This window comes from Streptomyces sp. NPDC087263, assembly GCF_044744645.1.
GTDB lineage: Bacteria > Actinomycetota > Actinomycetes > Streptomycetales > Streptomycetaceae > Streptomyces.
In genome coordinates, this window is record NZ_JBIUYT010000021.1 from 1 (window position 1) to 54,745 (window position 54,745).

At 70.3% G+C, this 54,745-nt stretch carries 61 protein-coding genes (1 of these 61 cut by a window edge); 13 read left to right on the top strand and 48 right to left on the bottom strand.

The features are described from left to right. Positions 1-106: 106 nt before the first annotated feature. The 8 genes from ACIPC1_RS39475 to ACIPC1_RS39510 all read right to left on the bottom strand — a co-directional run bounded on the left by ACIPC1_RS39475 (position 107) and on the right by ACIPC1_RS39510 (position 10,850). Positions 107-1,192, bottom strand: a complete 1,086-nt coding sequence (locus ACIPC1_RS39475) for a hypothetical protein (RefSeq protein ID WP_402526448.1) — start codon at positions 1,190-1,192, stop codon at positions 107-109. Beyond that, complete coding sequence (locus tag ACIPC1_RS39480; RefSeq protein WP_402526450.1) at positions 1,189-1,833, bottom strand: plasmid partition protein; 645 nt, start codon at positions 1,831-1,833, stop codon at positions 1,189-1,191. The genes ACIPC1_RS39475 and ACIPC1_RS39480 overlap by 4 nt, the downstream gene beginning before the upstream one ends. 127 nt (positions 1,834-1,960) lie before the next feature. Beyond that, on the bottom strand, positions 1,961-2,401 hold the full coding sequence (locus ACIPC1_RS39485) for a hypothetical protein (protein ID WP_402526453.1): 441 nt from the start codon (positions 2,399-2,401) through the stop codon (positions 1,961-1,963). 78 nt (positions 2,402-2,479) lie between these two features. Continuing rightward, complete coding sequence (gene mobF / locus ACIPC1_RS39490) at positions 2,480-7,510, bottom strand: MobF family relaxase (protein ID WP_402526456.1); 5,031 nt, start codon at positions 7,508-7,510, stop codon at positions 2,480-2,482. 928 nt (positions 7,511-8,438) lie between these two features. Next, positions 8,439-9,062, bottom strand: coding sequence for an HNH endonuclease (locus ACIPC1_RS39495; protein ID WP_402526459.1), 624 nt, complete (start codon positions 9,060-9,062; stop codon positions 8,439-8,441). Positions 9,063-9,064: 2 nt separating this feature from the next. After that, positions 9,065-9,646 carry a hypothetical protein gene (locus ACIPC1_RS39500; protein WP_402526461.1) on the bottom strand — a complete coding sequence of 194 codons (582 nt, stop codon included), beginning with the start codon at positions 9,644-9,646 and terminating at the stop codon, positions 9,065-9,067. Then, positions 9,643-10,299 carry a hypothetical protein gene (locus ACIPC1_RS39505; protein ID WP_402526464.1) on the bottom strand — a complete coding sequence of 219 codons (657 nt, stop codon included), beginning with the start codon at positions 10,297-10,299 and terminating at the stop codon, positions 9,643-9,645. The genes ACIPC1_RS39500 and ACIPC1_RS39505 overlap by 4 nt, the downstream gene beginning before the upstream one ends. Then, the gene (locus ACIPC1_RS39510; protein ID WP_402526466.1) at positions 10,296-10,850 is read right to left on the bottom strand and encodes a hypothetical protein; all 555 of its coding nucleotides are present in this window, start codon (positions 10,848-10,850) and stop codon (positions 10,296-10,298) included. The genes ACIPC1_RS39505 and ACIPC1_RS39510 overlap by 4 nt, the downstream gene beginning before the upstream one ends. 247 nt (positions 10,851-11,097) lie before the next feature. Between ACIPC1_RS39510 and ACIPC1_RS39515 the strand changes: the two genes are divergently transcribed. Further along, complete coding sequence (locus ACIPC1_RS39515) at positions 11,098-11,847, top strand: hypothetical protein (RefSeq protein WP_402526468.1); 750 nt, start codon at positions 11,098-11,100, stop codon at positions 11,845-11,847. Positions 11,848-11,910: 63 nt separating this feature from the next. Here the strand turns inward: ACIPC1_RS39515 and ACIPC1_RS39520 are convergent, their stop codons facing one another. The 10 genes from ACIPC1_RS39520 to ACIPC1_RS39565 all read right to left on the bottom strand — a co-directional run bounded on the left by ACIPC1_RS39520 (position 11,911) and on the right by ACIPC1_RS39565 (position 23,308). Continuing rightward, the gene (locus ACIPC1_RS39520) at positions 11,911-12,654 is read right to left on the bottom strand and encodes a nuclease-related domain-containing protein (RefSeq protein WP_402526470.1); all 744 of its coding nucleotides are present in this window, start codon (positions 12,652-12,654) and stop codon (positions 11,911-11,913) included. Then, a complete protein-coding gene (locus ACIPC1_RS39525) occupies positions 12,651-13,121 on the bottom strand; it encodes a hypothetical protein (RefSeq protein WP_402526472.1) in 471 nt (156 codons plus the stop codon). The genes ACIPC1_RS39520 and ACIPC1_RS39525 overlap by 4 nt, the downstream gene beginning before the upstream one ends. Then, positions 13,118-13,531, bottom strand: a complete 414-nt coding sequence (locus ACIPC1_RS39530; protein WP_402526474.1) for a hypothetical protein — start codon at positions 13,529-13,531, stop codon at positions 13,118-13,120. Before ACIPC1_RS39530 ends, ACIPC1_RS39525 begins: the two co-directional genes overlap by 4 nt. A gap of 2 nt (positions 13,532-13,533) precedes the next feature. Then, positions 13,534-14,751, bottom strand: coding sequence for a hypothetical protein (locus ACIPC1_RS39535; RefSeq protein ID WP_402526476.1), 1,218 nt, complete (start codon positions 14,749-14,751; stop codon positions 13,534-13,536). A gap of 1,053 nt (positions 14,752-15,804) precedes the next feature. After that, on the bottom strand, positions 15,805-16,560 hold the full coding sequence (locus tag ACIPC1_RS39540) for a hypothetical protein (protein ID WP_402526479.1): 756 nt from the start codon (positions 16,558-16,560) through the stop codon (positions 15,805-15,807). 161 nt (positions 16,561-16,721) lie between these two features. Next, positions 16,722-17,921, bottom strand: a complete 1,200-nt coding sequence (locus ACIPC1_RS39545; RefSeq protein ID WP_402526481.1) for a hypothetical protein — start codon at positions 17,919-17,921, stop codon at positions 16,722-16,724. A 167-nt stretch (positions 17,922-18,088) separates the two neighbouring features. After that, the gene (locus ACIPC1_RS39550) at positions 18,089-20,155 is read right to left on the bottom strand and encodes a hypothetical protein (protein ID WP_402526483.1); all 2,067 of its coding nucleotides are present in this window, start codon (positions 20,153-20,155) and stop codon (positions 18,089-18,091) included. 533 nt (positions 20,156-20,688) lie between these two features. Beyond that, positions 20,689-21,141 (bottom strand): hypothetical protein, encoded by a 453-nt coding sequence (locus ACIPC1_RS39555; RefSeq protein WP_402526485.1) that lies wholly within the window; start codon positions 21,139-21,141, stop codon positions 20,689-20,691. 377 nt (positions 21,142-21,518) lie between these two features. Then, positions 21,519-22,067: a GNAT family N-acetyltransferase gene (locus ACIPC1_RS39560; RefSeq protein ID WP_402526487.1), complete on the bottom strand. Its 549-nt coding sequence runs from the start codon at positions 22,065-22,067 to the stop codon at positions 21,519-21,521. Between the two features lie 11 nt (positions 22,068-22,078). Further along, on the bottom strand, positions 22,079-23,308 hold the full coding sequence (locus tag ACIPC1_RS39565) for a twin-arginine translocation signal domain-containing protein (RefSeq protein ID WP_402526490.1): 1,230 nt from the start codon (positions 23,306-23,308) through the stop codon (positions 22,079-22,081). 183 nt (positions 23,309-23,491) lie between these two features. Here ACIPC1_RS39565 and ACIPC1_RS39570 point away from each other — a divergent pair, with 183 nt between their 5' ends. Together ACIPC1_RS39570 and ACIPC1_RS39575 are read left to right on the top strand one after the other, a co-directional pair. Continuing rightward, complete coding sequence (locus tag ACIPC1_RS39570; RefSeq protein ID WP_402526492.1) at positions 23,492-23,974, top strand: hypothetical protein; 483 nt, start codon at positions 23,492-23,494, stop codon at positions 23,972-23,974. Beyond that, positions 23,971-24,384, top strand: coding sequence for a DUF6415 family natural product biosynthesis protein (locus ACIPC1_RS39575; protein WP_402526494.1), 414 nt, complete (start codon positions 23,971-23,973; stop codon positions 24,382-24,384). The genes ACIPC1_RS39570 and ACIPC1_RS39575 overlap by 4 nt, the downstream gene beginning before the upstream one ends. A gap of 492 nt (positions 24,385-24,876) precedes the next feature. Here the strand turns inward: ACIPC1_RS39575 and ACIPC1_RS39580 are convergent, their stop codons facing one another. The 3 genes from ACIPC1_RS39580 to ACIPC1_RS39590 all read right to left on the bottom strand — a co-directional run bounded on the left by ACIPC1_RS39580 (position 24,877) and on the right by ACIPC1_RS39590 (position 25,986). After that, positions 24,877-25,128: a hypothetical protein gene (locus tag ACIPC1_RS39580; RefSeq protein WP_402526497.1), complete on the bottom strand. Its 252-nt coding sequence runs from the start codon at positions 25,126-25,128 to the stop codon at positions 24,877-24,879. After that, complete coding sequence (locus tag ACIPC1_RS39585) at positions 25,125-25,430, bottom strand: hypothetical protein (protein ID WP_402526499.1); 306 nt, start codon at positions 25,428-25,430, stop codon at positions 25,125-25,127. The genes ACIPC1_RS39580 and ACIPC1_RS39585 overlap by 4 nt, the downstream gene beginning before the upstream one ends. A gap of 148 nt (positions 25,431-25,578) precedes the next feature. Next, a complete protein-coding gene (locus ACIPC1_RS39590) occupies positions 25,579-25,986 on the bottom strand; it encodes a DUF6233 domain-containing protein (RefSeq protein WP_402526502.1) in 408 nt (135 codons plus the stop codon). A 963-nt stretch (positions 25,987-26,949) separates the two neighbouring features. On the opposite strand from ACIPC1_RS39590, the gene ACIPC1_RS39595 reads away from it, so the two are divergent. Continuing rightward, positions 26,950-27,108: a hypothetical protein gene (locus ACIPC1_RS39595; protein WP_402526504.1), complete on the top strand. Its 159-nt coding sequence runs from the start codon at positions 26,950-26,952 to the stop codon at positions 27,106-27,108. A gap of 177 nt (positions 27,109-27,285) precedes the next feature. Here the strand turns inward: ACIPC1_RS39595 and ACIPC1_RS39600 are convergent, their stop codons facing one another. After that, the gene (locus tag ACIPC1_RS39600; protein ID WP_402526506.1) at positions 27,286-27,966 is read right to left on the bottom strand and encodes a hypothetical protein; all 681 of its coding nucleotides are present in this window, start codon (positions 27,964-27,966) and stop codon (positions 27,286-27,288) included. 130 nt (positions 27,967-28,096) lie between these two features. On the opposite strand from ACIPC1_RS39600, the gene ACIPC1_RS39605 reads away from it, so the two are divergent. Continuing rightward, positions 28,097-29,353 carry a hypothetical protein gene (locus tag ACIPC1_RS39605; protein WP_402526585.1) on the top strand — a complete coding sequence of 419 codons (1,257 nt, stop codon included), beginning with the start codon at positions 28,097-28,099 and terminating at the stop codon, positions 29,351-29,353. Positions 29,354-29,617: 264 nt separating this feature from the next. Here ACIPC1_RS39605 and ACIPC1_RS39610 read toward each other — a convergent pair whose 3' ends face one another. The 3 genes from ACIPC1_RS39610 to ACIPC1_RS39620 form a co-directional block, all read right to left on the bottom strand. Then, positions 29,618-30,181 carry a hypothetical protein gene (locus ACIPC1_RS39610; protein WP_402526508.1) on the bottom strand — a complete coding sequence of 188 codons (564 nt, stop codon included), beginning with the start codon at positions 30,179-30,181 and terminating at the stop codon, positions 29,618-29,620. Positions 30,182-30,223: 42 nt separating this feature from the next. Continuing rightward, positions 30,224-30,448 carry a hypothetical protein gene (locus ACIPC1_RS39615; RefSeq protein WP_402526510.1) on the bottom strand — a complete coding sequence of 75 codons (225 nt, stop codon included), beginning with the start codon at positions 30,446-30,448 and terminating at the stop codon, positions 30,224-30,226. Positions 30,449-30,516: 68 nt separating this feature from the next. After that, positions 30,517-33,186 (bottom strand): ATP/GTP-binding protein, encoded by a 2,670-nt coding sequence (locus ACIPC1_RS39620; RefSeq protein ID WP_402526512.1) that lies wholly within the window; start codon positions 33,184-33,186, stop codon positions 30,517-30,519. Positions 33,187-33,333: 147 nt separating this feature from the next. Between ACIPC1_RS39620 and ACIPC1_RS39625 the strand changes: the two genes are divergently transcribed. Then, positions 33,334-33,582, top strand: coding sequence for a hypothetical protein (locus tag ACIPC1_RS39625; RefSeq protein ID WP_402526514.1), 249 nt, complete (start codon positions 33,334-33,336; stop codon positions 33,580-33,582). On the opposite strand, the gene ACIPC1_RS39630 is transcribed toward ACIPC1_RS39625, so the two are convergent. From ACIPC1_RS39630 to ACIPC1_RS39650, 5 genes are all read right to left on the bottom strand, one after another. Further along, positions 33,546-35,381 (bottom strand): zeta toxin family protein, encoded by a 1,836-nt coding sequence (locus tag ACIPC1_RS39630; protein ID WP_402526516.1) that lies wholly within the window; start codon positions 35,379-35,381, stop codon positions 33,546-33,548. The genes ACIPC1_RS39625 and ACIPC1_RS39630 overlap by 37 nt on opposite strands. Positions 35,382-35,493: 112 nt before the next feature. Continuing rightward, a complete protein-coding gene (locus ACIPC1_RS39635) occupies positions 35,494-35,931 on the bottom strand; it encodes a hypothetical protein (RefSeq protein WP_402526518.1) in 438 nt (145 codons plus the stop codon). After that, positions 35,928-36,362, bottom strand: coding sequence for a hypothetical protein (locus ACIPC1_RS39640; protein WP_402526520.1), 435 nt, complete (start codon positions 36,360-36,362; stop codon positions 35,928-35,930). The genes ACIPC1_RS39635 and ACIPC1_RS39640 overlap by 4 nt, the downstream gene beginning before the upstream one ends. Next, complete coding sequence (locus tag ACIPC1_RS39645) at positions 36,359-37,255, bottom strand: hypothetical protein (RefSeq protein WP_402526522.1); 897 nt, start codon at positions 37,253-37,255, stop codon at positions 36,359-36,361. The genes ACIPC1_RS39640 and ACIPC1_RS39645 overlap by 4 nt, the downstream gene beginning before the upstream one ends. A 38-nt stretch (positions 37,256-37,293) precedes the next feature. Then, complete coding sequence (locus ACIPC1_RS39650; RefSeq protein WP_402526524.1) at positions 37,294-38,100, bottom strand: hypothetical protein; 807 nt, start codon at positions 38,098-38,100, stop codon at positions 37,294-37,296. 158 nt (positions 38,101-38,258) lie between these two features. Between ACIPC1_RS39650 and ACIPC1_RS39655 the strand changes: the two genes are divergently transcribed. The 5 genes from ACIPC1_RS39655 to ACIPC1_RS39675 all read left to right on the top strand — a co-directional run bounded on the left by ACIPC1_RS39655 (position 38,259) and on the right by ACIPC1_RS39675 (position 42,684). Then, complete coding sequence (locus ACIPC1_RS39655; protein WP_402526526.1) at positions 38,259-39,089, top strand: recombinase family protein; 831 nt, start codon at positions 38,259-38,261, stop codon at positions 39,087-39,089. A gap of 118 nt (positions 39,090-39,207) precedes the next feature. Then, complete coding sequence (locus ACIPC1_RS39660; protein ID WP_402526529.1) at positions 39,208-40,107, top strand: hypothetical protein; 900 nt, start codon at positions 39,208-39,210, stop codon at positions 40,105-40,107. 129 nt (positions 40,108-40,236) lie between these two features. Further along, on the top strand, positions 40,237-40,890 hold the full coding sequence (locus tag ACIPC1_RS39665; protein ID WP_402526531.1) for a hypothetical protein: 654 nt from the start codon (positions 40,237-40,239) through the stop codon (positions 40,888-40,890). A gap of 151 nt (positions 40,891-41,041) precedes the next feature. Beyond that, complete coding sequence (locus ACIPC1_RS39670; RefSeq protein ID WP_402526533.1) at positions 41,042-42,412, top strand: exonuclease domain-containing protein; 1,371 nt, start codon at positions 41,042-41,044, stop codon at positions 42,410-42,412. Positions 42,413-42,429: 17 nt separating this feature from the next. Continuing rightward, positions 42,430-42,684: a hypothetical protein gene (locus ACIPC1_RS39675; protein WP_402526535.1), complete on the top strand. Its 255-nt coding sequence runs from the start codon at positions 42,430-42,432 to the stop codon at positions 42,682-42,684. Positions 42,685-42,865: 181 nt separating this feature from the next. Here ACIPC1_RS39675 and ACIPC1_RS39680 read toward each other — a convergent pair whose 3' ends face one another. The 18 genes from ACIPC1_RS39680 to ACIPC1_RS39765 all read right to left on the bottom strand — a co-directional run bounded on the left by ACIPC1_RS39680 (position 42,866) and on the right by ACIPC1_RS39765 (position 54,102). Continuing rightward, entirely contained in the window at positions 42,866-43,435 is a 570-nt protein-coding gene (locus ACIPC1_RS39680; protein ID WP_402526537.1) for a hypothetical protein, read from the bottom strand. Between the two features lie 219 nt (positions 43,436-43,654). Further along, positions 43,655-43,948, bottom strand: a complete 294-nt coding sequence (locus ACIPC1_RS39685; RefSeq protein WP_402526539.1) for a hypothetical protein — start codon at positions 43,946-43,948, stop codon at positions 43,655-43,657. Between the two features lie 22 nt (positions 43,949-43,970). Next, positions 43,971-45,500 carry a hypothetical protein gene (locus ACIPC1_RS39690; protein ID WP_402526541.1) on the bottom strand — a complete coding sequence of 510 codons (1,530 nt, stop codon included), beginning with the start codon at positions 45,498-45,500 and terminating at the stop codon, positions 43,971-43,973. An 82-nt stretch (positions 45,501-45,582) separates the two neighbouring features. Next, on the bottom strand, positions 45,583-46,098 hold the full coding sequence (locus tag ACIPC1_RS39695; protein ID WP_402526543.1) for a hypothetical protein: 516 nt from the start codon (positions 46,096-46,098) through the stop codon (positions 45,583-45,585). Continuing rightward, positions 46,095-46,865, bottom strand: a complete 771-nt coding sequence (locus ACIPC1_RS39700) for a DUF5131 family protein (protein WP_402526545.1) — start codon at positions 46,863-46,865, stop codon at positions 46,095-46,097. Before ACIPC1_RS39700 ends, ACIPC1_RS39695 begins: the two co-directional genes overlap by 4 nt. Continuing rightward, entirely contained in the window at positions 46,862-47,236 is a 375-nt protein-coding gene (locus tag ACIPC1_RS39705) for a hypothetical protein (protein ID WP_402526547.1), read from the bottom strand. The genes ACIPC1_RS39700 and ACIPC1_RS39705 overlap by 4 nt, the downstream gene beginning before the upstream one ends. 23 nt (positions 47,237-47,259) lie before the next feature. After that, positions 47,260-47,541, bottom strand: a complete 282-nt coding sequence (locus tag ACIPC1_RS39710; RefSeq protein WP_402526550.1) for a hypothetical protein — start codon at positions 47,539-47,541, stop codon at positions 47,260-47,262. A gap of 119 nt (positions 47,542-47,660) precedes the next feature. Further along, complete coding sequence (locus ACIPC1_RS39715; protein ID WP_402526552.1) at positions 47,661-48,461, bottom strand: hypothetical protein; 801 nt, start codon at positions 48,459-48,461, stop codon at positions 47,661-47,663. Next, positions 48,461-49,294 carry a hypothetical protein gene (locus tag ACIPC1_RS39720; RefSeq protein WP_402526554.1) on the bottom strand — a complete coding sequence of 278 codons (834 nt, stop codon included), beginning with the start codon at positions 49,292-49,294 and terminating at the stop codon, positions 48,461-48,463. The genes ACIPC1_RS39715 and ACIPC1_RS39720 overlap by 1 nt, the downstream gene beginning before the upstream one ends. Beyond that, complete coding sequence (locus ACIPC1_RS39725; RefSeq protein ID WP_402526587.1) at positions 49,291-50,370, bottom strand: DnaB-like helicase N-terminal domain-containing protein; 1,080 nt, start codon at positions 50,368-50,370, stop codon at positions 49,291-49,293. Before ACIPC1_RS39725 ends, ACIPC1_RS39720 begins: the two co-directional genes overlap by 4 nt. Before the next feature lie 5 nt (positions 50,371-50,375). Then, on the bottom strand, positions 50,376-50,927 hold the full coding sequence (locus ACIPC1_RS39730; RefSeq protein WP_402526556.1) for a DUF1643 domain-containing protein: 552 nt from the start codon (positions 50,925-50,927) through the stop codon (positions 50,376-50,378). Then, the gene (locus ACIPC1_RS39735; protein ID WP_402526558.1) at positions 50,924-51,370 is read right to left on the bottom strand and encodes a DUF4326 domain-containing protein; all 447 of its coding nucleotides are present in this window, start codon (positions 51,368-51,370) and stop codon (positions 50,924-50,926) included. Before ACIPC1_RS39735 ends, ACIPC1_RS39730 begins: the two co-directional genes overlap by 4 nt. Continuing rightward, positions 51,367-52,569, bottom strand: coding sequence for a DNA cytosine methyltransferase (locus tag ACIPC1_RS39740; RefSeq protein ID WP_402526560.1), 1,203 nt, complete (start codon positions 52,567-52,569; stop codon positions 51,367-51,369). The genes ACIPC1_RS39735 and ACIPC1_RS39740 overlap by 4 nt, the downstream gene beginning before the upstream one ends. Continuing rightward, positions 52,566-53,009 (bottom strand): hypothetical protein, encoded by a 444-nt coding sequence (locus ACIPC1_RS39745; RefSeq protein ID WP_402526562.1) that lies wholly within the window; start codon positions 53,007-53,009, stop codon positions 52,566-52,568. Before ACIPC1_RS39745 ends, ACIPC1_RS39740 begins: the two co-directional genes overlap by 4 nt. Next, positions 53,009-53,284 (bottom strand): hypothetical protein, encoded by a 276-nt coding sequence (locus tag ACIPC1_RS39750; RefSeq protein ID WP_402526565.1) that lies wholly within the window; start codon positions 53,282-53,284, stop codon positions 53,009-53,011. Before ACIPC1_RS39750 ends, ACIPC1_RS39745 begins: the two co-directional genes overlap by 1 nt. After that, positions 53,281-53,490 carry a hypothetical protein gene (locus tag ACIPC1_RS39755; RefSeq protein WP_402526568.1) on the bottom strand — a complete coding sequence of 70 codons (210 nt, stop codon included), beginning with the start codon at positions 53,488-53,490 and terminating at the stop codon, positions 53,281-53,283. Before ACIPC1_RS39755 ends, ACIPC1_RS39750 begins: the two co-directional genes overlap by 4 nt. A 65-nt stretch (positions 53,491-53,555) precedes the next feature. Continuing rightward, complete coding sequence (locus ACIPC1_RS39760; protein WP_402526570.1) at positions 53,556-53,690, bottom strand: hypothetical protein; 135 nt, start codon at positions 53,688-53,690, stop codon at positions 53,556-53,558. A 100-nt stretch (positions 53,691-53,790) separates the two neighbouring features. Then, positions 53,791-54,102 carry a hypothetical protein gene (locus ACIPC1_RS39765; protein WP_402526572.1) on the bottom strand — a complete coding sequence of 104 codons (312 nt, stop codon included), beginning with the start codon at positions 54,100-54,102 and terminating at the stop codon, positions 53,791-53,793. 308 nt (positions 54,103-54,410) lie between these two features. On the opposite strand from ACIPC1_RS39765, the gene ACIPC1_RS39770 reads away from it, so the two are divergent. Together ACIPC1_RS39770 and ACIPC1_RS39775 are read left to right on the top strand one after the other, a co-directional pair. After that, positions 54,411-54,596 carry a hypothetical protein gene (locus ACIPC1_RS39770; RefSeq protein WP_402526574.1) on the top strand — a complete coding sequence of 62 codons (186 nt, stop codon included), beginning with the start codon at positions 54,411-54,413 and terminating at the stop codon, positions 54,594-54,596. Positions 54,597-54,657: 61 nt separating this feature from the next. Further along, positions 54,658-54,745, top strand: the 5' end (the start) of a protein-coding gene (locus ACIPC1_RS39775) for a hypothetical protein (protein WP_402526577.1). Its footprint extends 1,865 nt past the window's final position; the window shows 88 of its 1,953 coding nt (coding positions 1-88); it begins with the start codon at positions 54,658-54,660; its stop codon lies off the right edge, out of view.

Consider the following 54,745-nt stretch of genomic DNA (forward strand, 5'->3'; position numbering starts at 1 on the left):
CCGTATACCACCCCCTGAAACACGGCCCCGGAGCACGGACGCAACAGGCAGAGAGGGGGAGTCACCCAAATTTGGGTGACTCCCCCTCTCTGCATGTCCGGGCTCGCTACCGGCTCTTGAGGATCTCCTCGATGGTCTCCGCGATGGATCGGGCAGCGCTGCTGATCTCTTTGAGCGTCTCCGGCCGCACGCCCTTGAGGGCGCCGTCCTCGAACCCGATCTGGAACCCCTGCAGCAAGCTGAGGACGTTGGCGGCCCGCTCCTGCTGCGCGTCGTCGACGATTTCGGCGTCCACCACCGGCTCATCGCCGTCGGCCTCGGGGATCTTGTGTTCCTCCGGGTCACCCAAATTTGGGTGACTACCGGTCGAGGGCTCGCCCTGTTCCTGGGCGTCGGGCTCGGCGACCACGGGGGTGGTCTCGGCCTCGGCCGGGGCCTTCTCCTTCTTGGCGGACCGCGCGGGCTTCGGCTTGGGCTGTGCCTCGATCGCCCGCTGGAAGGTGGCCGATGTCGTCAGCGCTGGCGTCTCCGTACCAGACCTCGCCAACTCGACCAGTCCCACGATGACCTCGGCCGTGACCCGGTGCTTGCGCTCGGCGGCCCACTCCCGCAGCGCCACATACGCGCGGGCGGTCACGTCCTGGCCGTGCTGCTTGACCATGGGCAGCAGCTGCTGCACGTGGGAGTCTGGGATCGCGCGGTGCTGGTCCTGCTGCTCGGTGATGGCCTTGAGCAGGGGCCATTGCTGAATCCGCCTGTTGACCTCACTCTCCGACTCCCCGAACCGGTCCTGGCAGTAGTCCGGCCACGTTCGCCCGTCCTGGCGGTGCAGGTTCCGGGCGCGGACGGCGTGTGCGGCCTTCCACTTCATCCACTCGGCCCTGCTGCCGTTGCCGAACGCGGCTTCGCAGTGCTCCAGGTCGTCGACCTCCTGGGGCGTCAGATCGCCCTCGGCCTCGACCTCTACGGGCTCGGGGATCAGGTCCGGAGTGAACGGCTGCGGCCGGTAGGGCTCCGCCGTGGCGGCTGGCGGGTCCGGGGCGACCTCACCGCCCGGCGAGGGGATGGTCACCACAGCCGCGGCTCCGGACGCATCCGTGTTCTCCGCTTCGGCGGCCGCCTCGCGCGCCCGGCGCTCGCGTTCCTCTTTCTCCTGCTGCTTCAAGAGCTTCTGGTAGTTGGTGGCGCTCACGGCAGCAGTCCCTTCTCCTTCATCTCGACGACCAGGTCCCCGAAGGGGGTGTCCATCGCCCCGGTGATCGGGAAGTTCATGCTGTGCGCGTACTGCCCCAAGCCCGGAATCACGGTGGTGAACACGTTCCATCCCGCGTGTTCCATGCGTTCCGCGTAGAACCTCGTCATGCCCTTGTCGCGGGGGCTGCTGGGGCTACACCGGTTGAGCAGCACCCACGTGGTCGGCGGTTTGCCGTCCGCACGAAACACCGCGCTGCGCTTGACGATGTCCCTGAACGGGGTGTCCTCCACCGGCCTCTCGACGCGCAGCCAGTCGGCCTCGGTCGGGGCCAGGTGCAGAATCACCAGGTCGGCGACCTTGAACAGGCTGTCGGTGATCTGCGGGTGGTTCTCGCTGTGGCCGCAGTCCACCAGGCTGATCTTCCCCTCGGGAAGCTCGACCTCCTCGTGGAAGCGGGCGGTCGCCTTCTTGTGGACCTCGAACTTGAACTTCGCCGCCTGTGCCCAGGACCAGAACTGCATGCTGTGGTCCGCGTCGAACCCCTCGACCTCGAACCCGTCCTCCTGCAGGGCGTGACCGAACCAGGCGGTATCGGTCGTCTTCCCGGAGGTTCTGGGACTGGCATTCACGATGAGCATGGCGCGAGCCTATGGGCATCGCCGAGATCAACACATCACGGACGCCTGCTTCCACCCCCGGAATGCCCGCTTGACGCGCGAAGCCCGTCCTGCCGGAGGCCAGGACGGGCCGTCAGAGCACTGGTGTTCACTCGAAGATGGGGCGCTCCTCGTCGGCGGACGTCGCCCACTGGATGGTTCGCTTCACGCCGCCGGCGTACCACTCGGACGTGTCGGTCCATTTGTAGCCGAAGATCGCGTCCTCGGCGTGCGTACGGATCAGGGGCACGGGCAGGTCCGGGTACGCGTACATCTCGCGGGAGATCGGGGCCCACTCACGCTCGCCGAGCAGCCAGCGGGTCGTGTGGATGATGGCCTCCAGCGCGCTTGCCACGCCGTCGGGGGAGCACCAGATCATCCGCACGTCGCCCGGCTCAAGCGGCTGCGAGGCCAGCGCGTCGTCGCGGAGCTTCTCCAGCTCGCTGCGCGACCGTGTGACGCGCGGCGGCAGGGTCGGCGCTGCGGGTGCATGGGTCGGCTGGGCCGGCGGCTGCGGGCCGCCCCGGTTCCACGACGATGTCTCGGCCATATCGGTCAAGGTAGCGGTCTCCTCGGACACAGAGCCAGGAAATGGAGCGGGCCAGCGGGTTGACCGCTGGCCCGGGTCCTACAACTCGATGTCGATGTCGAAGTCCGGAGCCGGGGGAGTAGGGGGCTCCGGTGCGGGTGCCGGGGCCATCGCAGGCTCGGGCGCGGCCGTGCTGCTGCCCGCGGCCTCGATGTCGTGGTCGGCCTCGGCGATTTCTCGGCCCAGCCGCGCGTACTCATCCTGGAAGCCCATGCCGCTGTCGCGGCGTTCGCGCTCGACCTCCTCGGCCTTCGGCTGCGTCTCGCGCTCCCGCTGCGCCTCTCGCTCCCGTGCCTGGGCGCGCTGTTCGAGGATCAGCTGCGCCTGACGGGCCTGCTCCGTGGCTTCCATCAGCAGCTGCTCCTGGGAGGGCTGCGGCGACGGTGTCGCGGCGGCCGGGACCGACTCCGGCTCGGCCTGCGCGGTCTCCGGCGCGAGGGGGTTGCGGCGCTCCAGCTCGATCCGCGCGTAGTCAGCCTCCTCGCGTACCTGCTGCGTCTCGGCGAACCACTTCTCGCGGGTCTCGTGGACCTCCTGGTACTGCCGCGCGCGATCACCCATCGTCTCGGCGATGTCCCGGCTGGTCTCCGCCCGCTCCAGCGTGTTCTTGACCAGATCGCTCGGGTCGACCTCGGCCTGGAGCGTGGGCACCTGCTGCAGCGCCATCGCCTGGGCGAGGGCCTGCTGGTGCTCGTTGTAGCCGGTCGCCTTCGAGACTTCGTCCAGGGCCTTGTTGACGCGCTCCTCGTGCGCGGCGGCTTCCTTCTCCGCCTGCTCCTGGGCGCGCAGCTCCATCTGTACGGCCTGGTCCTCGTAGTCGTGCGACGCCTTGAACGACTGCTGCATGTCGTCGGCGACGTACGGCGGCGCCCACTCCTCCTCGCGCTCGGCCCGCTCGACGGACTGGCGCAGCTGCTCCTCGCTCGCGCGGGAGATGTCGGCCAGCTCATCCGGCACACCCAGGGCGCGGCGTGCCCGCTCCCAGTCGGCGAGCGCCTCGACGGCACCCGGCGGCGGGGCCTGCCCGATGGCGTCGGCTTCCTGAGTGAAGTTGTGGGCCTCACGGAACCGCTCGACCCTGCCGGCGCGCAGCTCCCAGTCGGCCCGCTCGATCGGGTCCTCGGGCACCGGGCCCAGCCGGTCGATCGCCCATTCCGGCTGCTCCTCGGCGACGCGCTGGCCCAGCCGCTCGACGCGCTGGTCCATCAGCTCGGCCCACTCGCCCATGAACCGGCCCAGGTCTCCGTCGAAGTCCGGGGTGCGGGCGGCGTAGGAGTCCATGGCCTCCAGCTGCGCCTCGCGCTCGGCGGCCTGGCGCTGCTGGACCTCGTTGTCCTGTCCGGCGTGCAGCACCCCGACCTGGTCCTGGTAAGCCAGCTGCTGGCGCATCAGCTCGACGTGGTGCGCCTCGACGGCGACCGGCTCCACTGCCGGGGCGTCGACCAGGGCGCGCATCTGCTCCTCGCCAACCGGCTCGGCGGTCGCGGCCTCGACCGCGGCCGTCTCCTGCTGCGCGCGGGTCTCCTCGTCGGCCTCGGCCGACAGGCCCTCGACGCCCGTCTGCGCGGCGAGGGCCTGCGCGAGCAACTCCTCCTGGTACGGGTGCAGCTGGGGGACCTGGTCCGCTGCCTCGGCCAGCTCCCGCAGGTGCTCCGGGTCCGCCGGGGCTTGCCCGGTGGCGATCGCGTCGTCGACCTTCTGCTTCTGCTCGGCGAGGGCGGCGCGCTGCTCGGCCTTCTCCTCGTTGACCTGGTCGCGCTGGACCAGGTTGTAGGCGTTCTTCAGTCGGTGGTGCATCGCCTTGCTGGCGTCGTCGGCGGTGTACAGCTCGCGCGAGCGGGCGGTGCGCACCAGCAGGTCCTCGGCGTCGAATCCGCGTTCCTCGACGGTGCGGGCCAGCCGCATCAGGGAGCCGTACGCCTCGCCGCTGCTCACCCGGGCGTAGTCCTCCGGGCCCAGCGCGTTGTACAGGGCCGTGCCGTACCGCTTCTCGGCGTCCTGGTCCTTGACCCCGGCCCACGCCGGCTGGATCGCGGCGAGGTGCTCGCGGCGCTCCAGCTCGGCGGCGATGGCCTGGGTGGCGGTCTGCTGCGTGTCGGAACGCTGCAGCGTCCGGTCGAGGACCGACAGGTAGTGCGGGATGTCCTCGTCCTTGATGCCGTCGCCGTCCCGGTGGGTGATGACGTAGCCGAAGTTCTCGTCCTGGCCTCGGGTGAGGCTGACGTACAGGGCCTCGCGCGAGGTCTGCTCGTCGACCAGAGAGTGGCAGGGGCCAACGGTGCGGCCCTGTGCTCCGTGCACGGTGGATGCGTACGCCAGCTCGACGTGCGTCTGAACGTAGGCCGCGGGCAGGTGCATCCGCGAGCCGTCCTCCAGCTGCACCATCAGGGAGCCGTGGTCGCTGATCCCGGTGACGGTGGCGGTCAGCCGGTTGGTGGCGAACTGCCCGCCCTCGCCCACGATGTGGCGGTTGTTGCGGCGCATCTGGATGACGTCGCCGCGACCCGCCTTGGTCTCGACGCCGTACAGCGACCCGGTGCGCAGCGGCACACCGTCCTCCTCGACCCGGTCGGCGCGGACCAGGTCGGCGCGGGCGCGGGCGGCCAGTTCGGCGGCGGTCTCGTTGTCGGGGGCGACCAGCAGCGGGTTACGCCCGGCCAGCTGGTCGGTGATCCATCCTTGGTAGGCGCGCTCCGTCATCTCCTCGGCGCTGCCGCCCCGGAAGCGGCTGTGCAGCTCGTACTGGGCCAGTGCCTCGGTGTTGCCCTCGCGCAGCTGCAGAGAGGCCTTGGCCTCCCACTCGCGGACCTTCGACTCGCCGGTGACGGGGTCGATGTCGCGGAAGCGCCGGACCTCTTCGAGCGTGTGGACCCCGGGCAGCTCCTCGGCGAGCTGGCCGAACATCCCGCCCGCACCGACCGCCGTCAGCTGGTGGTGGTCGCCGCTGCCGATCATCTTGGCGCCGCACGACTCGACCAGGGCCCGCACGCGGTCCATGTCGCGAGTGTTGGTCATGCCGGCCTCGTCGACGATGACCAGGCTGCCCGGAGCGATGCGGTACTTGTCCGCGTCGGGAACGTCCTTCCCCGCGGCGAGGTCGGCGTGCTTCTTGAGCAGCATGCTGATGTTGGCGACGTTGGTCAGACCCTCGTCGGCGAGGACCTGGGCGGCGCGCTCACCGCTGGCCAGACCGATGACCTGGCGGCCCTCGTGTGCCTCCCACACCTCGGTCAGCGCGGCCAGCGTGTAGCTCTTGCCCGCGCCGGCCGGGCCGATCAGCAGGTCGAGCTTGCGGCCGGACGTCGCCGCGCTGCGGACGAAATCGGCCTGCTTGCCCTTGAGTCCGCGCCGGGCGATGACCTCCTCGACCAGCTCGCTGGGCACCGTGGGACCGCCGCGCTCACCCGCGAAAGTCCTCATCCGCTCCTCGGTCGCGATGTGGCCCTCGGTCGCGAACCGGTTCACGTTGTTGTCGGCCGGCTCGTAGACGAAGGAACCGTCCGCGCGCTGCAGCTCGACGGGGATCTCGACCATGTGCGGCGCGGTCGCGCAGACCACGCCGTTGTCGGTGGCCGGGTCCAGCGCCTCGTCCGCGAGCCGGTTGAGCAGGTCGCGAACCTCGTGGGCTTCCATCCCGCCCAGCGTGTCCGGCAGCTGCCGGTTCAGCTCGACGATCAGGTCCGGCCTGCGCCACGTCGCCTTCTGCTCCTGCACCGCGGCGATGGCCCGCCGCTGGATGCGCTCGGGGTCGAACTCCTTGTACGGGCGGTGCAGGTCATGCAGCAGGGACTCGTGCTCGACCTGGTCGGGGACGTTGGCCAGCGAGTCGCGGAACCGCTCCTGGCTGAACCTCTCCCACCGGTCGAGCAGCTGGTCACGGGTGACGGCGTCGTGCTTCTTCGCCTGCCGCTGCTGCAGCGTGACGTCCTCGGACATCCGGGCCAGCACGTACGGGCTCGGCGCGGTGCCGTACCTCTCCTCGTACGCCTTTGCGACCTCGGCGACCTCGGCCTTGATGGCGACACGGCGGGAGGAGAACCCGTCGCGCAGGTCCTGGTCGATGCCGACGATCTCGCGCGCCTTGCCGTCGGGGCGGGTCATGACCCGGACGCCCTCGGTGCGCTCCAGTTCCTGCTCCGCGATCCGCTCGGCGATGTGGCCCACCGCCTGCTTGTGCACCCACAGCCCGTGTCCGTCGACCGATCCCCAGGTCACGCGCTCTTCGCCGGTCACCGGGTCGATCTCGACAGCCTTGATCTTGTTCAAGACCGTGGCGTGGACGTGGAGCTGGGGGTCGTCGTCACGACTGGTGTGCTGCGCCCATGCCGAGACGATGAAGCCCTCGCCCTTGACGTAGCGGCCGGTCGAGCGGCCTTCGACCTTGGCCCCGTGGTGGCCCAGCCGGGTGTACCCGGCCTCCTCCTGCATGTGCTCCAGACCGGCCTTGACGCCGACCTTCCAGGCGTCCCAGACGCGGTCCGCCTTCGCGGCGTACTGCTCGGCGCCTTCCAGGTCGCCGGCCTCGCGGCACTGCGAGGCCTTCACCTGCAGGCTCGCGTGGTAGACGCTCCAGGACTTCGGCGCGGAGAACGTCAGGTCGTAGTACAGCGTCGCTGACGGTGAGTGCTTACGGGTGTCCAGCTCGATGGCCTTGACCCGTTCCGGAGTCAGGTCGACGCCCGGCGTCTGCGCCTGGGCGTCCGCAACCGCCGCGGCGAACCGCTTCTGGAAGGACTTCTCGTAGTTCTTCGGGGCGTTGCCCAGCCGGGCGTCCTTGCGGATCGCCTTCTCGGCCTTGGCGTACTCCGGCGTGCCCTCCTCGTGGGGGATCGCCGCGAGACGCTCGTACATCTCGTCGCGCTTCCGGGGGTCGATCCAGTCCTTGTAGAGGTCCGTGAAGACCTCGTTGTCGACCGTCCCCTCCAGGCCCAACTCGGCCGCGCCGTCTCCGAGCCAGTAGCCGGGGGGCTCGCCCTGCAGTTCCACGCTCCGGGCGTAGTAGTGCTCAGCACCGGCCGCTACCTCACGGGTGAGGTAGGCGGGGTCTGAACCTGCGGAGATCGAAAGCATCGCGACTCAGAGTAGGCGACTTTCAAGATCATTAACACCCATTGGATCGTGATGCATAGGTGTGAGGGTTTATGGCATGTGCATCTAGTTCTACGGTCTGCATCCGGTCGAAATGATCTAGGGAAGAAATGGGCTCCGATGACCTTGGTCCGCAGAAGATCAAAAAGGGTCGTTCAACGGCGAGAGTGGGGCCGTCCAGGCTCCTGCTGAGGGCCTCCGGCCCGCTGTGGCGCGCTCGAACCGGCGCGCGGGTTGTACCGAAATGTGCCGCCCGGCGGCTGAGTGCTGCGCCCCCACCTGCGGCGCGCTCGGGAGCGGAGCCACCGGGCGGCCGACGCCCAAACGTGGCGGGCACGCTGGCCACCAACCGGACCGGTGCGCTACGGTCGGCCTCGACGTCGTCGACCCCCGCGCGGACCCCCGCCCGGGGGTCGACTGTTACCAAGGGCCGGACGTGAGGGCGGGTCACACACCGCACCCGACCCCAACCCGGCCGGCGCGCTCGCGCGGCGGCCGGGTACTCCCCACCACGACCGCTCCCGGTCGACGGAGCGTGACGAACGCGAGGGCGTCGGCGTCGCCCGGCGGGCGCGCACGTGGTGACGCTCACCAGCCGGTGACGGCGCGCGGTCACCAGTCCCCACGCTTCCTCACCACCAGGTGGTGAGCCCGGCCCGGCGGCCAGGTGGTGAGCGCCGGCGCGAGCAGGCGGTCGCGGCTCGGCCGCGCGCTGGTGAGCGTCACCAGTCGGCGGGGGAGTCGAGGCGGCGGACGGTGGGGACGGTCACCACATCGACAAAACGATCCATGGGACCTCGGCTGGTGAGTGGTGAGCCTGCTGCGCGACGCGCAGTTCCCTCACCGGTGAGCCGCTCCCCAACGCAACCCGGCCCCGGACGGATGTCCGGGGCCGGTGGTGAGCGGTCGGTCAGAAGAGCGGGTTCTGCAGCGCGCCGCTGGGGTTGCCCGCGGCGAGCGCGGCGGTGATGGCGGCCTCGATCTCCTCGGGTCCGTCGGCGGCGGCGATGGCGGCCTGGACCGCCCGCGCCCGCCCCACCGCGCCGCGCACGTCGGTCAGCGCGTGACCGGCAAGACGCCTCCGAGCTGCGGCGTCGCGGTTGTTGTCGCCCCGGGTGCCGAGCAGCCAGTGGCCCGGCTGCTGGCACGGCGGCTCGTCGCAGGTGTGGCGCACGACGTGGCCGGCAGGGATCGAGTCGGCTCCGTGGGCGAGCCGGAAGCCGAACAGATGGGCGGGGACGACCCTGCTCGTGCTGGTGGTGTGCGACCCGGCGCGGAAGGTTCCGTGGGCGGTATCGGTCAGTCCGCCGGTCCACCACCAGCAGTCGTCCGGACCGCGCCGCAGCACGAACGCGCGGTAGCGCGCGACGGTCTCACCATCCGCCAGCAGCCGCGCCCACCCCACCGGAAGTGGTGACGGCGGGACTCCCGCCTCACCAGTCTCGGGCGCCCCGGGGTGGGGAGGCTCACCGGGGAGCTGGTGAGCCTCGGGGTGGTGAGTCTGGTGGCTCCCCGAGCCTGGTGTGCTCACCACGCTCACCGCCTCACCAGTCCGGCCGGGCCGGAAGTGGTGACGGTGGGGACGGTGTCGGTCTCCGCACTCACCATTCGGGCCTGCGGCCACGGCCACTCGCGCCCGGTGGTGCCGTCGCTGAACGTGAGCACCACTGAGGAGTCACCACGGTCCGGGTCGTACTCGGCGTCGGTGAGGAAGCGCCACCCGCGCTCGTCGCCGTAGAGCCACACCCACACTTCGCCCGCCATCCGGGCGAGGTCCTGCACCCGGACGTCGCGCACCTCGGGCTCCTGGTGGCGGCCGGCGCCCGGGGTGCCGTCGTCGGGCTCGGCGTCGTTCAGGTCGTCCTCGTCGTCGGGGCCGTCCTGGGAGGCCAGCTCGGCGGTCGCCTCGAAATCCGGCTCGCCGTTGCCGTGGTAGATGACCACCGACCCGTCCTCGTCGGTCTCGGTGTACTGCGGGAGGGTCTGGTCGTCGTCCTCATCGACGGTTCCGTACGTTCGTCGGCCGCACGCGGGGCACCGGAACACGTCCTCGCCTTCCACCTGGATCGGCTCGGTGGTGGCCGCGCACCCCGGGCAGAGCGGCGTGAGGGAGATCACGGGCGACTCCCGTCGTCTGCCGGCGGCTCGTCGAGGGGCCATGCCTGGATGGCGAACATCGGGAACCTCCACGGGCCAGGCCGGTACCCGGGGAGGTCGCGGTCGCCGAAGCCGTCGAGGGAGTACGTGGTGCGCTGGAATGCCGCGATCTCGTGGTCGTCGCCGATCGCCTCGGCGGCGCGGGCGAGCAGCTGGACCGCGTCGTCGGCGAGGGTGCCGTCGAGCCGGGCCCGGGAGGTGCCCTTCGCGTGCCACTCGTCCGGGTCCCACAGCTCCCAACCGCCGTCGGTCGGGTCCTCGGCGTGCCCCGGGCCGGGGATCCAGACGAGCAGGTCGGTGATGTCGTCCATGCCGCCCGAGTTTCCGGTGCCTCCGCAGTGCCCGCAACGGCGGTCCCCGTCGCTCTGCGCCCGGCGCTGGGTTTCCTGCTCTCGCTGGACCAGCTGCACCAGGTCCAGGATCTGGCCGGGGGTCAGCGGGAGTTCGAGGGCGCCTTCGAACCGGCCGGGGTCGGAGAGGTCGGAGAAAGCGAGCACAGCGTCGACCGAGTCGTCGTCGCCGGTGACGTCGTACGTCGGGTAGTCGTCGAGCAGCCGCTGCAGGTGACAGAGCAGGTCGGTGGCGGTGGGCGTGCCGCGCAGGGTGAACATCATGGCTGGGTCTCCTTCGGGGTGCTGTTGGCGGCGAGGAACGCGCCGGCCGCGGCGGCGGCCTCCTCGCTGGTGTCGTACGTGAGGTCGTCGGGGGCTTCATCGCTCTGCCGGTTCGCGGCGGTGGCGATCCACCACCAGCCGCCGAACTCGGGGTGGAACACGACGCGGGCCTCCCCGCCGAATGCCTCGAAGTGGATCGGCTCCCGGTTCGCGGCCTCGCTGATCACGCTGACGGCGCCCGGCCACTTCTTGCGCGCGGCCTGCCGGGAGAACCCCCATGCCGCCCCCAGGTCCGCGTACGACACGCCCTTCGCGCCGGCGGACCGCGCCGCGGCTTCGGCCAGAGACTCCAGCTCCTCGGCCGCGTGCTTGAGCGTGATGAGCTGCGCGAGCGGATGCCCGGCCTCGAACCCCGTGGGGTCGCCCGGGTGCGCCCGGTCCCACTGCTCCATCTGTTCGCCGTACAGCGTCTGCGCGAGCACCGCGGTGGCCCGGTTCAGGGCCTGGCGCAGGGACGTCCGCTCGGCGTCGGTCAGCTCTCGTCTCTCCATGACGACAATTCTAGTTGTCGGGAACCTGGGTTGTCACGGGAACTGCGATTGTCGCTCTGGTGATTTCCGTGGCCCTGCTGGCAGTCACCCAAATTTGGGTGACCGGCGCCCCCAAGGGCTTGTTATCAGCTTCGGGGCGCGGAACCGGTCGCACGGCTGTCTGATCTGGGGTGTCTCGGCTGTACGGGCACCCGGGCGGGCAGATATGACATGGGGCGACATAGGCACGGCACGGGGGTGGTGGGGAGTGAGTGACGTGTGGTGGCCGCTGCGTCGGTCTCCGGAGGGGACACGGCGCAACTGGCGGCGGGACCAGGAACTGCAGCTCCGGCTGCGGGGGGAGTACGGCCCGGAGTGGTGGCAGATCCTGCCTGACTTCACGCTGCTCCTGCTGGGGATCGCCGTGCCGCTGTTCACCCTCGGCTGGCTGTGGGCCCGGCTCGGATGGTGGGCCGCGTTGCTGGGTGCGGTGGTCTTCGCGTACGCGGCACGCGCCGTGGTGCTCCGCCGGCGGCGGGCTGTCACACGGAAGAGGCGGCAGTCGGTGCGCTTCACCCTCGACCAGGTCGACGCGGCCGACGACCGCGGCTTCCGGACCATCGCCGGTCGGCTCCTGCTCCGGGACGGCTGGACGCGGGTACGTGGGGTGCGCATCAGCGGGTCGGTGGTGCACCTGGTCGGGAACGGGCGCGACGGGCGCCAGCTCGGCCTCGCCTTCGAGCGCGGCATCGAGCAGGCCGGGCCGGAAGGCGGCGGCCGGGCGGCGCTGCGCCCGGTGAGCGCTGCCCCGCTGCTGCCGGACGGCGTCGAGACTGGTCCCCGTCCGCTATTCGTCGTGGTCAGCTCCGGCTCGTTCGCCCGGGAGCGGGTGCTGTGGGCGGCCCGGACGGACGTCCGGCTCGTCGACCGGATGATGCTGCAGCGGTGGGCGGCCGGCGAGGACCTGGCGGTGCTCCTCGACCTCGGCCTGGACGACGTCCGGCCCGACGCGTCGTAGCCGGACGGGGCATGTCGAAGGGCCCGGGAGGTCTCCCGGGCCCTTGTCGTCGGCGGGCTTCGGTCAGCCGCTGTGCCGGGGCAGGCGCTGCTCGGCCAGCTGCTCGACGGCGGTGACCCGGGCGGCGTCCCATCCGGGCTGGGGGGACAGGCCGGCCAGCATCCCGCGCAGCTTCTTGGCCTCGACCACGGTGACGCCGTGCAGCTCGGTGCGCCCACGTGGTGCGGGGACCTTCGCGCCGTGCACCGCGAGGATCGGCCGGACCGGCACCCCCAGCACCTTCGCGGCCTGCTGCGCCTCCCAGACCACGGTCTGCAGGGCCTTGGTCTGGTCGTAGCGGCCGTAGCGGAGCAGCCCGCCGGTGATGACGATGCGGGACTTCGTCGACCGCCAGTTCTTGCTGTCGACCAGGGCCACGCCGAACACTCCGGCGACCAGGTGGTCGAGGTTGGCCTTCGACCCGGGGATGGCCCGGTCGTGCAGCACGGCGTAGCCGCGGCGGGCGAGCGGGGCGAGCAGCCGGGCCGTGGCCTCCTCCCCGTTCGCGCCGGACGTCCAGCTGTTGCGCTGTCGGCGGTAGGTCTGGTGGACCCCGTACGCGAGGACGGCGGCGGCGACCAGGGCGCCGACCTGCCACACGGTCACGGTGCCGGCGGCCCAGCCGATGACGGCGGCGGCTGCGGCGGTCAGGGGCAGGGCCCACTTCGCACGGCGGTGCTGGGCGGCGCGCTCGGCCGCGCGCTGTAACTCGCCCTGGCGGCGGGCGCTGGCTCCGGCGTTGCTGCGGCGCCCGGGTGTGGTCGTCATGTCGTCGCTTCCTGAGTGGTGGCGGGCGGGTGCTGGCAGGAGGGGCAGCCGATGGACTCGGCCGCATCGGCGGCGGACGCGCCGGCCGCTTCGGCGACCGCGCGCCAGCACAGAGGCAGGCCACTCTCATCGAGCGTGCGCCCACTGCGGAATTCCTCGTCCGGGCCGTAGAAGACGGCCACGAAGGGCTCTACGCCGGGCAGGACAATGCGAGTCGGCTCAACCTGGAGGCCGTACAACTCCGCGGGCGGGATGGACGCGAGGCTCTCCCAGACCAGGCAGTCCAGCACCTGCGCCACGGCCCGGTACTCGTGGTCGTGCCCCGCGCACAGGTCCCAGGTGCTGCCATCGGAACGCAGCACGTCCAAGCGGTCGGTAATGGTCAAGGTGAAGGTGTCGGAGGTGTCGTGAACGGGCTGGATGGCGGGCGTGGGCGTACGGCGGCGGAACACCTGACGGATGTTCATGATGCTTGGTCCTCCTCGTCGTCGAATGCGTCGGTGATCAGGTCGGGCCAGCGGGCGTGGCCCCGGAATTCCAGGCGGTGGCGCAGCATCGCGGCGGCGTGGTCCCGGGGAACCTCCAGCCCGAAGTCGTCCAGCGCGCGGGCGACGACGTCGCCGGTCGTGACGCGCATTGCGGGGATGTGGTGCAGGTCGGTGACGGGCTCGGCGAGGCGGGCGCGCACGGCGGTGGTGATGGCGTTGTCGGTGGCGGCGTGCAGTTGCTTGCGGAAGTGCTCGTCCCCCCGGCGCTGCCGGCGGTCCGCGTCCAGCCTCACCAGCCGTGGGGCCAGGATCGCGGCGAGCAGGGCCAGGGCGAGGGCAGTGCCCACTAACCAGGGCACGCCCGTACCGAGGAGGGCAGAGGAAGCCATGGTCACTTGCCGCCGGAGGTGGTGAGGCGCTCGACCTCGGCCTGGGCGAGGGTCAGCTTCGTCTGCACCTCGCGCATCTGGTCCTTCGTGTCGTTCACGGTCGTGTGGAGCGCGGCGACCTGGCCTTCCAGTACGCCCTGCCGCTCAATGGCCCGGCCCAGCTCGGCCGCGTGCGCGGTCTCCAGCGCGGTGCGGCGCTCCTGCTCGACGCTGACCCGCGTCTCGGCGTCCCGCTCGGCCTGCAGCACGCTGGCCTCTGCCGTACGGACCCGCTCCTCGGCGGCGGTCTCCTTGGCCTGCGCAGCCTTGACCGCCTCCTCGGCCTGGGTCTTGACGGCTTCGGCGGCGGCCTTCTCGTCCGCGACGGTCTTCTCCATCGCCTCGACCTTGCTCGTGGCCTCGGTCTGCGCGCGGCCGGCCGCAGTCTCCGCGACGTCGACCCGCTCGTCGGCCTGCTGCTTGAACTCGGCGACCTTCATGGCGGTCTCGGCGAGCAGCTGCTCGCGGGCCTGCGCGGCGTCCTGGGTGATCCGCTCCACCTTGCTGTTCGCGTCGTGCTTGGCGGTCTCGACCGCCATGGCGGCCTCGTTCTGGGCGGCCTCGATCTGGGCGGCGGCATCCTCACGGATACGTGCGGTCTCGGACTGGAACTGGGCCTGCGCCTCCTCCAGCTCGTTCATCAGCTGCTCGGCGGCCTCGTCGGCGGCGGCCTTCGCCTCCTCGGCGGCGCGGGCCACGTTCTCCGCGGTGACCCGGCGGCTGCGCTCGGCGTCCGCCCGCTGGTCAGCGGTCGCGATCCGGGTCTGGGCCTCGCTCTCGACGGCCAGCATCTGGGCCTCGGCGGCCTCCGGGTCGTTGACGGTCTGCAGCAGCGTGATGTAGCGCTCCAGCTCTGCACGGAGCTGGTCGACCTTGGCGATGACCGTCTCGCGGACGTTGACCGCGTCGGCGGCGGAGTCGGTGACCGGCTTGTCGCTCTCGACCGCCTCGATCTCCGGGGCGCCGGCGGACCCGGCGGCGCGCTTGGCGGCGCGCTTGGCCTGCTGGTCGAGCCGCCACTTGGTGCCCGCGTTGTGGTCCTCGCGGGCGCAGTACTCCGGCGCCGGCCCCGGCTTCGAGGGGTCCTTGGGCTCGGGCCGGTTCGAGCACCCGGTGAACTTGCAGGTCACCGGCACCTCGGTCTCCACGGCGGGCCCGTCGGCTGCGGTCGGTTCGCTCATCACGCGCTCCTCGGTCTGTCGCTCTCTCGGTGCCTCGATTCTATCACATCTCATTGCATCACATCGCATCTCAACTCAACTTTTTGAGACGTGATGAGATGAGATGGGATAGGTTTCGGGGAAGATCATGAGGCGTCGTACGGCTGCTCACCGCGACCGCCGGGGCGTCAAACCGGACATCGGGCGCCGTACGGGGCCGCGCTCGCTGCCGGAGTCACCCAAATTTGGGTGACCGGCGCCCCTGCGGTGCGCCCTGGGCGCCCTCCCCCCGGGCCCGCGCTGCCGTAGTTGACGACACGCTCCTCGGCCGCGACGAAACGCGCGCCGACGCGGAGCGACCACGGCGGCCGGCACCACGGCGCGGCAGCAGCTGCTCCCCCTCGGCCCCGGCCGGCGGTGCGGTCTCCTCACGCGCCCGTCATCCGCGCCGGCGGGAGTACGGCGGGCTGCCCCGCTCTGGCCGGACAGACGGCGACCCGTCCGACACCGACCCCCTCCCTCTGCCGCTGGCCGTCTTTTCCCAGCCCGAAGCACCCGCAGCCGCGCACGCTGCGGGCCACGGAGGATTACGGACCCTGGGCGCCCTCCCCCGGGCCCGCGCCATGCCTCGGGCCGGAGCGGGGTGCTCCCTCGTCGGTCGGGCGCGCGTAGCGCTGCCGCAGGGTTCCCGGGGAACGGAGGGGATCGCGCTCGCGCGACCGCTTGCGGCGCCGACGGCGTCCTTGGAGTGGACGGGGTTCCTGTGGCACCCTCCGGGGCCCGGTCGGGGAGGGAGCACCCCGTGACCCTCACCTTGACCTCAACTCCCCAGCGACCGGTGGCCGACGACGTTCTCTCCGCCCCCTTGGAGAGAGGGCCTGCCGGAGGCATTCGTCTGTGGCACTGACCTGCGCTGGTTCCATAAATCCGACCGCGAATGAGGCGCTCGACTCTCGCGACTCCCTGCGCGCACGGGCGCGTAGGACGGTCTCAAGTCCCAAAACCCTGGGACGGGCAGCACGGTGCGCCGGGACCGGGATGGCCTCGGCGCACTGGCGGGATCGGCGGAGCGGGCTACGCCGCGGTGTTCGGCGACGGGAAGCCGATGGCGATTCGGGCCCCGACCAGCCGACCGGCCTGGGCGGCGGCGCGCAGTGCCTCGACGACGTCCTTGTCGTCGCCGCGCAGGTCGGCGAGGCCGATGTCGCCGACGTAGAGCACGGCCCAGCCGTAGTGGGCGACGGCCGGGAGCCAGCTGTCCGGAAGCTCGATGGTCCCGGTGTAGAAGTTCCCGCCCTCGGGATCGAGGACCAGCAGCCCGTCCTCTCCGGCCGGGCCGTGACCGAGCAGCAGCACGCCGATCCACTCGGGGATCTGCGGCGGCGCCTCCTGTGTGATGCGGGAGATCAGGGTGAAGCCGTCGCCCAGCAGGGAGCTGGTGACCAGGCTGGTCAGCTCCGGCATGGGGCCGGGCCCGCTCGAGCCGTCGAACGCGTACGCCTTGGCGACGGTCTCGGCGACCAGGACGGGCAGGTTGATGCCGTCGTGGTCGAGGACGGCGGCGGTCATCGTCATGTCGTAGCCGTCGGTGGGCACGGGCGGCTGCTGGTCGTCGGGGAGCGGTACGACCTCGGAGGGTCCGCACGCGGCGTGGACGTAGACGACGTGCACGAAGGTGCCGTTGGTACGCACCACCATGTTCACGGTGCCCTGCAGCCGGGTCCGGCAGTACGCGCACGTCCCGTCGACCAGGGAGACCTCGGCGGCGCGCGCGAGACCCTCGGGTCCGAGCAACGCGCGGACCTCGGGGCTCATCTGCAGCTCAATCACGGGCGTGCTCCTGGTCGTGCTCGTCGTCCAGGTGCTGGACGGCGGCCGTCGCGCGCAGCAGGGCGAAGGGGTCGGTACTCATCGGGTCCTTCCGGGGAGAGGCGGGGCGGCGGCTGGAGCCAGCTCGAATGGCTCCGACCGCCGCGGTGTTGGGTCTGGGGTCACGCCTGCGCGGGGTCGGGCTCGTCGACCTCGGCCTTGTCACGCATCTTGTTCACGGCCTGCCGTGACATGCGGGCCCGTCCGGCGATGTCGGAGTCGGCGTGGCCCCATTCGATCGCGCGGGCGACCAGCTCGCGGCGCTCGGGGAGGTACTTCTCCAGCCGGGCGACCTCGGCACCGACCACGGCGAGGCGGTCCCAGTCCTGCTCGCGCAGCCGGGCCCGGTGGCTGTAGGCGGCCTCCTTCGTGCCGAACAGGCGCACACCCTGCTGTCCTGCGCGCATCTCCTCGCGCTCGATCCAGGTGTTCAGGGCGGCGTCTGTGGTCTCGGAGGTGATGCTGCTGGCGTCCAGAGCCTTGTGCTCGACGTCCCAATCGGCGAAGTCCCGCGCCGGCCGGGGGTCTCCGTTCATCAGGACCGTGCGGTACCAGGAGCGCACGCCCAGCACGTCCAGGCTCACGCCGGAGCCGTCGCGGTACGGGGCGCCGAACACCTTCTTGACCTCCTGGTGCCAGTGCTCGTTCGCGCCGATGAACCGGGTCTGGTACTCGCACTCTTCGGCCAGCTTGTCGAGGGACAGGCCCAGAATCTCGGGGCGGTAGACCTGGGGGAAGCGCTGGACGATCTCGACGAAATCGACCAGGTGGGCGTCGACCTCGCGGGGTGCGGCCTCACGGTGACGGGAGGTCAAGCGGCAAATGTTGCGGGCCGCGTGGGCGGCGGCGGCCGACCAGTCCAGTTCACCGCCCATCTCGAAGAACCCGTCAAGCAGCTCCTGGGCGTACGGCTTCACCAGTTCCAGCAGGACGTTGGCGGCCTCGACGTCGAGGTACGGGTGCCCGGTGAAGCCGCTGTCGACTGTCCAGCTGATCAGCTCCGGCACCGGCTCGAACCACATGTGCGGGCCCGCGGCCCCTGGCGGGAACATCTTGCCGGGGTGCCACCGGTTCCAGGTCTCGCGCGGAACGTCGTTGATGGCCGTCCACGCGGGGTTCCACGGCTCCCGGTGCTCGGTGCTCTCGTGCCAGCTCAGCTCGCCCGTGGCGGTGTTCAGCAGGACGTGCTGGTAGTGCCCCGGGGCGTGGCGGCCGTGGAGGGGCTCCGACGAGATCACCTCCACGGCCGGCGTGATGGCGACGCGCGGCGCTTGATAGGCGGCCACCTCGACCTGGGGGACGGGAACGGTTCCGTTGGTCATTCAGCTCTCCTCGCTGATTCGGGTCTGATGTAAATAGGTTGACGATGTCTCAGGTAGGCGTCAACCGATTGACAAGGAATGGCTGAAGTCAGATATTCGGCCGATAACAAGCCCTGTGGGCGCTGGGCACTGCAAGATCGTCAGAAGCGAAGCGGCTGCGACGAGAGTCAGGCGGTTGCGATACGGCGCTCGACACGGGACCTGGCGGTGGCGTGGTCGCCTCGGCCGTCGGCGGTACGGGGGTAGCGGCGGCGGGGCTGGCGGGGCAGCGTAGTGAGCACCAGGGCGGCCTGCTCCTCGTGGACCTGGACGCCCGTGCGCACTCCGGCCTTCGGGGTGCGCATCCACTCCTCCTCCTGGCGCCACCAGCGGTACAGCTCGGTCTCGACGGCATACCGGCGGGCGCGGGCGGCGAGGCGGCCGTGACTTCCCAGGGCTTTCGCCGCGACGATCAGAGAGCCACTCCGAGCCCGGTAATACGGGGTGCTGGAGCGCTTGGTGGCGAGGGTCTGGCGGGCGGTGTGCTGGTCGGCTCCACGGCGGCGTAGAACGGCTCCTGTCCCCGTACGGCAGCGCTCCCCCGGCGCGGCCTGGCAGGTCGGGCACTCGTGATGGACAGTCATCACCGCGCGGGTGGCGACCAGCAGGTCACGCATCCGTGCGAGGTGCTTGGCGGCGGTTCTGGGCCGATAGCCGGTGCGCTGGCAGACTTCGGCGAGGCTGAGAGAGCGGTCAGCGTGTTCGGCCAGCTGCTGGTAGACGCGTCCAGCGTGGTGACCCAACCCGCCAGCGTGCGTTCCGGTGGCACGGCCATAGGAGAAAACGTCAGCCTGACCTGCGGCGAGACGCGTTTGAAGGCGAGAGATCAGGGTGGTGCGGGTATCCCCTTTGGGGGGCGGGTTTCCTTGTGTCCCACCCCGTGCAACGAAGTCGAAAGCAGGGTGCGAAGCGGTGACGGGGAGCAGCTCGTAGGTGCCCGCGGGCCCGTTGTCGGTGGCGCTGCCCAGCCAGCTGTCGAGCATGAGGCGGCCGTTCGCACGGTGCATGGTCGAGCGGCCGTGCCCCGTGGCGAGAGCGGCCCGGCGGACGTCCAGGCTCAGCACGGTGCTGCCGGAGCGCAAGGCGAGCAGACAGACCAGGTCCAGGACGGCGCGGTCGGCGGGGCCGGACTCGGTAGCCCACCGCTCCGGGCAGGCGTCGGCGGCCCGCTGCAGCTGCTCGACCAGGTCGACGACGTCGCCGATCGTCTCGGTCCACTCGACGCTGTCCTCGTAGACCGGCAGCGTGGCCGCGTACTCCACGCAACGGGCCCACTGGCGCTCCAGCTTCTCCTCGACGTCCACCGGGTCCAGCAGCACGCGCAGCGGGCCGACGCCGGGCGCGGTACACAGGTGCAGCAGCCCGCCCTCGCGGTACTTCCGCTCCCCCAGCAGCCGCTCGGCCATGCGCAGCGTCCAGCGGCGCATGGCCAGCTTCGTCAGGACAGAGGCGCAGACCTCGCTGACCCGGTCCGCGGGCGGCCGGCGGGTCAGCTGGGCCATGGTGTCGCGGTCCAGCACCGTATTGGGCGTCCCGGCCAGCCGGGGGCCCCGGTCGTCGTCGAGGATCTCGCCGACCTGGTCCTGACCGACGGCCTTGGGGCGGAAGTCCTCGCGCGCCGGGACGGCGTCGATGATGAGCAGCAGCCGGGTGAACGCGTCGGACGCGTTGCCACAGGTGGCGGGAGCGAGCAGGTCGGCGGCCCGGCGGGGGTTCGGCGGGCTCATCAGCTCGCTGCGGCCTCCGTTGCGGTGCGGGGCACCGATCGGGCGGACCGCACCCGTGGTCGACTTGAGCAGGCCGTAGTCGAGTGTCGGCAGGCGCTTCGCGGCGGCCACGGCGATCGCCTCGACCAGCGTCGACTTCAGCAGCGTCTCGGCGGCCACCCACACGTGCCGTCCGCCGACGGATCCGGAGGCGGCGACCACGTAGGTCAGCCCGGCCTCCTCCAACCAGCGCAACAGAGTGGCGAGATCGGGTCCGACGTCGCCACGCTTGTCGTCCAGGTCGAAGCAGAGCCAGCGGTAGAGGCCGAACGCGCTCGACAGGTAGACGGCGTAGGGGCGACGCGGCGGCGTCGTCGGAAGGGAGCGCTGCTCGATGTATTTGTGCCGCCATTTGCCCTCGCTGGAACGGGTGTCGACGCGCACCGACAGCCGCGGGGACAGCCGCAGGAAAACCTCCTGCAGGTCCACGCGCGCGGCCCTGGGAGCGGGCAGAACACCGGTATGGGGGTTGTGAGTTGGGGCTGATGACGGGCTGTGCTCTCCCGCCCCGCGGGACACACCGTGGGGCAGAGTGGGCTGTCCGGCACCGTAGCGAGGCGCTACGATGGCAGGGCTCCTAACTACATACGAACGCCGAAGCCCCCTCTCGCCATGACGGCGGAGGGCTCCGAACGCGGCCAACCAGGTCGCAGGAAAGAGCAGGGCTCCGGATGTATGTGGTAGGGGACCACCGCCCGACGGACGCCGTGGAAAGCGTCTGTGGGGCTCGTTTCACCTCCTTGCTTGCTGTGTGTGAGGGGCCCGGTTGGGAAGCCGAGTCGCTCTGGCTGGCAGGTAGGTCGACTGGGGAGTCGGCCGTGGGTGTTGCAGGTGGTGCATTTGATCTAGGGATTCAGAGGGCTGGCACCCGTATTTCTGAGTCCCACGTACGTCGTCAGGGCGGCCCCCGGTTGGGAAAACCGGGGCCTTTTTCTTGCCCGGCGACGGTTCCGCTTCTGGCGCTACCCCGTGAGGGGGAGCGCCCTTTGTTCGTCGAGTTCGTCCGCCCACAGAGGGCGGCCGTGCTCGTCGACGGGCATGCGCCGGATCAGTTCGTTGACCAAACCGGCGAACGACTGTCCCGTGAAGCCAGCGGCCTTGATGGCCTTCGCTGCCATGTCGGGGACGATCACCACGCCCGTGCGCCAGTTCTGACCGGACGTCGGGTCATAGCTCACCGGGCGACCCGTCTGCGCGCGACCGCGCAACGGACCACCAAGGTCTTGCCCTTCGTTTTCGATCTTCCTAGCCATGCTGTCGATCTTGCCATACTCTCGGCCCGTTTCACTACGACAGGCACGCGGGTTCTGGGATTTCTTTTGAGGCGAGCGTTTATTTCTGGGACTCGACTTCTCGCTGAACAACGCCGTATGACGGATCATCAAGACAGTTCGGTGGCTTTCGAGTTCAGCCACGGCGCAGCCGACCCGCCATATCGGACTGGTGCGCGTTCTGCTGTTGCCTGACGGCTTCCCTCGATCCGGTCATCCCGGAATCCCCCTCCCGCGCTGCCTGGTTGACGGTCTCTCAAATCGGTAGACGGGTCAGCCCCCGGAATCGTTACAGATTTGGGGACACCAGTTTTCGCAGCTCACTGCCTGTTCCGTGGGGCGGCACGCTGTCCAGCGGTGGTGTCCCCAACGGCATCCCGCCCGGCGGGAGTGCCTCCCGTGGAAGACGGCTGCCTCGGGCCCGGTCAGGCTCGGTGGAAGCATCGCTTGCATCGTCACGGTGGGGGAACGTCAAGATGCCGGATTCTGTGACACCCCAGTCCCAGGCTGTCCCAGCCTGGTTAGCCCTGCGGCAGGTCGAGCAGCATGGCGTGGAACAGCGGAGCGTCAGGGATGCGCGGGCGCAGGTCTCCGAGCACCTTCCAGCCCCATGCCTCGTACAGTGCGCGGACCTTGGGGTGTGACTGGCGGACCAGGAGCGTGGCGCGCTCCTCGCTCTGCTCGGCGAACAGCGCGTCGTGCAGCTGGTGGGCGGTGCCCGTCTTGCGCCACGGGACGCGCACCATCAGTTCCGAGAGCGCGTACGTGCGGGTGCCGGTCTCGCTCACGACGTCATCGGGGACTTCGTCGAGCAGTCCGCCCCACCACCTCGCGTTCGCGGGGAGCGGGGCGCCATACGCGTACCCGACGACCTGGTCTCCGTCGTACCCAACGACGCACGTCCAGCCCGGCCGGCTGCTCCAGCCATTGAGTCCCGATGAGAACCTCTCTACACCGTTGAACGGGTCGCTGGCGATGTCGTCCGCGTAGACCTCGGCGTACACCTCCAGCAGGGTGGGCCGGATCTCGTCGGCCTGGGTGCTGGTGAAGTGGCGAATGTCGGCGGTCACGGGCGCGGCTCCTATGCGGCGAGGGCTCGGTGGACGGTGGCGAGGCGGTCGGCGATCCGCCGGCTGCTGAGGGCTGAGGTGTTGAGTCGCGCGACGGTGAGTGCGGCTCGGTCCGTGTCGCCCTGGGCGACCTGGAGTTCGGCGAGCTGGACGCCGTAGTACGCGCGGTTGCGGTGCATGTTCGGGGCGAGCATCTGCAGGGCCTGCGCGGTCGCGAGTTCAGCGTCGGGCAGATGCCCCATGGCCTGGTGGGCGATGGCGGACAGTCCGGCGATTTCGGCGGCGTCCAGGAAACGGAGCCACGGCGGCGGCGGGGCCGCGGTGTCGAACTTGTCGTGGGCGGCCTCGGCGGCGAGCAGGGAGCGCGCGGCGGCAGGAGGATCGCCGGCACGGGCGTGCCCGATCGCGAGGCGGGAGTGGAGCAGGGCCGCGATGCGCGGGTCCTGACGGGCCTGACGGCTGTCGAGGGCGGCCCTGTTCACACGGAGGGCCTCGCGGTGGCGGCCGTCCAGCCGGGCCTGCAGCGCGAGGTTGGACCAGGCGCGGGCCTGACCTCGCTTGTCCTCGGCGAGGATGGCGGACTGCAGGGCGTCGGCGTACAGGAGTCGGGCCTGGCCGCTCTGCCCAGCGTCGTGTGCGGCCCACCCGGCGGACGAGCACAGGTCGCTGATCGCGGCGTTCAGGGCCTGCTCGACCCGGGGCCCGTACGTGCAGCCGTCAGCGGCGGTCCGCAGCCGGTCGAGGTAGACCGTCGCGACCTCTAACAGGGCCCCGCCTCCGACGGAGTTGAAGTGTGCGGCAAGGCGGCCGATCTTCCCCGTGGCGCGGTCGATGTCGGTCAAGGTGAGCCGTCCCTGAACGGGAGTCTCGTCCAAGCCCAAGGCTAGAGCGACAGTCGCGGCCGTCGACGCCGTGAGGAATGCGCGGCGCTTCACGGGCTCCTCCTCCCCGGCGGTCGGAGTCCTCGGCGGCGGCACGGGCAGACGACTCGATCGTCCGCGCGGCACGAACCCCATGGCCTCTGGCTGCCGGTCGAAAATCTCTACGAGGGGCAGAAGGTAGCGCGAGGTCGGCCAGCGGACGGCCCCGGAGATCCAACGGCGTACGTCCCGGTCGGTGGCCGCACCGGGTCGTCCGAAGATGCGTCCGCTGATCGCGTTGACCGCCTGGGCCAGCTGCCGGTGGGTGTACCCGTGACTCGTCAGTAGCGCGGCCAGGATCTCGTTTCGCTGGGTGTCCATCGGGCCCCCCGGATGCCGCTGTTCCTCGTGGGTCGACGGTAGTCCCGGCGGGCAGCGCCCCGGGCTCCGTAGGTAAAACTGTCCGCCCTTCGTACAGAAAGTGCCCGCGAGTTGCCCTGATCCCACGCCTTCGTGTGCCTGTTGTCTGGGATGACGTGACGGACACTCAGCAGGGAGGCGGTCGTGGCGAAGTCCTCCGCCGGCGAACCGGTCAAGAAGAAGGCTCCGACGTGGCCGGAGCTGGCTGCCGAGAGCGAGATCAAGAAGGGGCAGTGGGTACGGGGACGCAACTACACGGAGTTCGTGCCGTGCGGCCTGGAGTGGGACGCGGTGTCTGTCCGGCCGCTGGAGCTCGGTGTGGACGTGCTCGTGGCGATGCGTATCGGGACCCGCCGCGGCTACGCGATCGTTGCCGACCATCTGCGCGGCGTGCTGTACGTGCTGGTACCGCCCGGATCCGGTGACCTGTTCGCCGACATCCCTTGCGTGCGCGTCCTGGGCCGGGGCCACCAACTGCTCGTGCCGCGCTCCGCACAGGACAGCAGCCCGGCGGCTGACTGGGTCGGCACCCCGGGCGACGTCGACAAGCTCGTCCTCGTCCCCGCTGACCGACTGGCCGCGCGCCTGCAGGAACTGGCTCCCGCGTATGAAGAGGCAGCGGCATGAGCGACACCCCGGTACAGACCGCGGGCACGGTGCGCCGTGACCCGCACGGCCTGCTCGCCAATGACCTCCCCCTCGACCGTGAACCGATCATGCTGCTGGCTACCGCAGTAATCGCACTGCCCGTGACCGGGGACACGCTCCCGCCGCAGGACTGCGAGCAGATTGCCCGGCTACTGGCTGGGCACGCGCGCCTCGTGGCCGACGAGGTACAGGAACTGTGCGCCCGGCTCCCGCGCCGCAGCTCGCTGCGCCCGCTCACCGAAACGGTGCTCGGCGAGGCCCGTCGGCGCCTGTCGGTGGACCCCCGCCCCACCGTCGCCTCCGCACAGAACCGCGCCAGGGTCGTGCGCATCCTGTACGAACGGCATGACCGACTGACGGCCGCGGATCCCGGCATGTCCCCGACCTGACCACCCCCGGAGGCTCGCCCTGCGCTCTCCCCCCGTGGGCCTGGGCGATGCCGGAGCCCCGGCGACTGCGATCCATCCGCAGCCGTCGGGGCTCCCTCGTGCGCACACGCGCCCGCGCGTGGACCTGCGCAAGTAGCGCAACAAGTCGCCGATACGCCCGAATGGGGTTCAGCCGAGATACGCGTCAAAGGGGCAATGAGTCGATCTTGATTCGGCTTAGCGCATGGTCAGCACGGTGACGCCGCAGTAAATGCGTACACCTCGCCCTGCCCACCGGAACGGTCCGCCGCAGGTCGCGACGATCGCGTCACGGGCTCCGTCGCAGTAAATCCGGTATTTACTGCGACGGTTCGGCCACCAAGATCGTTCCGTTGCCCGCTTGGCGCGTATCTCGGCTGAACCCCCGAATCGCCCCGTCCTCGGCCATGGTCCGCAGTCCCCGCGTCGGTGCCCCTCGAGTAACGGCGCCCGCGCCGTACGTCTGGTGACAGGTCATCCCGTCCAGGTGAGGGACAGCAGGGTGATGCGCTGCGTGATGGCGTTGACGATCAGTACGGCGAGCCCGTAGCCGCCGAACAGCGCTTGCCTGGTGATCTTGTCGTCGATGCCGTATGGCTCGGTCACCGTGTAGGGGTCCGTCTCCAGTGCATCGATGAGGTTGAGCAGGGCCATCTGCCCCTCGACCGGCAGTTGCACGATCATGTCGACCGTGTGCGGGGAGCGGGTGACGTGCCAGTTGTTCACGCTGCTCCGCGCTGCTGTCGGCTGGCCTGCATGCTTGCCCGCCACGACTCGAAAGCGTCCACGGACTCCGGGGTCTCCTCGTACTGCGACGGGAGATCACCGGTTGCCTGGAGCTGAGCGCGGGCCTCTTCGATCCGCGGGGCAGTGGTCTGGGTCCACTCGGCGGCGATGGCACGCCAGCGGTCCACCACGTCCTGGAGCTGGTCCACGGGGGCGAGATGAATCTCCCGGAGGGCCTGCTGGCGCAGCTCTGGGACGGGCAGGGCGTGCACGATGGTGTCGATACTCCAGTCAGCGCTCACCTTGGTCTCCTCTCGCCTTCAGCCACAGTAGCGGGCGGCTCAGATGGCTGTCAGTCGTCCCAGACATGGCTCGACCCACCGGGGTCGCCACGCTGGACAGGTGGCACTTCACAGTCGTCCGTACGCGGCGCGAGGAGGCGTTCACGCTTTACCCGGCGTGACTGTTGCCGCTCTGAGCTGGAGGTTCGGGTTTGCAGCCGTCGCACGTTATGGCCCATCCGTGCCTCAGGAAGAGCTTGGCTTCGCTGCTGGTGGCGGGGGTGAGTCGCCCTTTGGCTGCTGCCCAGCAGTCGGGCCGGTGGAGGATGAGTGAGCGTCGTTCCGGGGTGTCATTCGGGAGGGCCTGGAATACCCAGTCCTTGCCTTCGGCTCGTTCGGTGGGGACTCGGTCGTAGTCCTCGCCCTCGATGGGGCGGACGGCTGCCGCAGGTACTTCGATCGAGACCTCGTACCACCACTGTCCATCGGCGTCCCGCCGGCGGGTGTGGAGGCGCCCGGCGATGACGCGTCCGCCGGGGAGGGCGACGCTCACGCGCGGGGCCAGGTCTTCGGTCACATGTTCGATATTAGTCGGCGTACCGGGCCGGAGGTCACCGGGTAGCGAGAACACGTACGTCTCGTGGTGGTGCCCCTACTAGATGACCATCTTCGACTTCGATGGGCCCATCTGCCGTTTGTGTCGCGACTCGCCGTGCCCGTGGACACCTCCGCACCGCTCAACTCTGAAGGTCCGAGAGGCTCCTTTGGCGCCGCTCTTCAAGCTCTACCTCTTCGCATTCGAATCGAATTCGTGGCGCACATCGCGAAGTGCACAGCGAAATCGTTCTGATTAGTCGTCTAATTCGGCGCAGCAAGGGAGGCAAGGGCCTTGCGGACCACGAAACCGCAGGTAGGCGGCCTTCCGCGAGCGGAGCGACCGCCCAGAAAAGGTCTTCTCGTCCGAATCCTGCACTAACAATCCGCCGAGCAAGGTCGACGACGCCCCCAGGGACGCCAGCCGAGGTTCCTCCCTACCGAAGTAGGGGTCACGAGGGACTGTGGACAGCTTGCGCCCCTCGGCGAGTGAGACGGCAGAAACTGCAGGTGGGACATCACCAGCCCGCTCTCAAGTCTGCAGATTTGAGGTGTAACGGCGAGGACTGTCATCAACGTGTGCGTAGGGTTCTCTCTGACGGCAACGACCGCGCCCACAAGGACATCCGGACCGATATCTGTACCGGAGACGGCGGTCACCGCTCCAACGGATTGTCGTCACCGCGTAGTCCGACAGCTCTCGACCGAGGAGGCGCCCAAAAAGAAGCGGCCCCCTGCTCCAACAGGGGACCGCCGCGTAGTCCGACAGCTCTCACCCGAACTGAACCGTGAAGATCAAGAACTGGAGTAGAACCATCAGGTCTATACGCGAGACTAAGGGGGCGTACGTGCCGGCGTCGAGTCGCATCGCTTTCGGCGTCACCCCAGGGGCACCAGAACGTCGGCCCCGGCACCCCGGCACCGCGGCGCATGCGACGGCAGGGGGGTGACCAAGGTGGACAACCAGATCAGCGTCCGAATGGTCGTCCTTCTGCTGGTGGGCGGGCTCACTGTCTACGTGGCCTGCCGCAACCCCGAGCTGGGCATCGCCATCGGTGTCGGGGTCATCGTCGTCACGCTGCTTCACCTGCTTCTGGGTAAGTAGCGCGGACCTGCGGCGGACAGACCCTCACCGCATTCCAGGCCCCCGCCCGGCTCCGGCCGACGTGGGGGCCTGGTCGTTCCGCCACGGTGACGGAACGACCAGGCCAGTTCAGCGTTCTCGCCGCTGCTCGACACGCTGTCTACCTTGCGGCTGGTGTCTGAGCTGGGATTCCGGGGCTTACAGCTGCGGGGCCTGGCCGAACTCGGCGGCCGAGCTGGTCGGCTCCGGTCCGTCTTCCTGGGTCGACTCGGTCATTTTCCATCCGTCGTCGGTCCAGCGCAGGGTCATGGTCATGGTGAACCAGCTGGTGGTGACGGGGATCTGGGTGACGTTCCGCCCGGTGATGCCGAACAGTCCGCTGCACCACACGTCGACGGTGGCCTCCGCGGTGCTGTACCTCTTCAGGACCGTGCCGACGGGCATCGTCCGGTTCACGAAGGTGGCTCCGGCCGGCGCCTTGCCCTCCTCGTCCAGCCCGATGCGCTCGTTGAACGCCACGGTGTAGCTGCCATCGAACGCGGTCTGCAGCGCGTCCCGCTCGTCCGGGTCGGCAATGGCCTGCACGACGCCGTGCCGGTCCGCGGTGTTGAACATCGACTCACTGCCGAGGCGGCCGGCGAACTTCACGGCCGTGCTCTGCGCGCCCTGCCTGCTGTGCGGTATCTCCGGGGCGAGCGGGTCATCGGCGGCCGCGGCCGCCGAGCCTCCGCTGTTCCACCCCCGGTTGGCCAGGGCTATGGCGGCTATCAGCAGGACGGCAATGCCCACCGTGGTGATGAGGCCGCGCTGCGAGCCGCGGCCGGACGTTCCGGCGCCGGCCGTCTTCTCGCTGGCCTGCCGCTGACTGCTGGTCCTCATCCCGCACCCCGTCCGCCGTGATCGTGTTGCGGATGACGGTATCCGGGGCGGCTGGGTCGTGGGCGCCCAGGTGTCGTTACCTGCAACAGCGTGGGAAGCTCTAAGTCACCTGATCTGCCTGGGGGTTGATGTGTCCGCGCGCATTCGTACTGCGGCCCGTGCGTCGACGGCTGCCGCTGTCTCGGCCGTCACGCTGTCCGTCCTGACGCTGCCCGCGCGCGCGGACGAGGATCCGTGCGCCCTCCTCGCGGGTGCCGCCAAAGAGATCTGTCAGCAGGATCATGAAGGGGGCTCGGGCTCGGACAGTCCGTCGCTCACCGACCCGACCTCCGCGCTCGACCCGCTGGCCTCGCTGGCGAACGGCATCGCCAAAGCCGCGGCCTGGACAGTCGACCAGCTCAGCAACGCGGTCGCCGCGACCTCTGAAGTTGATTTCACGAACAGCAGCTTCCTGAAGACGTATTCGTTGGTCTTCGCTGCGTCGACGTTCCTGGTCCTGCTGATGTGGATATGGGCGGTGATCAAGCGGGCGATCCGTGGCGTGCCGCTGACCACGGCGCTCGGCGAGGCGATCGGCCTGCTGTGGGTGACCGTGCTGGCCTCCGCGTTCACGCCCCTGATCCTCTACACGGTGGTCGCCGCGGTGGACGGCATCACGCAGGGCATCGCCGGCGGCGCCGGGTCGGAGAAGTTCTTCAGCTCGTTCTCCGATGCGTTGCGCAGTGAGGACACGGCGCAGGACGGCGGCCCGTTCGCGCGCATCGCGCTGTCCTGTGTGGCGATCCTGGCGGCGGGCGTGGTCTGGCTGGAGATGGTGATCAGGACGGCACTGTTGTATGTCGGCGCTGCCCTCGGCACGGTCGTTTACTCGGGCCTGGTCGACAAGGAACTGTGGGGCAGGGTGCGCCGCTGGGTGGGCATCATGGCCGCGATCATCATGGTGAAGCCCATCATCGTCATCGTGCTGCGGCTGGCGAACGCGCTGACGTCGGGAGAGGGTCCGCAGGACACGACGGCGGCGGTCATCTCCGGACTCGCCATCATCATCATCGCCATCATGGCGTCCGCGATGCTGTTCCGGATGGTGCCCGGCATGGGTGACGACATCGTGGCGGCCCGGCGGGACAGCTATGACCCGCAGAGCCGCCAGGCTGCGGCGATCGTCACGCGTCCCGTCACGGGAATCACACAGGGCATCAACACCCATGCGAGCCGGGACACGTCGTCGCGGCCGGCCGCGGCGTCGGCTCAGGCTTCGTCGTCGGTGTCCCACGCGAACGGCGGGATCGCGGCCCACTCGTCCCGGCCCACCTCGTCCGGCGGTTCGCGCCCGTCACGGGCGGACGTACCGGGCCAGGACAACCGGGGAGGCGGCTCTGGGAACTAGGGGCCCGTCGGGGGGTTGTTCATCCCGATCACCACGCCGATCGCAATGAGCGCCAGCAACAGATAGAACCGGGTCTTCAGGCTCATGGGGCCCCCTCCTCCAGCACGAACGACTGCTCGGCATCACGGTACTGCCCTGGGCCCGACCGCAACTCACGGTCGGGCCCAGGGCGTTGCTGTTAAGGCTGGTCGAGTTGCAGGTGGAGCCGTCCGGGTCCTGAGGCGAGGACAGACTCCGTTCGCCGTGGGTACGGGAATGTCCGGTCTACAGCGCTGTGGGTTCGCCGCTGATGCGGGCGATGGTCTCGGCGAAAGCCCGGTGGTCGGCATGGTGGTGCCGCGCGCGCGACCAGAGCCACCCGAAGAACTGACGCTGGACCGGCACGGTCAGCGCGAGCAGCAGCTCCACCTTGGCGGCCTCCTCCCGCTCGGACAGCACCACCATGCGGGCGTTGCCGGCGTAGTCGACGGCGAACCGGATGAGGCGGCGCATGGGCCAGCTCCCGGCGTACGTCACGACGTTGTCGATCAGCCACCGGGTGGCGTCGTCAAGCTGCTCCAGCCAGCGGTTCCGCTCGCCCGCCAGCCGTTCGCGCATGACCGGCGTCCAGTCGGGCTCGTCGTCCGGCGGAAGCTCGATCTTCTGCAGCAGCGAGCAGGCAGAGATGATCCGCATCATGTTCGCGCCGAAAGTGTCACGGGCGGTGTGGACCTCGCCCAACCGCGTCCTGCGGGCTTCCATCCGCGGGGTGACGAACAGACCGACCGCAAGAGCGGCCACCACGGCGGTGACGGTCGCCAAGAGAAGGGTCCACAGGGTGTCAGACATGGGAGACATCGTCCCGTACCGCGTGGGCCGTTCCGGACCCTTTCAGTTGGTGGGTTCCTCGGTCTCGCCCTGCGCTGTCCAGGTCTTGAGCACGCGCCGGCGGCCGTCGCTCTCCTCGATGAGCCGGATCACGATGCCCGGACCGGTGCCGTACAGCCCGACCCACTCCGTGTACCGGTCCTGGGCCGTGGCCGGGACGGTCCACTCGCCCTCGACGACCGGGCCGTCCGCCTCGAACTGCAGCCGGGCCAGGTGCCTGATCCCCATGTGCTGCTCCTACCTCGGTGCCCGCTCTCCATCATCACCCCGCCCCACCACAGCCTTGGCCGTGATGGTCACCGCGCGGTGCGCAGCCGTTCGCGTCGGGCGGTGACGAGGCTTCGCCACCTGGCGCGGGTGGCCTGCTCGTTGTCCAGCCAGCGGGGCGGGGTGTGGTCGTCGGGGAGCTGACGATCGGCCATGAAGTGCGTGATGTCGGTGTAGTAGGCGTACGTGCCGTCGCTCGTCTGCTCACGCAGCCGGGCGATGGTGGCGCTCAAAACCCCGCGGTCGTCGAGGACGGCCTGGTGGAAGGCGACGGCGAGTTCGAGGGTGGGCGTCATGGAGGTGAGGCCCGCGACGTCGAGTTCGGTGCGCAGAGTGCGGACGCGGTCGTCGAGGTCGGAGCTGCCGGCGTCGCGGATGACGGAGGCGATGGCGGCGTTGATTGTCGTGGCCCGCAGGTCGAGGCCGGCGAGGAGCTGCTGGGCCAGGTCGAGTTCGTCGTCGGCCTGGCGGGGGTCGAAGAACGCGAGGGCGAGGGCGCGCAGAGCCTGATTGTGCGCGGCCTCGCCCGCTTTGGCATGCTGCTCGGCTTCGAGGCGCCCGGCCAGATACGCCTCGGCCGCGCGCTGCACCTCTCCCTGGATCCAGTACAGATCGCCGAGGACACGCTGCTGGCGGCCCTCCCACCCCAGCGTCTGGGCAGCGGCAAGAGCCGTGGGGAAGTCACCGTCGAGACGGGCGGCCTGCGCCAGCCCTCGGCGGGCGGCCTGAGCGAGGCGGCCCCCGGCATCGGCCACCTGCTGGTATCCATGGCGCGAGTCCTCGGTGCGTCCGATGTCGCGCAAGGCTTTGGCCCGGTAGTAGAGCGGCATTTCCTGCAGCTCGGCGGGCAGCAGACCGGAGTCGATGACTGCGGTGAGCCGCTCCACGGTACGGGCGCGGTGCTCGCGTTGACGGCGGGCCAGGGCACTGAGGGTTTCGACCAGCGCCTCGGCCGGCGTCGACAGCGCAGTGTGCGCGGGGCCGTGGGCGGGCGGGGCGAGCGGCTCCCATACGGAGTCGCCGACGTAGGCGAAAGCGGCCTCGGTGAGCCAGTCCAGCTGGTCGAGGTTGAAGTCGCGGGCCAGGCGCAACGCTTGCCGCAGTACGCCGATGAGCACGGTTCGCTCGCGGCGGGGCCCGTGGGCCCACTCCTGGCCGAGTGCGGACAGGGCGCGCAGGGCTGCCCGCTGCCAGTCCTGCTCGGACCACCGGTCGTCGGTGCGGTCCTCGGCGTTGCGGATCGCGGAGCGCACCACCTGGTGGAGGTGGAAGGGCCACAGGCCGGTGAGGTCCTCGCGGATGAAGGGGCGTTCGGTCAGCCTCAGGGCTGACGCGTCATGTGTGAGCCCGGCGATTTGGGTGGCCAGCGGCACAGAGAACGCGTCCAGCAGCGACACCGACCGCAGCACGTGCCGCTCGTCGCTGGTCAGGTCGCTGAGGGTGCGGGAGATCAGGGCTGGGAAGTCGCCGAAGTCGTCCGGTTGCGGCACGCGTCCGCTGCGCCGTATCTCCAAGAACCGCATGACGGCGAGATCGAGGTAGAGGGGCAGGCCGTGGGAGCGCTCGGCGATCGTGTGGCGTAGCTCCAGAGCAATCAGCGGCTGTCCGTTGTGGGCGAGACGGCGGGCGAGGTGGTCCTCGCAGTCCTCGGGAGAGAAGTCGCCCACCAGGATCTGCCGTACCTCGGGGCCTCCGTGGGCACGGGCGCCCGGGACGTGTCCGGCCAGGCCGGGCCAGGCAGTGGAGCCAGTCCAGTCGAGCTGTCCCTGCAGGCCGTCCTCGGCCCATTGCAGCCGGTTGCGCCCGGTGATGACGAAGAACGCGTTGGGCATCAGCCACACGATGCGCTGCAGCAGCCGCTCGAAGTCGCGGTGGGTGCGGTCTCCGACTTCCTCGAAGCTGTCGAGCAGCACCACGGGGGTGATCCGCTGGGCTGCGGGGAGTTGGGCCACGTCCCAGGCGAGCAGGTGAGTGGCGAAGCTCAGCGTCTCCAGGTCCGGTTCGGCCTCCAGGATGTCGGCCAGGCGGCTGCAGCCTGCCAGGGCGCGCACGGTCTGGCGCCGCTCGCGCAGGGCGCCGACCAGGGCGGTGGTGAGCTGGCCGACGGCGCCTCCGACGGTGCCGGGCAGGGCCAGGGCGCCGGCGACGTCCGCGAGCGCGGACTGCAGCTGGCTGGGCAGATTGACCGCGTTGCTGAACCGGCTGAACATCCCGCCGCGCCGCAGATACTCCTCCAGCGGCTCGCCCGGGTGGTTGCGGTCCCAGTGCCGGCGCAGGGCCAGGTCGAAGGCGGGCATCGGCCGCCCCAGGGCGGCGACGGCCAGGCGGATCGACAGCACCACCCGCTCGAAGTCGATGCCGCTGGAGCGGGCCAGATCGATGCGCACCGGCAGCAGTCGCTCGATCGGCCACGCGGGCGCGGCCCACTGCGTGGGGCGCCCGCCGGAGTCGGCGAGCGACGCCTCGATCTTGCGGGAGAACGTCGATTTCCCGATCCCGCCGACCCCGTGGGCAGCCAGAACGTTGTGCCGCGGGCTGGCCAGGTCCTCGACGTCGAACGACGGGTTGGAGATGCGGTGCAGATGCTCGCTGAGCGCAGCGACGACGGCCTGCCACTGGGCCTGACGGTTCGTGAAAGCCTCTTCGGCCGCCACCGACCGGTCATTCGCACCGAACAGCATCCGCAGATCTCGCGCCACGACACCCCCAAGAAAGATCACCAGCGGTAGCAACCTATGCGCCCGGTCTCCCTGTTCGGGTCGGCTTGCGATAACCCGGGCGTCCGGCCGCATCGTCTCAGCCAGCGACAATGACGGCCCATCGCCCAATCTGGAAGGGACAGCGTCGTGTCTGAACCCACCCCCACCCGCGTGGAAGTCGAGGAGCAGGTGCAGGAGGTCAGTGCCCGGTACTCCGAGCAGCTGCTCCTGGAGCGCCGTGTCGGCGCCCCGGATGCGGAGCGCATGAAGCTGCTGCGCGACGGTCTCGCCGAATGCGCCGCCGACCTGGCGTCCCTGCCGGACGCTGACGCGGCGCAGCTCAAGGAGATCGCGGCCCGCTACGCGGCGCGCCTCAAGGAGTTCAGGGGCCAGTAGTCCCTCTCGTGCCGGGGGAGCGGCAGGGCAGCGACCGGGAGGGTGACCGCGAGGGCCCGAGGCTGCAGGTGCTCAGGCATCAACGGCCAGGCCAGCGCGGCGATCTCGACCAGATCCTGCCGGTACTGCGGCAGCTCGCCCTGTACCTGCTGCAGCGTGGCCAGGAAGCGGGCCGCCTCCGCGGTGGTGTAGGGCCGGTATTGCTCTTCGTCCACCACGTCCCCGCCTCTCGGCGGCGCGTCCCAGGTGCCGTCCGGGCGGCGGGTGTTGCGGTACCGCGCGGTCAGGTCCCGGCCGACGACGGAGACGGAGTCGACCAGGTCCGGCAGTTGCTCGGCGGCGCGGACCACGTCCGCGAGCAGGGCGAAGGTGCGGTCGTGCGCGGCGCTCTGGGTGAAGCGGGGGGTGCCGCCGATCCGCGCCACCCCCGCGGCCCGGGTCGCAACGCCCAGGCGGCTGTCGGCGGCCCGCACCCCCAGAGCGATCAGCTCCACCCGGCGGCCCGCCGCGCGGTCGCGCCGGGCGCTGTCGAGGAAGTGATCGATGTCGTCCGGAGCGATCTCGATCAGCAGGTCGCCCCGGTGCTCGCGGACCCGCTGCTCGGCCTTGGCCTGCCACCTGCGGTAGTCGGGGCGGATGCGGGCCGACGCCGTGCGTGGGTCCTCCTCCAGCAGACGGCGGTAGTCGGGGTGCATCGACTTGAACAGGCCGCCCTCGATTCGGGTGGGCCGGCGGGCACGCAGCACGCGGTGCAGTGTGTGGGCGGTGTGGGATTTCCCGGAGCCCTGCGGGCCCATCAGGTACAGCGTCATCGGCTGTTCGTGCGCCGTGATGTTGCTCAGGTACAGCGGCACGATCAGCTCGTCGAAAACGAACCGGTGCTCGTCGGCGGACAGCCGGTGGTAGTCAACCCCGGGCGGCACCGTGAGCGGCTGGGCGATGCGCCGTACCGGCTCGGCCAGCGCCGCAGCCCGCTCCAGACCACCGGCCACCAAGAGCCGCCGCTCCGGCGTACTCGACGCCGGGTGCAACTGCTGTTGCAGGCCGTTCAACTGGCGGCGGAACCTCCAGCTCTCCGGCGCAGTCCACGGCCGCACCCGTGCCGCGTGCAGCGCTCGGTGCGCGCCCGCCAGGGAAGATCCCGTCAGCTCGTTGTCGTAGAGCACCTCAAAATCACGCCGTACCACCATCACGCGGTCGGCCAGCCGCTCCGTCTCGATGACCTCCAGCGACTGCGGCAGACGGCGCACGCACCGGTCGTGGTTCTCCCAGGACACGTACCGGCCGGCGCCGTCCTCGGCGACCTGGGCCAGATAGCGCTCCAGCACGCTCAGCTGCGTCACGGCCTCCGATTCGGCCAGCACCACCACCTCGACGCGGTACCCCGCATCCTGGTAGGCGCGGGCCTGCTCCGGGTCAACGACAGGGGTTTCGACCAGCGCATCGAACCTGCGCCCACGCACGTACTCCTCGACCTCCGCCTGCCACCGCAGCACGTCCGGCCGTACCCGCACACCCGCGGTGCGGTCATCGCTCTGCAGGAGACTCTGGTAGGCGGGGTGGTCTGACTTGTAGAGGTCGGGGCCGATCAGTACCGCACCACCCCGCCGGTCCAGTACCGCCTTCAACACCTGGCAGGCGGTGGACTTCCCGCTGCCGGCCGGTCCGCCGACCAGCACGGCTACGGGCTGGTCCTGTGGGACAGCGTCCTTGGTCCAGGCGGGAAGAATCTGCGAGGCCAGGATCTCCTCGTGGTGGTGCTCGGGCAGTTCGACCGGGGCGACGTCCGCGTCCTTCACCGTAATTCCTCCATCGTGGCGATCGGCCCCGGAATGCGAGTCCGTATGCTCGTGGGCGGGTGTCCGCAGCCAGCTCGAATGGCTGCGGACACCCTTCTCGTGTGCGTGGGGGTCAGCGGTCGACGACGTCCGTGTCGAGGTCCGGCTGCGGCGACTGAGAGATGACCCGGTCCCGCTTCGGGTCCCACGCGGTGCAGTGCGTGGTGTCGCGGCCGTCGTCCCAGCGACAGGTCATTTCCCACGGTCCCCAGTTGTCGGGGTTGTCGTCGATGTTCAGGACCTCGTACGCAAGGTCCCAGTACCCGCTGTAGTAGCGGCCTCCCACCTGCCTGGGCCCGACCTGGTTGGCGATCCAGTCGGCGTCCCCGTCCGCCGTCTCCTCGGCCGGGGCCGCCGGGGCGTCGGGGCCGCAGTGCCCGTCACAGCCCTGCCCGTCGTGGATCGTGCAGGTGTAACGGTGTACGCGGGTGCCGTCGTCGTGGAGTTTCCAGCCCTCGGCATCGTGGGGGCCGGCGTCGTACGTCATGCCGTTCTCGGACTCAGTGCTCACAGTCCCTCCTTGTCGGTGCTCTCGACGCCCGGGGGCAGGTCTTGGACCGCGAGATCGGCCAGGTCGGCAGCGAGTCGGTAGATGGCGCTGGCCTGCGGGTGTCCGATGTGGGTGATGTCGATGACGTCGCGCACCAGCCACCCGGCGGTCGTCGGGGAGAAGAACGGCTCGCTGCGGGTGCACACGCGGTGGGTGTTCCGGTCGACCTGGCCCAGCTCGCGCCGTACGCGCTCCAGCCGGGGCAGGTCGACGGTCGGGGGCTCCGCCCCACGCTGAGCGACGATCACGGTGTCCAGGATCGTGCGCATGGCCGGGTACGCCGTGCGCCAGTGCCGGGCCAGCCGCTCGGCTCCGGCCTGGTCGATACGCGGGTAGGTGCGCACCGCCTCCGGGGTGAGGGCGGACATCAACCGGTTCGCCGTCGCGGTCACTGCTGGCCCCCGTGCAGATGGGTGATCAGGGTGTCGAGCAGCTGGTAGAGGTCGGTGTGCTCGGTGATGACCGGGTCTGCGATGTCCAGGTGGCCCAGCTTCCGGGACCGGGCGGTGAGCCGGGCGGAGACGAAGCGGAAGCCGTAGGCGTGGCCCTCCCACTGCTCGGGCTCCGGGTCGTAGGCGAAGGTGGCGAGGATTTCGACGCTGCGACGGACGTGTTCGGCGCGGGCCTCGACGGTGAGGTTGATGGTGTCGCGGCTGTCGCCGTGGGTCTGGCCGGAGACCGAGGTGAAGCCCGGCAGGCTACTGGTCCCCTCGGTGAGCAGTCCGGCCTCGCCGGTGACGTGCATGCGCTTCTCGCCGTCCTGGTACTGGATGATCAGCTTGGTCTCGCCCGTCTTGCGCTCCTCGCCCATCAGGCCGGGGAAGACGAACTGGCTGTGGCTGTAGGCACGCCACTGCGGCCGGGTGGTCTCCAGAGCGCTGTGCTCGCGGGCGCAGCGGTTGCACAGCGGGTCACCGTCGGCCGCGATGACGGTGGCGAAGGTGTCGACGCAGGAGAAGCACAGGAACCCGTGGATGTCCCGGTCCCAGCGGGGAATGGGCCTGCCGGTGAGCACCAGGTTGTCCCACGCACCGATGGTCTCGGTGACGCTGCGCTGGCGGTGGCCGACGTACTCGGTGTAGACGGAGGCGGCCCGGTCGTAGCCGTGCACGGCGACCAGGGCGCGGGCCCAAGCCCGCTGTACCTCCTTGGCCTCATGGGTCATGTCTGGGCGGCCGTTGTACGGCACCAGGACGCCGAGACCGGCGTCGTCGGCGAACAGGCGCTCCAGCTCGGAGAGCAGGCGGGCGCGGGCGGTCTGCTGGGCCTGAAGGGTGGGTGACAAGGTGTGCTCCTTCTTTCGGTCGGGTTCGGCGGGGGTGGTCACTGGCTGGTGCCCTGGGCGTGGCGGAGGGTCTCGGCGGCCAGTTCCTTGCGGCGCTCGTGGGCCTGATCGAGGTTGGCGAGCAGCTGCTCAGCGGTCTGCGCCGGCGTCCGGTCGAGATCGGCCTGCGCCTGTTCCAGGGCGGGGTGACCGGCCTCCTGGATTTGGCGGTACGCCGCTTCCTCGCGGTCCGACATGCAGAAGAACGGCCGGTTGAGGGCGGCCTCGGCGCGCTCGCGCCACATGTCGATGGCGATGCGGGCCTCGTCGACTGCGACGGTGTAGGCGTGGTGGGCGGCGAGCCAGGCGACGGCGTTGTTCAGGGCCTCCCAGCGGAGTTCCACCTGGTGCAGCAGGCGGTCGAGGTTGATGCGGGCGACCTGCTCGTGAGCCAGCAGGTCGCGGACGTCGGCGTAGCGGAAGGTGGTGTCCATCAGCCCGACCAGCCTCATGCCCTCGGTCTTGCCTTCCGGGCCGTGCGGGTCGACGTCGGGGTGGCTGGCGGCCCACTGCTGCAGCGCCGCGTCGAGTTCCGCGTCGAGCCTGTCGGCAATGCCGGTGAAGCCCTCGATGTCGAGCGGGGAAAGGTTCGTGATCACACTGTTGCCCTTCGGTCGGTGGTCGGGGTCGATGCCCCGGGATCGCAGATCGGCGTACACGGTCGGCCGGCTGATGCGCGCGGCCTCGGCGAGCGCACGGACGTTGGTCTCGCCTGCCTGCCACGCGGCGGCGACCAGGTCGGCCCGGCGTCCGGGCTTCGACCAGTCCCGCAGTGTGGCCATCACGTCGTCTCGTCTCGTACTCACACAACGACGGTCCTGTAAAACGGCTTTACATGGCAAGCGGCTTTACGGCGTCCGGCCGGAAGGCGCCCCTGAATGACCGGATCGGTGCCCCGTATGGGGTAACTCGGCTCTGACCTTGAGTGTTACATCTATACCTATAGATGTGTACGCTTCGGGTCATGGTGAACCCCACTCCGCGCGAGCGTCTGCGTCTGATCATCGCCCTGCGCGTCTCCACGGCAGGGCAGGCAGTCGACGGCTACGGCCTGCCCGCGCAGGAACGCGACTGCCGGAAGTGGAACGGCATGGCCGGACACCGGATCGTGCACGTCGTCGCCGACGGAGACGAGAAGGGCGGCAAGACCGGCAAGTCCACGATCGACGAACGCACCGGGCTGATGGACGCCATGGAGTGGATCGCCGACGGCCGCGCCGACGGCATTCTCGCCCCGAACCTCGACCGCCTCGCGCGCGAACTCACCGTGCAGGAAGCCGTACTCGCATACACCTGGGCGCTCGGCGGCCGGGTCTTCACCGCCGACCACGGCGAGCATCTGGAGGACGACGAAGACGACCCGATGCGCACCGCCATGCGGCAGATGCGCGGCGTCTTCCACCAGCTCGACCGCGGTCTCATCCGCAAGCGGCTGCGCGACGGCCGCGACACCAAGGGCGAGCAGGGCGGCTACGCCTTCGGCGCTCCGCCGTTCGGCAAGCAGGCCATCGACAACGAACTCGTCGACCTCGATCCGGAGAAGGAGATCGAGGACCTGATCCTGCAGTGGCACGACGAAGAGGGCCTGGGCGCCCGCGCCATCTGCCGGCGCCTCAACGAGCAGGGGACGCTCTCCAAGCGGGGCGGGAAGTGGCACCCGACCACGGTGGCCCGGATCATCGACCCGGCGGCGCGCGAGGCGACCCGGCTGCGCTCCGCCTTCGACCGGGCGCAGAAGAAGGAAGAGACCCGCCGTACCAGGGCGTCGAAGATCCTGGGCAGCAGCGTGCGCTGACAGGCCCATCGGCTACCCCACCGCCGTATGCGCGCCCGCGCGTAGATAGGGGTCCAGAAAGTCCAGAAACTCGGCCGTCTCCCGGGTCGGGGCGGCGGCCGTGCGCGACAATCGCGGCGTGCAGACGTCGAAGTTCCTCTCGGTCCGCGCGCTCGACCAGCTCCTCGACGGCCTGGGCGCCGGCGCGGCCCGGCGGCGTCAGCTGGACATGGTGCGCGGGGAGCTGGAGCGCGCGCTGGACCGGGGCGCGCTGCCGGTCGGCGCCCGGCGCAGTCTGCGGCGGCTCCTGGAGGAAGAGGCGCTCGACCCGTATGTACGGCTCGCGGAGTCGGGGGTGCTGCGGCGCCGCAGGATCGACGGGGAGTTCCCGCCCACCTCGGTGCCGACCAATGAGATCCGGCGCAAGTGCATCGACCTGCTGCGCGAGGCGCTGGGGATGTCCTCGCTGCGCCTGGGCGGCGGGGAGATCGCGCTGCAGCCCGCGCCGGAGGCGGCCACCCTCGCCGCGCTGACCCGCCAGCTCGACCGGTACCTGGGCGAGGCGATGTCTCCGGCGCAGACCCGGCTGACCGCCGTGCTCGCCGTCGAGCTGGACACCGCGGCGCGCAGCGGGGAGCTGGTCGAGCTGCGCACCACGGGGCTTGGGGAGGACAACGCCGCGATGTACGTCGAACGGCGACCGCAGGGCGGCGGCGCCATCGAGGGCGAGTGGGTCGCGACCTCCGCCCTGACCCGGGCCGCGCTGGAGCGCTGGCTGGACGTGCGCAAGGGCCTCCTGCAGCGGGCCCACGGAACCTCGAAGCTGTGGGTGTCGCTCTGGATGAACCACGACGGCGTTCTCGACGACCAGGGCAACACGGTGATTCGCCCACCCGGGATGCCGCTGGAGGAGAACGGACTGATCACCTCGTACCGGGTCGGCCGACTGCGGTACGAAGGACTGCGCCAGCTGCTGCCCCTGAAGATGGAACAGCTGCGGCGTGCCGTTGACGCCGAACGGCAGCGCACCGCCGCGTAGTTCCCCTCTTCCTTCTTGCTGCCTGACCTGGTCTTTCGCCGTACGGCGGCGGTCGCGCCCCCAAGGGCTTGTTATCAGCGAGGGCGAGGGCGCTTGCGGCTTCTCTAAACGACGTCGTTTACTGGGTCCATGACGCGTAAGCGAATCACCTTGCAGCTCTCGGTACAGCAGGCGGGACGTCTGCGGGCGTTGATAAGGCGCCACCGGAAAGCAGAAACGCAATTCGTAAATGAGCTGGTGGAAGAACGCGCTGCGGCGCTGACCGAACGGGTGCACACCCCGCCGTGGGAGCGGGACGTCACGCGGCTGCGCCGGCAGGCCCGGATGGAGGCGGCGGAGGTGCGGCCGGTGCGCTGGCCTGCGCTGGACGTGCTCATGGGGCGTGCCCTGCAGGAGCGGCTGCAGCTGCCGGACCTGGCCGGGCCGTGGCTGCCGCTGACGCCGGGGGAGCTGACCCGGCTGTCGCTGTCGGGGCGGTGGCCGGCCTGCCTGTCCGGGTGCGAACACGGCACGGCAGAGCGGGCGTTCACGCTCGACGAGGACCTGGTGCTCCAGCTGCGCACGGCGGCCTGGCGCATCTCGGAGCCGGTGCTGAAAGAGATGGAGGAGAAGCACCTGATCGGACCGCAGCGGGACCTGAGCGAAGAGGCCCAGGCCGAGCGCGAACGGCTCGCGGCTCTGCTGTACCCGTCCAGCCGGATTGCCCGTGAGGCGGTCGAGGACCACTGGCCGGTTCCCCAGGATGAGCAGGTCACGGGTGCTGGCGTCGGCGAAGACATGTAACGACGTCGTTTACTTGTATCCGGCTTCGCGCGCACGTATTTATACGAGCGACTTTCGGCCGCAATTCGCCTTTGGGGGAATGTTTGGAAAGGCGGCGGAAAGGGTTTATGAATGCTACGGTTTCAATCCCCTCGACGTATCGGAGGCATGAGTGAGCACCACCACGGCGGCGGAGACGGAGATCCCGTCCAGCCGGACAGAGCCGGAGGCGGCCCCGGCCGTGCCGAAGCCGAAGGTGTACGGCTGGGGGCAGGCGCCGGCGCATCTGCGGACGCAGACGCAGCTGGCCGCTGAGCGGCTGAAGCTGGCTCCGGGGCAGAAGCCGGTCGCGTACCTCTACATCCAGCGGCACGGTCAGTTCGATCTGTACGACCCGGCCGATGCGGTGAAGATGAAGCCGCTGGGGTCGTCGACCAAGGCGCAGATGACGGCGCGGCGTACCTGCCCGGAGTGCGGCAAGGTCCGCAAGTACCCGGTGCGCAAGCGGTGTTCGGTCTGCCAGACCAAGGCGTATGAGGCCCAGCGCCGTCGCGAGGCGCGGACGTGCTGGGACTGCCGGACGGTGCGGGAGCGTCCGTTGCCGGTGTCCCACCATCGTTGCCCGGACTGCCGTCGCAAGCAGCTCGACCAGCAGCGCGAGGAGGCGGTCGCCTGGGTCGAGGAGGCCACCGTGTGCGCCGGGGAGGACTGCACGGTGAAGCTGGTGACGAAGAAGGAGGCCCGCGCCCACCAGAAGCAGCAGGGGCTGCAGCGGGGCTGGTGGAGCAGGGCCGCGCACTGGCCGCGCCGGTGCGCGCCGTGCACGGAGGCGGAGGAGCGGCGGCAGGCCGAGCAGCGGGCCCGGTGGGAGGCGGGGGACCAGGCACGTCGCGAGGCGGAGCGCCGGGAGGCGCAGGCCCGGGTGCAGTGGGCGGCGGAAGCCCTCGCCGACCCCGACGTCCTGGTCCTCGACACCGAAACGACCGGACTGGACGATGACGCGCGGATCGTCGAGATCGCGGTGCTGTCGTCCAGAGGCGAGGTACTGCTGGACACGCTGCTGAACCCCGGCGTGCCCATCCCGGTCGACGCATCGCAGATCCACGGCATCACGGATTCCGATGTCGCCTCAGCGAACCGGTTCTCCGACGTCCTCGCGCGGCTCGTCGCGCTGCTCAACGGCAAGCGGGTGCTGATCTACAACAAGGCCTTCGACGTCGGCGTGCTGCGCCACGAACTGACGCTGCACTACCTCGACTGCAGCCCGATCGAGGCAACCGAGGAAAAGGCTGCGGTCTGGGCGCGGGAGCGTGCGGCGGTCTGGCTGGACACGCTGACCGTCGAGGACGTGATGATCCCGTACAGCGACTGGGTGGGGGACTGGAGCGAGTACTGGGGCAACAACCGGTGGCAACCGCTCCAGGGTGGTCACCGGGCGGCGGGCGACTGCCGCGCGGTGCTGGACTGCCTGCGGTCGATGGGGCGCGGCTACGAGACGGTGGCGGCCGGGGACGGCGGCCGAGACGAAGGGGAGGCCGGCTGATGCCGCAGATTCGCCTCATGGGTTCGGACTCTGACGATGTACAGCGCACGGCCGATGCGGTCGTGCGGGCGCTGAGGGCCTGGCCGGAGACCCGCGTGGGGGACGTCTCCAGCCCGGTGCCGAACCGGCGGGGAAGCGGGTGCCGTATCTACATCGAGGTCCTGGCCGACGTCGCCGACCAGGTGGAGGTCACCGTCGAGCGGGAGGCCCAGGAGCAGCCCGTACAGCGCCGGGCGCTGCCTGCCGGGCGAGGGCGTCGGCTGTCGCGCTGAGCGCCTCATCTCCGGTCGAAAATCCCCGCAGGTAACTTCTGGAGATTAGGCGGACTGGTCCGTGGAGCCGAGTTTTCCGGGACTGCCGTTCGGGACGCGGCAATGCGTCTACGAAGCGTTTCGGCCGAAACACTTTCTGGACACCCGTTCGGCCGGACGGGACGTGTGGGCTTGATGGCGGCTAGGGCTCAATCCCCATCTCGCGCAGCACTTCGCGGGCGGCCTCGGTCTGCTGACGGGCGTTCTCCAGCTCGGTGACGAGGGTCCGCATGCGGTCGCGTGCCGTACGGACGGCCTGCTCCAGGGGCTGGGACGGGTCGGGTGGCTCCATCGTGATCGTCAGCGCCACCTCCGCCGCAGCGAGCAGGTGGTGGGCTGACGGGATGGGGACGGGGCCGGCAGCGTCCTCGAAGGGCCGGGCGGCGTCCATGTCGAGCAGCGTGCGGGAGATGCGCGAGCGCATCAGCCACAGCCACGGCATCCCGGCCGGGCAGGGCTTCGCCTCCGCGTCCGGACAGTCGTCAGGCAGGCCGAGGGCACTGTGCAGGCTCTGGGCGTAGCCCTCGTACATCTGCTCCTGGTCGAAGCGATCGGCGCTGGCTGCCGAGGCTTCCACCAACATCAGCAGCATCCCCAACGCCACTGCCCGAGGCAGCCTTTCCGGCTCTGGCGCCCCCAGGGCCCGCAGGCATCCGTAGATCTGCTCCGTGCGCAATACCGGGACCGGTGTGCCGTTTTCCATGCCCGCCATGTATCCAGCGTCCACCCGGTCGCGACCGACGGGAAGACGCGCCCGGGGGCGCATCGTGGCGAAGTGCCCGACTTGTGACCTTGGTTCGACCGAACCGAGGTCGCCCAACTTCGTTTCGACCGAAACAAAGTTGGAGGGGCGGCCCGTACGTCACGTCTCGGGCCCTCATTCAGGGGCCCGTTTCTATAAGAGCCCCGCGAGAGTGCAGGTCAGGGACGGTTATCCGGCGAGGTTGTCGGCGGCCTGGTCCAGCGCGGTCGCGTCGTCGAGCGTGGCGTTGTACCGCGCGGCCTGCTCCGGCGTCCAGTGGCGGCGCCGGTAGGCGAGCAGGCTGGCCAGGTTGACGAAGCGGAAGTTCCCGCGCTGCTCGGCGGCCAGGTGCCCGCCCTCGATGAGTTGCCCGACGGTGTGCGGACTGAGGCAGAGCAGGGACGCGGCCAGCGGCACGGGGACGGTCATCTCCTCCCATGCGCCGGACCACAGCGGCTCGCCGTCCAGTTGCTCCTCGTCCATGGGCCCTCCCCTCGTTGGACGGTCAGCGTCCGCTGGGCACGTTGTGCAGGTACTCCATCCGCTGTTGCGCACTGGTGAGGTGCCGCCGGTCGAGCGCGGGCAGCTGCCGCAGCAGGTTGACCAACTCGGGCCCGCAGTCGCGGGCTTCGGCGGAGTTCTTGATCTGCGTCCAGCAGTAGTGGGCGGACCTCGCGCCGTTGAGCACCTCGGTGGAATCCGGCGCCTGGTGCGCCAGCCGCGTGTGCGTCGCGGCGATCCACAGCTGGGTGGCGAACGTCCACCGGCTCGCGATCCGGGCGAGGTCCGCCCTGATCTCCGCCCACTGGGTGGCCTGGGGCGAGTCGGGGCCGAACTGCTGCATGGTGTGCTGCTCCCAGGCTGCGGCCATCTCGGCGGCCTCGTTGTGCCGTCCGGCCTGCGCGGTCTGCCAGATGTGCGGCCGGGGGTCCTGCTGCTGCGGGACCTGGACCGGCGGGCGGACGGGTGTTGGCTGCTGAACGGGCGTCTGGTGGGCGACGGGAGGCGGGGTCGGGTGCGGGGCCCGCACGGGTTCCTGGGGCTGCTCATGGCGATGCTGGTGACTCGGCTGGGCCGGTCGGACGTCGGTTTGCAGCGGTACGTACGGCTGCTGCCGAACCGGTGCCGGAGCAGAGCGCTCGGCCGGGGCCGGCGGCTGCGGAACCTGGACTGGAGACGGTGACGGATACGCGTACGACGCAGCGGGCGCGGGAGCGGACTGCAGGGCTTCGAGCCCCGGCGCGACTTCCTGGGGCTCGGGCCGTCGGCGGCGCGCGGGCACGGGCAGGACGCTGGTGTCTCCGGCGAGCAGGCGCTGCAGGTTGGACATCGGCGGCCGGGGAACGGGTTGTTCCTCCTCGTCGTCGTACGCCTCGATCTGCGGGGTGGCGGGTAAGACCAGGGCGCCGGGCGGGATGCCGACGGCGGCGATGGTCAGCGCGTGCAGCCGTGGGGCGGTGGGCCGGTCGGGGTTGCGGCGTAGCTGCTCGACGATCTGCCGGGTGTAGGGGCTGACTCCGTCGGTGCCGGAAAACCCGGGCGGGCTGACGGTGCCGTACGTGTCGGCGTTCACCGCCGGAAGCGTGCCCAGCTCCTGCAGTTCGGCCCACGCTCCCTTGTCGGCGACCAGGTCGAGCAGCAGGGTCGTCCATCCGGCCGGGCGGTGCCGCAGCTCGGTGTCGACCCAATCCCAGGGCAGCGCGGTGTAGCGGGTGTTCGAGGCGTTGGTGCCGGTCGAGGCGAGGTGGAAGCGGTGGCCCTTGCGGTCCACGGTCAGCCGTCCGGAGAGGTAGACCAGCAACGGGCCGGGCGTCGCCGCGGCGGTCCGCAGCCGTAACAGCAGCGTGTTCTGGTCGCGAACCCCGTCGAGGTGGACCAGGTCGGCGGGCAGCGTGCTGTTCAGCAACACTGGCACGGGCACCACGGACAGCGCGGCGAGGTTCGCGCTCGGGTGCACCTGGACGGTGCGCCGGTGGACTGCCCGGTCACCTGCGATCAGAAGTACGTGTCCCCGCTCCGCCCCGTTGATCTGCATGTACAGCACCGTACTCACCAACAACGACAACCCCGGCGGGGTTTCCGCCGGGGTTGGTGGTCTCGTTGCGTTTCTTCGGGTGTCAGATGTCGATGTCCAGGTCCTCGTCGATCTCCGGAGCCTCCGGCGCCGGACGGCTGAGGAGGTGTTCGGCGGCCTGGTCGCCCAGGACCTCGCGGGCCCGCTGGTCCCCGATGTCCATGGCCTGCCGGAACAGCGCCTGGTTCTCCGGGGAGTTGCTGAACACGTCGTACTCGGGGTGTTCCTTCCAGAACGCATCGACGGCGGCGTCCCGGGCGTCCAAGGTGGCACGCTCGGCCGGGTCGAAGGGGCTGGGGCTCGCGGGGATCGCGCCGGCGGCCTCGGCGGCGGCCATGACCTCCTCGTCCCATACGCACGCCGCGTACTCCGGGTCGAGGCCCGACTCCGCGATGTACCGCTCGCGCTGGTCCTCGCCGTATCCGGCGGCCGTCAGGGTCTGCTGGTAGGCGTCATGCAGCTGCTCGTGGTCCGCGACGGCCTCGGCGGAGACGGTGACCGGCGCCCACAGGTCCTCGGGCTCCGTCTGCTGGGCCTGGTCGTGCTTCTCGCCGTTCACCGGGTGCTTCCCTCCGGGGTCGTGGTCTGCAGGGCTCGGGGGTACTCGTCCCAGGTCCGGCCCTCCAGCAGGCGTCCGCCGGCCTTCGGGGTGGCTCCGCCCACCTGCTTGAAGAAGAACGGCACGGCGTCCTGCTGGCACCGGTCCCGCAGCTGAATAGCCCAGGCCATGTCCATCGGACGGTGCCCCGGCCCGGACTCGCCTCCGGCGATCACCCAATGAATGCCGTCGAGGTCGAGGCCGTCGAGCGGGCCCAGCAGGGGTTCGCAGCTCAGAAACCGGACGGCGGCCGGGACTTGGCGCAGGTCGTCGACACGGTGCAGCTCGTCGGCGTTCTCGACAGAGACCCCCATCCAGACGTTGGGCGGCCAGTCGAGGCGGTCGGCGAGGCGGGCCAGGCGCCGGGCCCGCTTCGTCAGCACCTGGTAGGTGTGACGCGGGGTGGCGGCCATGACCTCGAAGACCTGCTGGACGAAGTCGACCGGCACGCGCGCGTGGAAGAGGTCGCTCATGCTGTTGACGAAGACGGTCCGCGGCTTCCTCCACTGGTGGGGGATCCGCAGGGCGTCCGGGTGCAGCGTCAGCCCGAAGCCGGGGCCGGACGTCCTGGGGTCTCCGTCGACCTGGTACTTCGCGGAACCCATCGCCTTCAACCGCTTCGCCAGCGTCAGCGCGTAGCAGTTGAGGCATCCCTCGGACACCCGGTCGCACCCGGTGACGGGGTTCCAGGTGGCCTCGGTCCACTCGATGCTGGAGTCCGTGCTCACAGGTCGATCTCCTGCTCGTCGTCCCGCTCGTGGTCCTTGTCGCTGCCAGCGTCGGCCGGGGTCGGCTCGAAATGGCGGGGGTGGTGGGCGTGGTCGAGGGCGCGGGTCGCGAACCCCCGTTCGCCGTCGCCGCGGTGTTCCTTCTCAGCGGCGGAAACCTCCGTGGCGTCGGCCGCAGCCTCCTGCACCAGGTGCTGGGTGTGCGCGGCCTGGTTCTGGTAGGCGCTGATGTCGGCGGCGGTGACCTCCTGGCCGACGGCCGTCTTCTGCTCCAACTCGGTGGCGGTCCGGTCGAGCTGTGCGAGGGCCGGGAGTAACCCGGCGATCTCGTGTTCGCGTTCTGCGGGGCCCTCGGTCTTGGTGTCGCTCATGGTGCTGTCCCTTTCTTCGGGTGTCAGATGTCGATGTCGATGTCGTCGTCGATGTCCGGGTCGACCTCGCCGAAGTGCGGGTCGGTCGGGTCGCCCCGGGTGACCAGGTCCTCGTCTTCGTAGCGGGCAGAGGGGTCGTCCTCGGCGCGGTCGCCGTCGAACCAGGGCTGGGGGTCTCCGGTGTAGCGGGGAGCCCAGACGACGCTGCGGTCGTCGTGCGTGTAGTGGACCTGGGTCTGCCGCTGGATGCCGGCCTCGTCCGTCCAGGTGTGGATCCAGGGCTCGCGCCGTACGGCATCGCTCATGGTGCTGTTCCTTTCTGCTGGTGGGCGGGTGTTCAGAAGCGGGCGCCTCGTCGTCCGGTGCGTTCGGGGGGGGGCTCGTGCGCGCCCGCGGCGATGGCGACCGTCCCGGAGGAGCGCCCTCACAGCTCGATGTCCAAGTCGTCGTCCGGCAGGGGCTCCACGAGGCTCAGATGCCGCTGAGAAGAGGCGGGCTCGGGGGTCGCGGGCCTGGGCTCCGGCTCTTCGGTGCCGGTGGAGCGCAGCGTGACGACCGGAGGAAGGTCAGAGTTCTTCGGGTTGGGCGTGAGCTGCGCTATGACCTCGCCCGCGTAGTAGACCTGGCCGTCCTTGCCGATCCGTACCGGACTGGTTCCGGTGCTCGGCGGGCTCATCGGCTGCTCAGCGACCCGCTGGCCGTCGATGAGGATTCCGCGACTGTCCACGACCACGGTGTGGCCCGCGCCCCGCGCCCATGCCGGCGCCTGCTCGCCGTACAGGACCGGTTCGCGGTCCCTGGTCAGCGCGGCGACGATACGACCGTGGTAGACGACAGCTCCGCCGTCGGTCACTTGGAAGGCGTTGGAGTGGTAGGGGTCGCCCGGCTGCGAGGCCTCGCCCCTGGTGAGGGGACGGCTACTCACTCGCTGCCCGTCGATGCTCAGGCCTCGGGAGTCCACTCGGACTGTGTGGCCGTGCCGGTCCACTGTGAGCGCGGACTCGGCGGCGGTCGGCGTCCGGTCGTCCCAGTCCCGTAGGCGGCCGAGACCGATCCGCTCGTCGTGCTCGAACTGGTGTGACGCCCGCGGGGCCATGTCCCGGTGCAGCTGCGCCCATTCCTGCTCGCTGGCGGGCTGCCCGTACTCCGGCGTGACGTCGGGCCGGGTCGTCTCTGTCCCCGTAGCGAGGAGGTTCCGTTCCTCCGCCGGGTCCTGGCCTTTCATCACCGCTCGCTTTGGCGGTCGGCAGCGGAGGGCTCGTGCGGGCCGTTGTTGGTGGCACGGAGCAGGGCCTCGATGTCGTACTCGTCGTCGACCGGCGAGGATTCCAGGGCGTGGGTGGTGCCGTGTCCAGCTGCTTTGAGCAGGGCGGAGACGTTCAGTTCGTCGCCCGGCGCCACAGCCCTGGCGTCGCGGGCGTCGCTCGCGGCGACCAGGGCGTCAACGGTCCGGCTGATCGCCTCGACCCGGGCCACCTCGGTCCTGTGCTCCCACGTCTTCTCGGCGACGCGGGTCTGGCCCTCGATCAGGGCGACGGTCACCTGGGTGCGGGCGCTGGTCTCCGCCATGACCCGCTCGTGCCGGTGCTCACGCTCAAGGCGGCGGTCGCCGCGCCATAGCGGGGCGCACACGGCGTAGACGGCGGCGGTGCCGAGCAGCCACATCAGGGCTCGAAGTGCGGAGTCCGGGGTCCATGCGGTGATGCCGAGCAGGGCGAGGGTCCCGCCGGCGGCGAACGCAACCCGCGTGGTGTCGCTGTCGCCGTTCTGCTTGGCGGCGGACACGGTCCCGGCGGCGCCCGCGAGGACGGCGAGCAGCCCGCTGATCCACAGCGGCTGGGTGGATCCGTCGGGGAGCTGCTGGTGCCAGCCCCACGCCAGCGCGGTCGCCGCGGTGGTGACCAGGCCGGGGGCGAGGCGGCCGAAGTGCTCCCACAACACCCTGGCGGCCGACTTCACGGGGGGCAGCGGCTCGACGCCCGGCAGATACGGGGTGGTGATCTGGTGTTCGCGGCTGAGCAGGTACTCGGTCGCATTGAAGGGCACGGGCTCGTTCACAGGTGGATCTCCATCTCGTGTTCGGGGGCAGGGGGTTGTCCGTCTGTGGGCCCGGCTGGGGCGGGCTCCGTATCGGTGTGGGCCAGCTCCGGCTCGCGTTCGGCGTGGTGGACCCGCTCGCGGTCGGCGATGGCGGGTTGCAGCGCCTGCTCGGCGTGGCCGACCAGTGCGGTTGGGGCGAGCTGCGGGTGCAGGGAGAGGTCGCGCATGTGGTGGCCGGTGGCGTCGAGCCGGTCAAGAACGGCGGTGCCCAGGACTCGTTCGCCGGTGTACGCGGCGGTTCCGCCCATCCCGTCGCGCGCCAGCTCGTCGAGGACCTGGCCGCTGGGCTGGGCCCCGGGTCGGCGGGCCGTCTCCCACGCGACGGTGACCGTGTCGATCGGCGCGCGCCGGTCGTGCAGCGTGGTCATCGCCTCGTAGACGGCGGCCAGTTGCGGGTCGGAGAAGTCACGCGACTGCAGCCAGCCGTTGACCTCGGGCAGCTGCTCGGGTCGTGACAGCAGGGATGCGACGGTGTCCGCTTCGGCGTGCAGGTCGACCCGGGCCCGCGTGGTGCGCTGCGCGAGCTGGATGGGCTCCTCAGCCGGGGTGTCGAGCAGGTTCCGTACGGTCTCCGGCGCCGTCTTCCAGGCGGCGTCCAGAGCGGCAAGGCGGTTACCGGTGCGCTCGACCTCGGCCAGCGCCCGTACAGCCTGGTCGGCCTCGGCCTGCTGCGCGGTGTTGCGCAGTTCGTTGCCCGCGTGCTCGACGGACCGGTGGATCGCCGACTCCACCGTCATCCCGCCGTACAGCGGCGCGGTGCGCGGGTCGGGGCAGGCTCTGGCTAGCTGCGAGATCCGCGCCGGGGGCAGGCACTGGCGTAGCCCCTGGTCCTCGATCTGGGCCACGGCCGCGGAGACGGCCGACAGCACCTCTTTGCTGGGCACGTTGCGGAAGTCGGTGTTCTGCAAGGTCGTCCACAGCGCTCCCAGGTCTGGGCTGGAGAACGCGCCGGCGGGCACCCACCGCATCCCCGGCAGCGCCTCGGGACGGAAGAGCATCGCCCCGAGCAGCGCTTCCTCGGCCCGCCGCGTCATCCGGTTCACCGGACCGCTCCCGGCTCGTACCGCTGCAGCGGCGACGTCTTCGCCAGATACAGCGGGTGGCGGGGGTGGCCGTCCTTGGTGGTGCCCAGCGCCCACAGCCGGGCGCCGTGCCCGGTGAGCGCCTCCTCGGCGGTGGCGGCCCGCTGGAGCGCCCCCCACGTTCCCCACCCGAGGGTGATGTCGCGGGCCGTCTCGGCGAGCAGCTGCAGCACGTCGTCGTTGTGCGTGCCGACGGGGTCCGGCAGCGCGGCGAGGTCGGACGGGTTGGTGCACCGCGCGGCGAACAGGTTGGCTACCAGCAGCCCGCCGTGGCCTTCCCTGCGGGCGAAGCCGATCAGGCGGCGAACTGTGGGGTCGTCCTGGTCGGCGGTGGCTATCGACGGGTTGAGGAGCACGAACACGGTGTGCGTGCCGCCGGGCTCCCAGGTCCGGGTCAGGGCGTAGCGGTGGGCGTGCCCGGCGCCGAACACGGCGGTGCCGGCGGTGTGCTGCTGGTGGGTCAGCCCGCGGTCGGCTGCCCACTCCTGGATCTGCTCGGGCAGCGTCACGGCGTCACCTCCGCCGCGTCTGCCCGCTCGGCGAGGACGCGCGCGTGGCACGGCTCGCCCTCGGGGCACCAGCAGCCCAGCCGCTGGCCCTTGAGCTTGGGCAGCTCGCGGGCGACCAGCTCCGGGTTCGCGTCGAGCCACTTCTCGTACTTGGCGACGACTTCCTCGGCGGTGCCGTGCGTGCCGAGGACGTACTTGTTGGAGAGCAGGTGACCGGCGAGGCACCAGCCGCCCCGGAACATCGGGCGTCCGACGTAGACGACGTCCTTGATCTCCGGGTCGTCGCGACGCCCCTTGAGGCACACCACGGTGGTCGGCCCGGCGGCCGGAGTCGCGGGTGTCTCACGTCCGTCGTCGTGCTGCTCCGGGTGCTCGGCGAGCAGGTCGAGGCCCAGCTGCAGCCCGCCCTTCATCTCCGGGTTGAAGCGCTTGGCGGCGGTCATGCCAGCACCGCCTGCACGCGCGTGGCGAGCCACCGGGCGGAGGTGGGAGGGAACGCATTGCCGATCTGACGGTTGATCTCGGTGGACGTCCCGGCGAACGTGTGGGAGTCGGGGAAGCCCTGCCCTCTGGCCTTCTCCCTGTTGGTGAACATCCGCACGCGGGTCTCGGCGAGCGACGTGCCGGCGGGCTCCACGTACATGTGGTGGTTGCCCTCGGCCGTGAAAGCGGGCGCTGCCTCGTCCAGGCTCTGCACGGTGCTGTGGTTGCGCAGGATGACCAGGAACGGCTTGCCCTCGTACTTCCGCAGCCCCAGCTCGACCTTGTGGCGGGTCGTCTCGGCGTACGGGCGGAACTTCTTGCCGGGTTTGCCGTCGCCGAAGCGGCGGGTCGGCGCGGACAGATCGAGGACATCGCCGATCGGCCGGGTCAGCGGGACGACCTCACGGTGACCACAGCGGCGGTTCGGGCAGATGTAGCGGTACCCCTCGCCGTACGTCGCGGTCTTCCGCATCCGGGGGCGGGCCCACTGCTGCATCGCCCGGACGTCGCCGCAGTGCGCGCACACGGCCCGGGGACGGGGCCGCAGGTCCGGGCGCGGCAGGCCCTTGCGGGCGAGGATGAACGCGATGCGGTGGCGGTGCTGCGGCGGCGCGTTGAAGCCCTCGCCGTCGAGGTGGGCGGCGTCGAAGGACACCAGGGTGGCGGTCTTGCCCAGGGTGTCGAAGATGCGCAGCCAGTCGTCGAAGAGTTTCCAGCGGGTCGCGAACCCGGGGACGTTCTCTCCGGCGACGACGTCGTACCGGCCGCACTCCTCAGCGCGGACCAGGTCGAACGCGGTGGCGCGGGTCTGGGACCAGTCGGCTGGCCGGGCCTTGATGTCGTCCTGCTCGACCGTGTCGTCGGCCTCCTCGACGGCGTCGTCGAGGGTGGCCAGTTGCGGCGCGCTGTTCCCGCCCGCCGGCGCGGACTCCTTGCAGATGGGCGAGCCGACCAGCACGCGGGCGTACGGCAGCTGCCGCATGTTGAGGGTGTGGATGTTCTCGCACAGGGCCCGCACGCCACGGAAGTTCTGCTTGATGGTGTCGACTGCGGGCTGTGCGTGGTTGGCACCGGTCACAGGGCGGAACCCGGCGGCGCGGAAGCCTTCCAGATCTCCCCCGCCTCCGGCGAACAGGTGGTTGGTGGTCGGCGCGCTCATTCCTCGCCCTCCCACTCGCGGTCGTCGGCGAGGGCGGCGGCGGTGGCGTCGTCCAGCTGCATGCGGACCGTCTCCAGCAACTCGGCCTTCGGGGTCCACAGCTGCAGGCGGCCCTTCCAGGGCACCGGGAGCGGCAACGCGGTCACGGAGTCAAGGGCCCAGTGGTAGTGGCCGGTCGCGGACCACGGGGTGCACTCCCCGTCGTCCGCGTGGCATCCGGTGATCCGGGCGACCGCGATGACGGCGCCTAGATCGAGCTGCAGGCCACGTACGACGGAGGCCAGCGGCGGGTGCTGGCGGGCGTACCGGTCGATGGCCTGCGAGCTGTGAATCAGGACGGCGCCACGGTGCGACGTCGGCCACGTACGGTTCTCGATCCGCTTGTCTGCGTAGGTGATGGCGGCTGCCCACGGCTGGCGGACGCTCAGGGCGCGGATCATCAGCTGATCACCGCCGCGATGGACCGGGCGAAGCTGCTGAGCAGTAGGACGATGACGACGCCGGTGATGATCGAGCCCCGGCCCGTCGCGGTGATGACCTTGACCAGGTGCAGCTGCATCTTCACCGTGACGCCGATGACCGTGAGGACGTACGTGAGGAAGGCAGCGCCGACGACGTTGCCCAACCCCCCGCCGGCGTGCAGCGTGATGACAGCGACCAGAAGGCCCAGAAGCGTGGCCAGGAAGGCGGTCAGCTGCTCACGGGTCGCGTTCACAGGTTGATCTCCATCTCGTTGTCGAGCTCGGCGGGCGCGACGACGGTGAAGGCGTCTCGGTCGAGGTCGAAGTGGACGTGTGCTTCGGGGTGTTCGGCGGCGCGCTGTTCTCCGGCGATCCACTCGGCGCGGTCATTGGCGCGCGAGGACTCGGCGGGGAAGGTGTCCAGGACGGTGCGCTCCCGTCCACGGCAGGACGTGCACATGGGGATGCCCTCCAAGAGGCAAGCGAGGAGCGGGCCGCCCTCGGTCGAGAGCGGCCCGCAGGGTCCTACTGGTGGCCCGGGAACACGGGCACGGCGTGCGGCCCGCTGGGGTGCGGCCGGCCGGACTGCTGGCTGCCGCCCCGGCCGTGCTCGTGAGGGCTCGGCGTCGGGCGCTGCGGCAGCGGCTGCTGGCCGCTCATCAGCGGCCACTTCCGTTGGAGGAGCGCTTGTTGACGTCGGCGAGCTTCTTGGACAGGTCCTCGCGCTCGGCGTCGGTCAGGTGCGTCAGGAACATGGCGGTCACCTGGCCAGCGCGGAGACAGCACCGGGCCGGGGGGCGCCGGTGGGGATACGGGCCGGCATGTCGTCGTCGCCCGTCGCGGCCTTCGCCGCGCACTTGCAGTCGACCGTGACGATCTGACCGTCCCGGCGCACCATGACCGTCTGGAAGTCGCGGCAAGCGCGGCAGGACGGGCCGATCTTCCCGACGACCGCGAGTCGCGGTCCGTCGATCAGCGGAGCGGCGGGGTTTCCCTCGGGCGACAGGCGCAGTGCAGCCTTGTCGTCCACGTTGATGGCGAAGCCGGTGAACCGGCTGACAGAATTGAGCACGAGATCCCTCTCATCCAGGGGTTTCCGTGTCCGGAAGGCGTTTGCTCGCCTGTCCGGGTGTTGAGGCCAGGACCTGCAAGTCCTGGTTGGAGAGGGGTTCTGGGGCCTGCAAGCCCCGGGGCCCCTCTCGCACTTCTATTAACCTCCCCCCGAGCCAGAATGTCAACATCCGTGGATTCATCATTTCTGGCATGTTGGCAAACTTGGATGTTGGCATTACAGTTGCCGAGCAAGCACGGAAGCCATGAAGTCAACGAGAGGGCCATAGGGTGCTCGGAACACTGGAACGACCCGCCACAGGAGCCAACGTGCCGCAGCAGGAAGAACCCCAGCCACAGACGTCCGAGGAGTCGGAGGAGCGCGTCAACTTCAGCGCCCGCGTCCGGGCTTCGGTGCGTAAGAGGGCGAGGCTCTACGCGGCCGAGAACGACGTGAGCCTGCAGGACCTTATGGACCTCGCGCTGGACGACTACCTCACTCGGCACAACGCATGAAAAACGCCCCAGCGGTGGGCTATCACCGCTGAGGCTCGACGCAAGATTTGGAGTTGACTCGATGCGCCACGACCAGGGTACGGGCACCGATCCGTACTGGTCAGCAGCCGAATTCAGTCAGGTGGACTGGCTCGGGACCGCTCGCCGTG

Bases quoted from the DNA above. Each gene is read 5' to 3' on its own strand.
- ACIPC1_RS39655 (WP_402526526.1), top strand. From the start codon at position 38,259: ATGGTGAACCCCACTCCGCGCGAGCGTCTGCGTCTGATCATCGCCCTG.
- ACIPC1_RS39705 (WP_402526547.1), bottom strand. From the start codon at position 47,236: ATGAGCGACACCAAGACCGAGGGCCCCGCAGAACGCGAACACGAGATC.
- ACIPC1_RS39610 (WP_402526508.1), bottom strand. From the start codon at position 30,181: ATGTCTGACACCCTGTGGACCCTTCTCTTGGCGACCGTCACCGCCGTG.
- ACIPC1_RS39600 (WP_402526506.1), bottom strand. From the start codon at position 27,966: ATGAGGACCAGCAGTCAGCGGCAGGCCAGCGAGAAGACGGCCGGCGCC.
- ACIPC1_RS39480 (WP_402526450.1), bottom strand. From the start codon at position 1,833: ATGCTCATCGTGAATGCCAGTCCCAGAACCTCCGGGAAGACGACCGAT.
- ACIPC1_RS39530 (WP_402526474.1), bottom strand. From the start codon at position 13,531: ATGGCTTCCTCTGCCCTCCTCGGTACGGGCGTGCCCTGGTTAGTGGGC.
- ACIPC1_RS39615 (WP_402526510.1), bottom strand. From the start codon at position 30,448: ATGGGGATCAGGCACCTGGCCCGGCTGCAGTTCGAGGCGGACGGCCCG.
- ACIPC1_RS39710 (WP_402526550.1), bottom strand. From the start codon at position 47,541: ATGAGCGATGCCGTACGGCGCGAGCCCTGGATCCACACCTGGACGGAC.
- ACIPC1_RS39575 (WP_402526494.1), top strand. From the start codon at position 23,971: ATGAGCGACACCCCGGTACAGACCGCGGGCACGGTGCGCCGTGACCCG.
- mobF (WP_402526456.1), bottom strand. From the start codon at position 7,510: ATGCTTTCGATCTCCGCAGGTTCAGACCCCGCCTACCTCACCCGTGAG.
- ACIPC1_RS39505 (WP_402526464.1), bottom strand. From the start codon at position 10,299: ATGATGTTCACCCTGCGCGGCACGCCCACCGCCACCGACCTGCTCTGT.
- ACIPC1_RS39520 (WP_402526470.1), bottom strand. From the start codon at position 12,654: ATGACGACCACACCCGGGCGCCGCAGCAACGCCGGAGCCAGCGCCCGC.
- ACIPC1_RS39740 (WP_402526560.1), bottom strand. From the start codon at position 52,569: ATGAGCGCGCCGACCACCAACCACCTGTTCGCCGGAGGCGGGGGAGAT.
- ACIPC1_RS39745 (WP_402526562.1), bottom strand. From the start codon at position 53,009: ATGATCCGCGCCCTGAGCGTCCGCCAGCCGTGGGCAGCCGCCATCACC.
- ACIPC1_RS39680 (WP_402526537.1), bottom strand. From the start codon at position 43,435: ATGGCGGGCATGGAAAACGGCACACCGGTCCCGGTATTGCGCACGGAG.
- ACIPC1_RS39510 (WP_402526466.1), bottom strand. From the start codon at position 10,850: ATGGAGAGACGAGAGCTGACCGACGCCGAGCGGACGTCCCTGCGCCAG.
- ACIPC1_RS39665 (WP_402526531.1), top strand. From the start codon at position 40,237: ATGACGCGTAAGCGAATCACCTTGCAGCTCTCGGTACAGCAGGCGGGA.
- ACIPC1_RS39755 (WP_402526568.1), bottom strand. From the start codon at position 53,490: ATGTGCACGTCCTGCCGTGGACGGGAGCGCACCGTCCTGGACACCTTC.
- ACIPC1_RS39685 (WP_402526539.1), bottom strand. From the start codon at position 43,948: ATGGACGAGGAGCAACTGGACGGCGAGCCGCTGTGGTCCGGCGCATGG.
- ACIPC1_RS39690 (WP_402526541.1), bottom strand. From the start codon at position 45,500: ATGCAGATCAACGGGGCGGAGCGGGGACACGTACTTCTGATCGCAGGT.
- ACIPC1_RS39725 (WP_402526587.1), bottom strand. From the start codon at position 50,370: ATGACGCGGCGGGCCGAGGAAGCGCTGCTCGGGGCGATGCTCTTCCGT.
- ACIPC1_RS39525 (WP_402526472.1), bottom strand. From the start codon at position 13,121: ATGAACATCCGTCAGGTGTTCCGCCGCCGTACGCCCACGCCCGCCATC.
- ACIPC1_RS39675 (WP_402526535.1), top strand. From the start codon at position 42,430: ATGGGTTCGGACTCTGACGATGTACAGCGCACGGCCGATGCGGTCGTG.
- ACIPC1_RS39545 (WP_402526481.1), bottom strand. From the start codon at position 17,921: ATGACCAACGGAACCGTTCCCGTCCCCCAGGTCGAGGTGGCCGCCTAT.
- ACIPC1_RS39715 (WP_402526552.1), bottom strand. From the start codon at position 48,461: ATGAAAGGCCAGGACCCGGCGGAGGAACGGAACCTCCTCGCTACGGGG.
- ACIPC1_RS39565 (WP_402526490.1), bottom strand. From the start codon at position 23,308: ATGGACACCCAGCGAAACGAGATCCTGGCCGCGCTACTGACGAGTCAC.
- ACIPC1_RS39485 (WP_402526453.1), bottom strand. From the start codon at position 2,401: ATGGCCGAGACATCGTCGTGGAACCGGGGCGGCCCGCAGCCGCCGGCC.
- ACIPC1_RS39535 (WP_402526476.1), bottom strand. From the start codon at position 14,751: ATGAGCGAACCGACCGCAGCCGACGGGCCCGCCGTGGAGACCGAGGTG.
- ACIPC1_RS39760 (WP_402526570.1), bottom strand. From the start codon at position 53,690: ATGAGCGGCCAGCAGCCGCTGCCGCAGCGCCCGACGCCGAGCCCTCAC.
- ACIPC1_RS39735 (WP_402526558.1), bottom strand. From the start codon at position 51,370: ATGACCGCCGCCAAGCGCTTCAACCCGGAGATGAAGGGCGGGCTGCAG.